At 69.6% G+C, this 56,933-nt stretch carries 48 protein-coding genes (2 of these 48 running past the window's edge); 20 read left to right on the plus strand and 28 right to left on the minus strand.

What is annotated here, in order from left to right; genetic code table 11:
• The 3 genes from cutA to NR810_RS11170 all read left to right on the plus strand — a co-directional run.
• Positions 1-182 carry the 3' portion of a divalent-cation tolerance protein CutA gene (gene cutA / locus NR810_RS11160; protein WP_257451172.1) on the plus strand. It extends 166 nt beyond the left edge of the window, so 182 of the gene's 348 nt are visible here — the last part of the coding sequence; the start codon falls outside the window, past its left edge; the stop codon is at positions 180-182.
• A gap of 114 nt (positions 183-296) precedes the next feature.
• Positions 297-2,300 (plus strand): S9 family peptidase, encoded by a 2,004-nt coding sequence (locus NR810_RS11165; RefSeq protein ID WP_257451174.1) that lies wholly within the window; start codon positions 297-299, stop codon positions 2,298-2,300.
• Positions 2,301-2,410: 110 nt separating this feature from the next.
• A complete protein-coding gene (locus NR810_RS11170) occupies positions 2,411-3,388 on the plus strand; it encodes a TerC/Alx family metal homeostasis membrane protein (protein WP_257451184.1) in 978 nt (325 codons plus the stop codon).
• Positions 3,389-3,547: 159 nt separating this feature from the next.
• Here the strand turns inward: NR810_RS11170 and NR810_RS11175 are convergent, their stop codons facing one another.
• The 5 genes from NR810_RS11175 to NR810_RS11195 form a co-directional block, all read right to left on the minus strand.
• Entirely contained in the window at positions 3,548-6,205 is a 2,658-nt protein-coding gene (locus NR810_RS11175) for an ATP-dependent Clp protease ATP-binding subunit (protein WP_257451186.1), read from the minus strand.
• A gap of 161 nt (positions 6,206-6,366) precedes the next feature.
• A complete protein-coding gene (locus NR810_RS11180) occupies positions 6,367-6,876 on the minus strand; it encodes a tetratricopeptide repeat protein (RefSeq protein ID WP_257451188.1) in 510 nt (169 codons plus the stop codon).
• 16 nt (positions 6,877-6,892) lie between these two features.
• Entirely contained in the window at positions 6,893-7,924 is a 1,032-nt protein-coding gene (locus tag NR810_RS11185; protein WP_257451190.1) for a DUF1521 domain-containing protein, read from the minus strand.
• A 246-nt stretch (positions 7,925-8,170) separates the two neighbouring features.
• Entirely contained in the window at positions 8,171-9,070 is a 900-nt protein-coding gene (locus NR810_RS11190; protein WP_257451192.1) for a hypothetical protein, read from the minus strand.
• Entirely contained in the window at positions 9,051-9,437 is a 387-nt protein-coding gene (locus tag NR810_RS11195) for a response regulator (RefSeq protein ID WP_257451194.1), read from the minus strand. Before NR810_RS11195 ends, NR810_RS11190 begins: the two co-directional genes overlap by 20 nt.
• 189 nt (positions 9,438-9,626) lie before the next feature.
• On the opposite strand from NR810_RS11195, the gene NR810_RS11200 reads away from it, so the two are divergent.
• The 3 genes from NR810_RS11200 to NR810_RS11210 all read left to right on the plus strand — a co-directional run bounded on the left by NR810_RS11200 (position 9,627) and on the right by NR810_RS11210 (position 11,941).
• The gene (locus tag NR810_RS11200) at positions 9,627-10,076 is read left to right on the plus strand and encodes a Fur family transcriptional regulator (protein WP_257451196.1); all 450 of its coding nucleotides are present in this window, start codon (positions 9,627-9,629) and stop codon (positions 10,074-10,076) included.
• Positions 10,077-10,229: 153 nt separating this feature from the next.
• Positions 10,230-10,769 carry a hypothetical protein gene (locus tag NR810_RS11205; RefSeq protein ID WP_257451198.1) on the plus strand — a complete coding sequence of 180 codons (540 nt, stop codon included), beginning with the start codon at positions 10,230-10,232 and terminating at the stop codon, positions 10,767-10,769.
• A 260-nt stretch (positions 10,770-11,029) separates the two neighbouring features.
• Entirely contained in the window at positions 11,030-11,941 is a 912-nt protein-coding gene (locus tag NR810_RS11210; protein WP_257451200.1) for a metallophosphoesterase, read from the plus strand.
• A 66-nt stretch (positions 11,942-12,007) separates the two neighbouring features.
• Here the strand turns inward: NR810_RS11210 and NR810_RS11215 are convergent, their stop codons facing one another.
• From NR810_RS11215 to NR810_RS11230, 4 genes are all read right to left on the minus strand, one after another.
• Positions 12,008-12,460 (minus strand): DoxX family protein, encoded by a 453-nt coding sequence (locus NR810_RS11215; RefSeq protein ID WP_257451201.1) that lies wholly within the window; start codon positions 12,458-12,460, stop codon positions 12,008-12,010.
• A gap of 189 nt (positions 12,461-12,649) precedes the next feature.
• Positions 12,650-14,560 (minus strand): sensor histidine kinase, encoded by a 1,911-nt coding sequence (locus NR810_RS11220; protein ID WP_257451203.1) that lies wholly within the window; start codon positions 14,558-14,560, stop codon positions 12,650-12,652.
• Positions 14,561-14,726: 166 nt separating this feature from the next.
• A complete protein-coding gene (locus tag NR810_RS11225) occupies positions 14,727-17,624 on the minus strand; it encodes a TonB family protein (RefSeq protein WP_257451205.1) in 2,898 nt (965 codons plus the stop codon).
• Between the two features lie 115 nt (positions 17,625-17,739).
• On the minus strand, positions 17,740-18,120 hold the full coding sequence (locus NR810_RS11230) for a helix-turn-helix domain-containing protein (RefSeq protein ID WP_204224594.1): 381 nt from the start codon (positions 18,118-18,120) through the stop codon (positions 17,740-17,742).
• Positions 18,121-18,575: 455 nt separating this feature from the next.
• Here NR810_RS11230 and NR810_RS11235 point away from each other — a divergent pair, with 455 nt between their 5' ends.
• Entirely contained in the window at positions 18,576-18,947 is a 372-nt protein-coding gene (locus NR810_RS11235) for a response regulator (RefSeq protein ID WP_257451208.1), read from the plus strand.
• Here the strand turns inward: NR810_RS11235 and NR810_RS11240 are convergent.
• From NR810_RS11240 to NR810_RS11260, 5 genes are all read right to left on the minus strand, one after another.
• Entirely contained in the window at positions 18,944-19,219 is a 276-nt protein-coding gene (locus NR810_RS11240) for a hypothetical protein (protein WP_257451210.1), read from the minus strand. The genes NR810_RS11235 and NR810_RS11240 overlap by 4 nt on opposite strands.
• 107 nt (positions 19,220-19,326) lie before the next feature.
• Complete coding sequence (locus NR810_RS11245; RefSeq protein ID WP_257451212.1) at positions 19,327-22,155, minus strand: bpX6 domain-containing protein; 2,829 nt, start codon at positions 22,153-22,155, stop codon at positions 19,327-19,329.
• Positions 22,152-23,993: a hypothetical protein gene (locus NR810_RS11250; protein WP_257451214.1), complete on the minus strand. Its 1,842-nt coding sequence runs from the start codon at positions 23,991-23,993 to the stop codon at positions 22,152-22,154. Before NR810_RS11250 ends, NR810_RS11245 begins: the two co-directional genes overlap by 4 nt.
• Positions 23,990-24,433, minus strand: a complete 444-nt coding sequence (locus tag NR810_RS11255) for a bpX5 domain-containing protein (RefSeq protein ID WP_257451217.1) — start codon at positions 24,431-24,433, stop codon at positions 23,990-23,992. The genes NR810_RS11250 and NR810_RS11255 overlap by 4 nt, the downstream gene beginning before the upstream one ends.
• A 12-nt stretch (positions 24,434-24,445) precedes the next feature.
• Positions 24,446-25,606 carry an AAA family ATPase gene (locus NR810_RS11260; protein WP_257451218.1) on the minus strand — a complete coding sequence of 387 codons (1,161 nt, stop codon included), beginning with the start codon at positions 25,604-25,606 and terminating at the stop codon, positions 24,446-24,448.
• Between the two features lie 108 nt (positions 25,607-25,714).
• Between NR810_RS11260 and NR810_RS11265 the strand changes: the two genes are divergently transcribed.
• Together NR810_RS11265 and NR810_RS11270 are read left to right on the plus strand one after the other, a co-directional pair.
• Complete coding sequence (locus tag NR810_RS11265) at positions 25,715-26,299, plus strand: hypothetical protein (protein WP_257451220.1); 585 nt, start codon at positions 25,715-25,717, stop codon at positions 26,297-26,299.
• A gap of 161 nt (positions 26,300-26,460) precedes the next feature.
• Positions 26,461-27,174, plus strand: coding sequence for an esterase family protein (locus NR810_RS11270; RefSeq protein ID WP_257451222.1), 714 nt, complete (start codon positions 26,461-26,463; stop codon positions 27,172-27,174).
• Between the two features lie 3 nt (positions 27,175-27,177).
• Here the strand turns inward: NR810_RS11270 and NR810_RS11275 are convergent, their stop codons facing one another.
• The 5 genes from NR810_RS11275 to NR810_RS11295 all read right to left on the minus strand — a co-directional run bounded on the left by NR810_RS11275 (position 27,178) and on the right by NR810_RS11295 (position 32,079).
• On the minus strand, positions 27,178-27,549 hold the full coding sequence (locus tag NR810_RS11275; RefSeq protein WP_257451224.1) for a hypothetical protein: 372 nt from the start codon (positions 27,547-27,549) through the stop codon (positions 27,178-27,180).
• Positions 27,546-28,103, minus strand: coding sequence for a hypothetical protein (locus tag NR810_RS11280; protein ID WP_257451226.1), 558 nt, complete (start codon positions 28,101-28,103; stop codon positions 27,546-27,548). The genes NR810_RS11275 and NR810_RS11280 overlap by 4 nt, the downstream gene beginning before the upstream one ends.
• A gap of 25 nt (positions 28,104-28,128) precedes the next feature.
• A complete protein-coding gene (locus NR810_RS11285; protein ID WP_257451228.1) occupies positions 28,129-29,505 on the minus strand; it encodes an MATE family efflux transporter in 1,377 nt (458 codons plus the stop codon).
• Between the two features lie 118 nt (positions 29,506-29,623).
• Positions 29,624-29,956: a hypothetical protein gene (locus tag NR810_RS11290; protein WP_257451230.1), complete on the minus strand. Its 333-nt coding sequence runs from the start codon at positions 29,954-29,956 to the stop codon at positions 29,624-29,626.
• 32 nt (positions 29,957-29,988) lie between these two features.
• The gene (locus NR810_RS11295) at positions 29,989-32,079 is read right to left on the minus strand and encodes a beta-propeller domain-containing protein (protein ID WP_257451232.1); all 2,091 of its coding nucleotides are present in this window, start codon (positions 32,077-32,079) and stop codon (positions 29,989-29,991) included.
• Between the two features lie 260 nt (positions 32,080-32,339).
• Between NR810_RS11295 and NR810_RS11300 the strand changes: the two genes are divergently transcribed.
• The gene (locus tag NR810_RS11300) at positions 32,340-33,764 is read left to right on the plus strand and encodes a galactose oxidase-like domain-containing protein (RefSeq protein WP_257451234.1); all 1,425 of its coding nucleotides are present in this window, start codon (positions 32,340-32,342) and stop codon (positions 33,762-33,764) included.
• Between the two features lie 19 nt (positions 33,765-33,783).
• Here the strand turns inward: NR810_RS11300 and NR810_RS11305 are convergent, their stop codons facing one another.
• Positions 33,784-35,598, minus strand: coding sequence for an Hsp70 family protein (locus NR810_RS11305; RefSeq protein ID WP_257451236.1), 1,815 nt, complete (start codon positions 35,596-35,598; stop codon positions 33,784-33,786).
• Between the two features lie 194 nt (positions 35,599-35,792).
• Between NR810_RS11305 and atpH the strand changes: the two genes are divergently transcribed.
• The 3 genes from atpH (at position 35,793) to atpA (ending at position 39,675) form a co-directional block, all read left to right on the plus strand.
• The gene (gene atpH / locus NR810_RS11310; protein ID WP_257451238.1) at positions 35,793-36,338 is read left to right on the plus strand and encodes an ATP synthase F1 subunit delta; all 546 of its coding nucleotides are present in this window, start codon (positions 35,793-35,795) and stop codon (positions 36,336-36,338) included.
• Positions 36,339-36,474: 136 nt separating this feature from the next.
• Entirely contained in the window at positions 36,475-37,956 is a 1,482-nt protein-coding gene (locus tag NR810_RS11315; RefSeq protein ID WP_257451240.1) for a sensor histidine kinase, read from the plus strand.
• Positions 37,957-38,127: 171 nt separating this feature from the next.
• The gene (atpA, locus tag NR810_RS11320; protein WP_257451242.1) at positions 38,128-39,675 is read left to right on the plus strand and encodes a F0F1 ATP synthase subunit alpha; all 1,548 of its coding nucleotides are present in this window, start codon (positions 38,128-38,130) and stop codon (positions 39,673-39,675) included.
• Positions 39,676-39,803: 128 nt separating this feature from the next.
• On the opposite strand, the gene NR810_RS11325 is transcribed toward atpA, so the two are convergent.
• From NR810_RS11325 to NR810_RS11335, 3 genes are all read right to left on the minus strand, one after another.
• Positions 39,804-40,130, minus strand: coding sequence for a hypothetical protein (locus NR810_RS11325; RefSeq protein WP_257451245.1), 327 nt, complete (start codon positions 40,128-40,130; stop codon positions 39,804-39,806).
• A gap of 3 nt (positions 40,131-40,133) precedes the next feature.
• A complete protein-coding gene (locus NR810_RS11330; protein ID WP_257451247.1) occupies positions 40,134-41,081 on the minus strand; it encodes a hypothetical protein in 948 nt (315 codons plus the stop codon).
• A 159-nt stretch (positions 41,082-41,240) separates the two neighbouring features.
• Entirely contained in the window at positions 41,241-42,095 is an 855-nt protein-coding gene (locus tag NR810_RS11335; RefSeq protein WP_257451249.1) for an HAD family hydrolase, read from the minus strand.
• 499 nt (positions 42,096-42,594) lie between these two features.
• Between NR810_RS11335 and NR810_RS11340 the strand changes: the two genes are divergently transcribed.
• The 6 genes from NR810_RS11340 (at position 42,595) to NR810_RS11365 (ending at position 47,360) form a co-directional block, all read left to right on the plus strand.
• Positions 42,595-43,287, plus strand: a complete 693-nt coding sequence (locus NR810_RS11340) for a TetR/AcrR family transcriptional regulator (RefSeq protein WP_257451251.1) — start codon at positions 42,595-42,597, stop codon at positions 43,285-43,287.
• Positions 43,284-43,871 (plus strand): hypothetical protein, encoded by a 588-nt coding sequence (locus NR810_RS11345; protein WP_257451253.1) that lies wholly within the window; start codon positions 43,284-43,286, stop codon positions 43,869-43,871. Before NR810_RS11340 ends, NR810_RS11345 begins: the two co-directional genes overlap by 4 nt.
• A gap of 57 nt (positions 43,872-43,928) precedes the next feature.
• Positions 43,929-44,768 (plus strand): OmpA/MotB family protein, encoded by an 840-nt coding sequence (locus NR810_RS11350; RefSeq protein WP_257451256.1) that lies wholly within the window; start codon positions 43,929-43,931, stop codon positions 44,766-44,768.
• Positions 44,769-44,884: 116 nt separating this feature from the next.
• Positions 44,885-45,619 (plus strand): SitA6 family polymorphic toxin lipoprotein, encoded by a 735-nt coding sequence (gene sitA6 / locus NR810_RS11355; RefSeq protein WP_257451259.1) that lies wholly within the window; start codon positions 44,885-44,887, stop codon positions 45,617-45,619.
• A 26-nt stretch (positions 45,620-45,645) separates the two neighbouring features.
• On the plus strand, positions 45,646-46,371 hold the full coding sequence (gene sitI6, locus NR810_RS11360) for a SitI6 family double-CXXCG motif immunity protein (protein ID WP_257451262.1): 726 nt from the start codon (positions 45,646-45,648) through the stop codon (positions 46,369-46,371).
• Positions 46,372-46,454: 83 nt separating this feature from the next.
• On the plus strand, positions 46,455-47,360 hold the full coding sequence (locus NR810_RS11365; protein WP_257451265.1) for a hypothetical protein: 906 nt from the start codon (positions 46,455-46,457) through the stop codon (positions 47,358-47,360).
• A 57-nt stretch (positions 47,361-47,417) separates the two neighbouring features.
• Here NR810_RS11365 and NR810_RS11370 read toward each other — a convergent pair whose 3' ends face one another.
• The 5 genes from NR810_RS11370 to NR810_RS11390 form a co-directional block, all read right to left on the minus strand.
• Positions 47,418-48,110 (minus strand): nucleotidyltransferase family protein, encoded by a 693-nt coding sequence (locus NR810_RS11370; RefSeq protein ID WP_257451268.1) that lies wholly within the window; start codon positions 48,108-48,110, stop codon positions 47,418-47,420.
• 453 nt (positions 48,111-48,563) lie between these two features.
• Positions 48,564-48,890: a CBS domain-containing protein gene (locus tag NR810_RS11375; RefSeq protein WP_257451285.1), complete on the minus strand. Its 327-nt coding sequence runs from the start codon at positions 48,888-48,890 to the stop codon at positions 48,564-48,566.
• 223 nt (positions 48,891-49,113) lie between these two features.
• Positions 49,114-51,123 (minus strand): Hint domain-containing protein, encoded by a 2,010-nt coding sequence (locus NR810_RS11380; protein WP_257451287.1) that lies wholly within the window; start codon positions 51,121-51,123, stop codon positions 49,114-49,116.
• 391 nt (positions 51,124-51,514) lie between these two features.
• Positions 51,515-53,488, minus strand: coding sequence for a Hint domain-containing protein (locus tag NR810_RS11385; protein ID WP_257451289.1), 1,974 nt, complete (start codon positions 53,486-53,488; stop codon positions 51,515-51,517).
• Positions 53,489-53,807: 319 nt separating this feature from the next.
• The gene (locus NR810_RS11390) at positions 53,808-54,419 is read right to left on the minus strand and encodes a hypothetical protein (protein WP_257451291.1); all 612 of its coding nucleotides are present in this window, start codon (positions 54,417-54,419) and stop codon (positions 53,808-53,810) included.
• Positions 54,420-54,690: 271 nt separating this feature from the next.
• Between NR810_RS11390 and NR810_RS11395 the strand changes: the two genes are divergently transcribed.
• Positions 54,691-56,933: the 5' portion of a hypothetical protein gene (locus NR810_RS11395; protein ID WP_257451293.1), read on the plus strand. It continues 661 nt past the right edge of the window; the window shows 2,243 of its 2,904 coding nt (coding positions 1-2,243); it begins with the start codon at positions 54,691-54,693; its stop codon lies off the right edge, out of view.

A 56,933-nucleotide genomic window follows, 5' to 3' on the forward strand; every position in this document is an offset into this window, starting at 1 on the left:
AGCCGGAGGCGCTGCTCATCCTCAAGTCGCGTGCGCCGCTCTTCGAGGCGCTGCGGGAGCGGGTGGTGGCGCTGCACCCCTACGAATGCCCGGAGGTGCTGCGGCTGGGCGTGGAGGAGGGGCACGCGCCGTACCTGCAATGGATTCGGGACAACGTACGCGCCCCTGGCGGAGGTGCGTGAAATCCGACACTTGCCACCAGAAGGGAACGCGCGCGCGCGCCCCGGGACGTCGTCCCGGCGTGCTAGACACGGAGCCACTCCCTTCACGCGCTCCACCCAAGGAAAGGCCTGCTCATGACGATCGCGAGTCGAGAGGCTCCCTACGGTTCCTGGAAGTCCCCCATCACCGCCGAGTTGATCGCCACCCAATCGCTCGAGCTGAGCGAGGTGGCCGTCGATGGCGACGACGTGTACTGGCTGGAGGCCCGTCCGGGCGAGCGGGGGCGGCGCACCATCGTGCGGCACACCGCGGACGGGGCGCTCTCGGACATCCTCCCCGGGGTGGGTGACACGAAGGGTGCCTACAGCGCGCGCAGCCTGGTGTACGGCCACGGTGGCGGCGCCTTCGCGGTGTCCGAGGGGCTGGTGGTCTTCGTCAACCACGCGCCGGGTGGGCCGCACCCGGATCAGCGGCTGTACCGGGTGAACCCGGGCCGCACGCCGGTGCCCCTCACGCCGGACACGGGCGGCCGGCACCGCTTCGGGGACCTCGTCATCGACCGTACGCGCAACCGCGTGCTGTGCGTGCGCGAGGACTGGCGCAACCTGAAGGACGGCCAGCCGCGCATCTCGCTGGTGGCGGTGGAGCTGGATGGGCAGCGGCAGACGGTGCTGGCCGAGGGCCGCGACTTCTACTCCTCGCCCACCCTGAGCCCCAACGGCCGGCGGCTGGCGTGGCTCGCGTGGGACTACCCCTGCATGCCGTGGGACGGCTGCGAGCTGTGGGTGGCGGACGTGGACGAGGACGGCGGGCTGCGCAACCCGAGGCTGGTGGCCGGCAGCACCACGGAGTCCATCTTCCAGCCCGAGTGGTCGCCGCAGGGCGAGCTGTACTTCGTGAGCGACCGCAACAACTGGTGGAACCTCTACCGGTTGCAGGGCCGCAACGTGGTGCCGGTGCTGGAGCGCAAGGCGGAGTTCGGCACGGCGCAGTGGAACCTGGGGATGTCCACGTACGCCTTCGTGTCGCCGCGGCACGTGGTGTGCGCCTTCAACGAGCAGGGCCAGTGGAAGCTGGGGCGGCTGGACGTGGTGCTCGGCCAGTTCGCCGAGCTGGGCACGCCGTACACGGATGTGCGGCAGGTGCGCGCGGGCTACGCGACGGCGTACTTCGTGGGCGGTGGACCGGAGCACCCGTCGGCGGTGGTGCGGTTGGACATGGAATCCGGCCGGCCGCAGGTGCTGAAGACCTCCACCCGGGTGCCGGAGGAGCTGACGCGCTACATCTCACGCTGCGAGCCGCTGCACTACCCCACCACGGAGCTGGGCGAGGCCCATGCGTGGTACTACCCGCCCGCCAACCCGGACTTCACGGCGCCCGCGGGGGAGAAGCCGCCGCTGCTCATCTTCAACCACGCGGGTCCCACCTCGGCGACCTCGACGCGGCTGGACTGGGTGGTGCAGTACTTCACCAGCCGCGGCTTCGCGGTGGTGGACGTCAACTACCGGGGCAGCACCGGCTACGGCCGCGAGTACCGCCTGTCGCTGTATGGCAACTGGGGCGTGATGGACGTGGATGACTGCGCCAACGCCGCGCTGCGGCTGGTGCAGGAGGGCAAGGTGGACGCGAAGCGCCTGGCGGCCCGGGGCGCTGGGGCGGCCGGCTACACCCCGCTGTCACTGCTGGCGTTCCGCGACATCCTGCGCTGCGGTGTCTTCGACTCGGGCATCTCCAACCTGGAGACGCTGGTGGAGCAGTCGGAGAAGCTCGAGGCCCATTATATGGACCAGGTGCTCGGGCCCCTGCCGGAGTCGAAGCAGTTGCTGCAGGACCGCTCGCCCTACTTCCACATCGACAACATCAAGCGCAGCCCGGTTCTCTTCATCCACGGCCGACAGGACCCCTCGCCGGTGGCGCGGCAGACGGAGGAGATGGCGAAGCGGCTGCGCGCCAATGGAGTGCCGGTGGCGACGCTCGCCCTGGACGGAGCGGGACAGGGCGCACGCACCGGGGCGGACATCCAGAAGGTGCTGGCGGGCGAGCTGGCCTTCTACGCGAAGGTGATGGGCTTGAGCCTTGCGGAGCCGGTGGAGCCGCCCGCCCTCGAGCCGGCCCCCGCCGAGCCCGCGCGCCACTGAGCGCCGGGAGAGCTCCGGCGAGGGAGCGGACGAGCCGATGACACTCCGGGTGCCCAGGTTGTTGCCTGGGCCCTGGATTGGCAGCTTCCCTACATGGTGGGAGCGAGCCAATGAATCCGACCCCCGTATCGCCATGGGAGTGGGGCCTCTTCGGAGTGCTCGTGGTGGCGATGATCCTCGTCGACCAGCTGGCCCACCATACGAAGCACGGGGAGTCGAAGAAGGCGGCTTATGCCTGGAGCGTGGCGTGGATCTGCGTGGGTCTGGCCTTCGGGGTATTCGTCTGGATGAGGCACGGGGTCACCGCCGCGCACGAGTACCTGGGCGCCTACCTCATCGAGAAGAGCCTCAGCCTGGACAACCTCTTCGTCTTCCTCGTCATCTTCGCGAGCCTGCGGATCCCCGAGGACAAGCAGCGAGGAGTGCTCTTCTGGGGCATCTTCGGAGCGCTGGTGTTCCGGGCGATATTCATCCTGCTGGGACTGGAGGCCATCGAGCACTGGCACTGGGTGGTCTACATCTTCGGCGGCATCCTGCTCGTCGCGGCCTGGCGCGTGGCACGCAAGCATCCCGGCGAGGAGTCGGACAACAAGCTGGTCTTGTGGCTGGAGAAGCGCCTGCCGGTGACGACGGAGTTCAAGGGCACGAGCTTCTTCAAGCACGTGGGCGGCAGGTGGCAGGCGACGCCCCTGCTCATCGCGCTGATCGCCATCGAGTTATCGGACGTGGCCTTCGCCATCGACTCGGTGCCGGCGGCGCTGTCGGTGAGCCGCAATCTGTTCGTGGTCTACACGTCGAACGTGTTCGCCATCCTCGGGCTGCGAGCGCTCTACATCGCGCTGGCGAAGACGGTGCACGAGCTGCGCTACCTGCACTGGGGGCTCGCGGTGGTGCTCGCGTTCGCCGGGTTGAAGATGATCCTCGCCGAGTGGCTCGAGGTGCCGCCGCTGCTCTCGGTGGGAATCATCGTGGTGTGCATCGGTCTGTCGGTATGGGCGAGTCTGCACGCACGCAAGCGGGAGGCGAGGAGGGCGGCCTTGCGGGACGATCGGTCTCGAGGAGGCCGGAGAGAAGAAGTCCACGCGTGAGCTCCTCCCTGGGGATGTGAACCCGAGTCCACGACATACCCTCACCCCGTCCCTCTCCCAGGGGGAGAGGGTCCAACCTGGTTCCACACCGTGGATGTCCCCTCTCCCTCTGGGAGAGGGCTAGGGTGAGGGTCTTCCCTCCTCGTCCATCAGCATCCCTCAGTGCATCAAGGTCCCCTGTCCGGCGGTCCGTCCCTCCACGAGGAAGGAGAACTTCCCGTCCGCGAAATCCACCCGGATGCGCTCGCCCTCGCGCAGCCCTCCGCGCAGCAGCATCCGGCTCAGCTCCGTCTCCAACTCACGCTGGATGACCCGGCGCAGCGGGCGGGCGCCGAACTTCGGATCGAACCCACGCCGCGCGAGCTCGTCCTTCGCCGCGTCACTGACCTCCAGGGTGACGTTCTGCCCGTGCAGCTTGCGCCGGGTGGAGTCCAGCATCGAGTCCACGATCCGTGTGAGCTGCTCGCGGTCGAGCGCGTGGAAGACGATGACTTCATCGATGCGGTTGAGGAACTCGGGGCGGAAGTGGCCGCGAAGCGCCTCCAGAACGGTCGAGGCCATGCGCTCGCTCTCCGCGTCCGCGCCGCCGTTGGGTGACCGCCGGAAGCCGAGGGCGCCCTTCTGGAGACCGAGCTGCTCGGCCCCCAGATTGGAGGTCATGATGATGACGGTGTTCTTGAAGTCCACGGTGCGCCCGCGCGAGTCGGTGAGCCGCCCGTCGTCGAGGATCTGCAGCAGCAGGTTGAAGACATCGGGGTGGGCCTTCTCCACCTCGTCGAAGAGCAGGACGGAGTAGGGCCGGCGCCGGACGGACTCGGTGAGTCGGCCGGCGTCCTCGTAGCCCACATAGCCGGGAGGAGCGCCGATGAGGCGGCTGGCGGTGTGCCGCTCCATGAACTCGGACATGTCGAAGCGGAGCATGGCGCGCTCATCATTGAAGAGGTACTCGGCGAGCGCGCGAGCCGTCTCCGTCTTCCCCACGCCCGTGGGCCCCAGGAAGATGAACGAGCCGATGGGCCGGTGGGGGTCCTTCAGTCCCGCGCGGGCCCGGCGCACCGCCTCCGAGATGGCGCGCAGGGCCTCCTCCTGACCCACCACGCGCTGGCGCAGGGACTGCTCCATCTCCAGCAGCCGCTGCGACTCCTCCTGCTGGAGCTTCTTCGCCGGAATGCCCGTCCACTCGCTCACCACGGTGGCGATGGCCTCGGGGGTGACGATGGGCTCGGAGACGCCCTTGGCGTGCTGCCACTGGGTGCGCAGCCCGTCCAGCTCCGCGCGCAGCGCCTCCAATTCCCCCTTGAGCCGCGAGGCCTCCTGATAGCGCTCGGCGGCCACCGCGGCCTCCTTGTCCTTCTCCTTCTGGGCCAGCCGCTCCTCCAGGTCCTTCATGCGGCCCGGCTCGGTGCGAGCCCCCAGCCGCACCATGGCCGCCGCCTCGTCGAGCAGATCAATGGCCTTGTCCGGCAGGAAGCGGTCGCTGATGTACTTGTCGGACAGCTCCACGGCGGCGGTGAGCGTGGCGTCGGTGATCTTCACCCGGTGGTGCGCCTCGTAGGAGTCGCGCAGCCCCCGCAGGATCTCCATGGCCTGCTCGGGGGTGGGCTCGGCCACCATCACCGGCTGGAAGCGGCGCTCCAGGGCGGAGTCCTTCTCGATGTGCTTGCGGTGCTCGTCGAGCGTGGTGGCGCCGAGGCACTGGAGCTCACCGCGAGACAGGACGGGCTTGAGCATGTTGGCGGCATCCATGGAGCCTTCGCCCGCGCCAGCGCCCACGAGGGTGTGCACCTCGTCGATGAAGAGGATGACCTTGCCCGCGAGGGCGCGGATCTCCTCCATCAAGCCCTTGAAGCGCTCCTCGAACTCGCCGCGGAACTTCGAGCCGCCGATGACACTCGCGAGGTCCAGCGCGAGCACCTTCTTGTCCTTGAGCATCTCCGGCACGTCGCCCGAGACGATCCGCTGGGCCAGCCCCTCGGCGATGGCCGTCTTGCCCACGCCCGGCTCGCCGATGAGCTCCGGGTTGTTCTTCGTCTTGCGGCTGAGGATGCGGATGACGCGGTCGATTTCCCTCTCGCGGCCGATGATGGGATCCAGCTCACCCGCCTTCGCCAGCGCGGTGAGGTCTCGCGTGTAGCGCGTGAGAAGCGGAGGGAGACGATCCGCGCCCCGGCCCCCCTGGGTGGAGGCCGCCGTACCGGGAGCACCACTTCCAGGCAGATGCTGCCGCAGCTCGTCCGGATCGATGTCTGAGAGGAATTGGGCGGCGAAGCTCTCGCCCTCGGCCATGATGGCGAGCAGCAGGTGCTCGGGGCCGATGAAGGTCTGCCCCAGCTGCGCCGCCTGGAGCCGCGAGAGCTGCAACACGCGCTTCATGCCCGAGGACAGCCCCACGCCCGAGGCGCGGCGGGGCTCGCGGCGCTCCATCACCTGCGCCAGCCGGGCCTCGTACTCCTCCACGTCCGTGCCCTCTTCCTCGAGCGCCGCGCGGATCTCCGGGACCTTCTGGCTCAGCGCCAGCAGCAGGTGTTCGATGCGGATGCGGTCGTAACCCCACTCCAGCGTCAGCCGCGCCGCGTGCTCCAGCACCTGCTGCGCCGTCTCCGAGAGCTGCGCGAGGATGTTCTCCCGCCTCGCGCGGGGGCCCGTCAGCTGCGCGAACAGGCCCTCCAGGGAGCCGAAGGCCCCTGTACGGGAGTCCATGCCCATGGCGCTCGCGCAGTGATTGCACAGGCCGAGGCTCCGCTCGGGACCGTCGGCCATGCGCTGCTTGAGGAACACCACGGCGGGCCGCGCCTGGCAGTTCTCACACACCATCATCCGTCCCTCCCATGGGCCTCCTGTGGAAGGTAGGAACGTACCCCGCCGGGCACCACGGAAGAGGAACAACGGGCAACCGGGCAGCCGGGCGCACAAAACGAAACCGGCGCCCCCAGGGAGGGAGCGCCGGCCGGTGAATCACGAAGGGTGGAGCACCGCGACTACTTCTGCGCGGCCTTCTGCTGCGCGTCCACCTTCTCCTTCAGCCCCAGCAGCATCGCGCGAGCGCGCACGGCCGAGGGACGCTTCGCCTGCGGATCCGCCTCCACGGCGGCCTTGAGGTCGTTGAGCGCCTCGAGGATCTTGCTCTGCCGCAGGTACATCTCCCCGCGTCCCGCCAGCGCGTCCACGTTGCCCCGGTTGTACGTCAGGGCCTGCGTGTAGGCCTGGACGGCCTCCTCGTACTCTTCCTTGGCGGCGTGCACGGTCGCCAGGTGGCAGTGGAAGACGCTGTCGTACGGCGAAGCCGCGACGAGCCCCTTGTAGATGACCATCGCCGCATCGAGCTTGCCAGACTGCAACATCTGGTAGCCCACGTTGGCAATCGCATACAGGGTGTTGGGGGTGAGTCCCACGAACTCACCCGCCGTCATCTCACCACGGATCAGCCGCTCGGCCATCTGCGGCGGAACGTTGACCTGCTTCCCGTTGATGCTGTTGCTCGTCTGCATCGAGGCTCCCGGGAGATTAGATCCCGAACGGCATCATCCGGCGGTTGAGGGACTGGGTCAAGTTGAACAGGTCCCCGAGCTGGTTGAACATCTTGCCGATGTCCTTGAACGTGTTGCCGATGCCCGTGTTGTAGTCCTGGCGGTTCCAGCAGTTACGGCCCTGGGGGAACTGGTTCATGAAGGGCGGCACGAACGGGGGCGAGCCCTTCGTCGGCTGCTTGAACATGTCCTCGATCTGCTTGAAGAGCTGATCGACGATCTGGTTCGCCCACTGCTCGGGACCACCGAACTTCGTGGTGGTGTCCACCAGCGGCTTCATGTCCTTGCCCAGCTTGAAGGAGTCGCCACCGTTGTTGCTGCCGGTGATCTCCTTGCCCTGGAAGGTCCAGTCGTCGCCGTCGCCGCCCATCACGAAGGCGTCCTTGCCGCCGAAGCTGTTGACGTGCGCGAAGCCGTCCTGGGTGATGTCACCCACCTTGCCCTTGCCCTTGGCGATGTCGGAGACCTGCACGCGGTCGTTGCCGTTGATGATCTCCAGGCCGCTCGTCACGGTCATGCCGTTGCCGTAGGGCTGGGTGGCGCAGTTGATGCGGGTGCCGTCCGGCAGCACGAAGGTGGAGTCGCGCTTGAAGTCCCACTTGCCACCGTCACCCTCGTCCACGTGCGGATCGCCCCAGATGCGGGTCGTCTTGCCGTCGGGGTTGGTGATCTTCCACTCGAACTGGCTGGTGGCCTGGATCTTATAGCCGCCCGGGGTGGTGATGGTGCCGTCCGAGCCCTTCTGGAGGCCACCGGAGGCGTGCCCGGAGTCGGCCGGGTTGGGCGGCGAGCAGTGCGGCGTCTGACCACCGAGGATGGAGCCGAGCTGGCCGCCGAGCTGGTTGAACGCCTGCTCGAAGGCGCTCAGCACCGCCTGGCCGACCACCGCGGTCACCGTGGCCTGGACCATCTGGGCCACGTTCTTCTCGATGGGCTTCGACAGCCCCAGGTTGTCCAACGCCTTGAACGCGGGGAAATTCGCGCCACCCCCCAGACCATTGACCGACATGGCACTGCCTCCGTTTGTTTACGTTTGACGCGCTCTCGCGAGACGCACTTTTGATCTCCAAGCGCCCCCACCCCTCTGTGGGAACCCCAGAGCACTGAGTTCGTGATGATTCTCGGAACCAGACCCGCGGAAGTTTCGCTGGATTTCTTTGGAACTTCTAGAGACCGCCCCACGGCCCCGTCTCTCGAAAAGTGAGAGAGCCAACTTCCAGGGACAGTGGAATTTCGCACCCCTTCTGGAGGTGGCTCAGCGCCGTCGCCGCTCGAGCTCGCGCGCGAGGTCCTCCTCCAGGTGCCGGAGCACGGTCTCGGCGTCGAAGGACTCGTCACCCTCGCGCCACACCACCAGGGGATCGGCGATCCCCAGACGTTGGGCGAGGGAGCGCAGCCGCTGCACGGCGCGCTCCATGGTGTCCGTGGTGGAGGCACACTCGGGGTTGCGCCGCTTGAGCAGGGCGATGCTCAGCTCCAGCGTCTGCAAGGGGGTGTTGGTGGCGTCGCGCACCGCGAGGAAGAGCCGGGCCAGCCGCTCCAGCGCCTCGGCCTCGGCACGCGCCTCGCGCAGCTTCAGCTCGATGCCGAAGCTGCGCACCCGGTAGGCCAGCACGGCCAGCGCCACGCCACCGTAGATGAGGGTGACCCAGGGCTCCCAGGGAGAGCGCACCCCCGGGTGCGCGCCGAGCCCCAGCGCGTACCAGAGCACACCCGCCTCCAGGGCGAAGGCGCCGATCAACACGCCGCCCAGCCACAGGCTCGTGGGCGCCAGCACACCGAGCACCAACATCACCAGCCGGTGGCCCGTCATGGGCACCCAGACGAGCCCCGTGCCGGCCATGGCGTGCTCGGCCAGGGCGAAGAGCGGGAGGAAGGGCAGCACCGCGCCCGCGAAGCAGGCCTCGACCGCCCGCGAGGACAGCCGGTGGCGGCGCGAGAGCAACAGCCCCAGCAGCAGCAGCGCCCAGAGCACGTGCAGCACACGCAGCACCGGCAGGAGCCCGCCCTGGAACACCTCGTGGTCGATGAAGACGTAGGCCAGCTCCGTCAGGGCGATCAGCACGCAGCCGACGACGGTGCCTCGCCAGGCCCGGGCGTGCAGCTCCTCCTCCACCACCCCGAGCGCGCTCGACCTAGGCCGTGCCGGTCCCATGGGAAGCGCTCCCCACCAGCTCCAGGAGGACCTTCGATTCGATGGGCTTGGACAACACCTGGACGTGTGTCAGCTCCAGGGCCTCGCGCACCAGCGGATGCGAGCGGGCATGCCCGGTGAGGAAGACCGTCCTGCCGGAGAACCCGTTGTCCTTCAGCCAACGGTACGCATCCAGCCCACTGGGCACTCCGGCGCCGAGGTTGATATCGAGCAGGGCCAGCGTGCACCCGAGCGCCTCGGCGCTCTCGAGCTTCAGCTCCGCCAGGGACCTGGCGCTCACGCACCCGTCCGCGCCGGACAGCGACAGCAGCTCGCACAGGATGGCGCGCAGGTCGTCATCGTCCTCCAGTACGAGTACCCGAAGCATCCGCGCTCCACCGTCTGCAACGTGATTGCATTTGACTCCGGGTTGAGCCAATTTCGTACCCCGCGTTCCACCGGGCCTTCTCCCGTGGTGACAGGAGCCGCCACGCCGCCTCCCAGAATGCCAGACAGTCCAGCAGCAATCGAGCAAGTCAGGTGCAACTTTCCCAGAGTTGGGTTATTCGAGATGACGATGGCCGCCAGGAAGAACGCCCCCCAGCCCAAGCTCGCCGACTATCAGGAGCGCCTCCGCACCGCGGGGCTGCGCAGCACCTCTCCCCGGGTGGCGGTACTCCGGGAGCTGGAGTCCGCCACCGCGCCGCTGAGCCACGCCGACCTCGTGGAGTCGCTGGGCGACGAGGGCTATGACCGTGTCACCATCTACCGCAACCTCACCGACCTGACCGAGGCCGGCCTGGTGGTGCGCGCGGACCTGGGGGACCACGTCTGGCGCTTCGAGCTCAAGCGTGAGGAGAAGTCGCACCAGGGCACGCACCCGCACTTCACCTGCACCGACTGCGGCACGGTGACGTGCCTGCCCTCGGAGGCCGTCCGCATCTCCACCGCCAAGGGAGCACCCAAGGCAGTGGCCGCCCGCTCGGTGGACATCCAGCTGCGCGGACTGTGTGACCACTGCACCTAGAGCGTCCCCTCGTCCCCGTCCAGCCCCGCTCCCCCCGCCCGCCTGCTCCGCGGCCGGAGCCTCGTGCCCTGGCACCGTGGGGTTGGCTCCAGCCCCTCCGGGTACCACCGTTTTGCGGCGGTATCCGACATGGACAACCAAGGAGGGGTCGTCATGAAGAAGCTACTGGCCGCACTGGCCTTCACCCTGGGCACCGCCGCCTTCGCGCAGGCGGACACCCAGCAGAACACCCAGGCCCAGCAGGAGCAGAAGAGCAACGAGGGCCGCAAGCTCAGCACCGGCATCGAGGCCACCGAGGTCCTCCCGGGCACCAGCGGCGCCCAGGCCAACAAGGGCACCCAGGAGCTCACCCAGGATCAGCAGAAGGCCTTGATGAACAAGGCACATGCCTTCAACGTCAACGGGACCCTCAAGGACGCGGAGAGGGACGAGGTCACCCTGTCGCGCCAGAACCTGAACCTGCCGGACGTGGAGCTGGACGTGAGGGACCAGACCCAGGTGATGCTGGACGGCAAGAAGGTCGCCGTGGGTGACATCCCCGAGGGAGCCCAGGTGCGCGCCCGCTTCCAGATGCACGGCGACAACGCGGTCGCCCTGGAGCTCAACGCCACCAGCCCCAAGGGCGTCAAGAAGGGCGCCAAGATGGACAAGGGCACGACCCAGCCGGCGCCCATGCCCACCGAGAACCAGTAGGCCGTCCACGACGGACGCGGAGCGGGCCCGTTTCCCTCACCGGGGAGCGGGCTCTTCTCTTTCCGCAGACCCGCCCGTCCCTCCTCCAGACCGCCGGAACCCCTGGAAAAAACCCGGAATTTTTCGAGGATTCCCATCATTTTACCTTCCGCCCGCTGACACCGGCTGGTGAGCGGACGGGCTGGCGGTGAGTGCCGCCCTCGTCTCATGTGGCCGGTGTCCTTTACAATTCGAGCCGTCCGACAGACGGAAGGAACCGCATGCGCCTGAGACTTGCCCGCCGCTCCGCCGCCACCCAGACCGCGAAGGCGGTCTCCGTTCACGCCCAGGGGCAGCACCGCAACCTCATGAGGCGCAACGAGCTGAGGGCCGTGAGTCCGGATCCGCTGCGGCCCGAGGCCCGCCTGCGCTGGCGCGACCACTTCACCCTGTCGGAGAACCTGCTGCACGTGCCGGGAATGCACTCGGAGCATGACGGGCTGCGCATCGCGCACCTGTCGGACATCCACGTGGGCCAGGCCACGTCCGCGGTGCGCATCCGCCGCGCGGTGGCCGAGGTGAACGCGAGCAACCCGGACCTCGTCTTCCTCACGGGCGACTACGTCACCCACAGCCCCAAGCCCCTGCCGCGCGTCATCGAGCTGCTGGCCGGCTTCACCAGCCCCGTCTTCGTGGTGCTGGGCAACCATGACCACTGGGTGGACGCCCACTACCTGCGCACCGGCTTCGAGCGCCTGGGCTACACGGTGCTGCAGAACGAGCACCGGGTGGTGCACGTGCGCGGGGCGCCGGTCACCATCCTGGGCATCGACGATGGGCGCACGGGCCGCGACGACGTGGAGGCCACCTTCCGGGGCGCTCCCGACTCCGGCACGCGCCTGGTGCTCACCCACGCGCCGCCCACCGTCGAGAAGCTGCCCCCGGACGCCAACCTGGTGCAGTTCTCCGGGCACACGCACGGCGGCCAGTTCGTGGTGCGCGGCCTCACGGAGGCCATCTTCCGCCGCGCGGGGCAGCCCTACATCCAGGGCCACTACCATGTGCGGGGCAACCAGCTCTACGTGAACATGGGACTGGGCTTCGGCTTCGGTGGGCCGTACCTGCGGCGAGGCACCTACCCGGAGGTGGCCTTCTTCACCCTGCGGCCCGTCGAGTCGGCCGTCACCCACTGAGCGCCCACCGCCGCCCTCCCTCTCCCTCTGGGAGAGGGCTGGGGTGAGGGTCTACGCCGGGCCCCCTCACGATTGAGGCTGGGGCCGCAGCCCTCCGGGCGGGCGATTCACACGCCGCTCCTCCAGGATCCTCGAGCGGGCCCGCACGCTGTAGGGCCCCGGTCCGAAGTACGCGAGCAGCAGCGCGCCACCGGCCATGGAGATGTTCTTCCAGAAGTGGATCATCTGCATCGCGGCCTGCTCGGGTGGCAGCCCCCAGAAGCGGTGCATCGTGAGCGCCGCGAGCACCAGGAAGGCGGCGATGGCCGCCGCGGCGATGCGGGCGAAGACCCCCAGCAGGATGCACACCCCGCCCACGACCAGCACCACGCCCGAGCCGTAGATGGCCAGCGCCGGGAGCGGCAGACCCGCGCTCCGCGCGTAGCCGATCATGGTCTCGGCGTTGGTGAAGTGGTTGAAGCCGCTGAAGATGAAGATGGCCGAGAAGAGCAGCCGGCCGATGGGAGCCAGGGCATCCATGACGTCCTCCCTTCCCCCGGGCGGAGGGTGGCGCCCGGGGAGGCGAGGGGCTCCGGGCCATTGGCCTGAAGTCCCAGGTGAAGGTAGGCCCCGCGCCAGGGGCCGGCACCCGGCCAGGGCCCGTGAGGCTCCTGGGCTCCCGGGTGGGAAGACCCTCACCCCAGCCCTCTCCCAGAGGGAGAGGGAGCGTCAGGCGATGTGCGCCTCGATCGGACGCGTTCCCCTCTGGGACTGGCGTGCGTCCCGGGGCAGGCGGACCGTGAACGTCGTCCCCTCCTCCTGCGTGGAGCGCACCCGCACCTCGCCCCCGTGCGCCTCCACCAGCTCCCTCACGATGAACAGACCCAGCCCCAGTCCATTGCTCCTCCGCCCCGTTCCCACCTGACGGAAGGGGTCGAACAGCGTGGCCAGCTGGTGGCTGGGAATCGGCGTCCCCGCGTTGGAGATCTCCAGCACCTGAGTGTCCGTCTCCTCCCAGCACCGCACGTGGATGGGTCCCTCGCTCGCGCCGTGCTCCAGCGCGTTGCCCACCAGGTTGCTCACCACCTGCGCCAGCCGATCCGGATCCCACACCCCCTCGCCCTCCCCCCGCGCCTCGAAGACGAGCTCCCTCCCCGGGTGCGCCACCGTCAGCTCCTCCATCACCTGCTGGCACAACGTGGGCAGGCGCGTGGGCGCCAGGTTCAGCGGAATCCCTCCCGACAGCCGCGCCCGCGTCAGGTCGAGGATGTCGGCGATCATCTTCCCCATGCGCTCCGCGCTCGCCTCGATGCGCTGCGCCAGTTGCTGCTGGGCCGGCGGCAACGGACCGCGCCGCCGCAGCGCCCGCGCCGACAGCGAGATGGCGTTGAGCGGGTTGCGCAGGTCATGTCCGAGAATGCCGATGAAGCGCTCGCGGAACCGCGCCTCCTCCTGCATCCGCTCCACCGCCCGCTTGCGCTCGGTGATGTCCATCATCGAGCCGATCATCCGCACCGCGCCCCCCTTGCCACCCCGGGCCACCAGCCCCCGGTCCAACACGTGCACGTAGGTGCCGTCCTTGCGCCGGAAGCGGTACTCGGCCGTCCACGACTCCCCGCCCGACTCCACCGTGTGTCTCAACCCCTCCACCACCAGCTTCCGGTCATCGGGGTGGACCTGCTCCTCCCACCAGGAGATGCCGCCCATCTCCTCCGGGAGGTAGCCCAGGACGGCGTGGCACGCCTCGCCCCAATGCAGGTGGTCGCCGGCGGTGTTCCAGTCCCAGAGCACGTCGTTGGTGGCCCAGGACGCCAGGCGGTAGCGCTCCTCGGCCTCGCGCAGCGCCGCCTGCGCCTGCTCACGCTCGGTGCAATCCAACACCACGCCCAGCATCCGCGTGGTCCGGCCACGCTCGTGGAACGTCTGCCCCACCGCCTCGTAGCAGCGCACCGTGCCGTCCGCCCACTGCCCGCGGAACTGGAAGGTGTAGGGCCCCTCCGCGCGCATCCCCTGCAGGAGCGCCTCGGCCACCCGCTTGCGCTCGTCCGGGTGCACGCAGCTCAGGAAGCTCTCCGGCGTGCCCCGCGGCACTCCCTCCGGTTGCCCGAAGAAGGCCGACGCGTTGGGAGACCAGGTCAGGGTGCGCGGCCCCGCCGACCACTCCCACGTCACCATCCGCGCCGTCTCCAGCGCCAGCCGCAGGTGCTCCTCGCGCGCCCGCACCGCCTGCTGCCGCTCCAGCTCCTCCCGGAACGCGCGCCGCTCCACCCGGGCCTCGGTGATGTCGATGAGCCACAGGGCGAAGCCCTCCCCGTGCTTCACCGCCTTCGCCTGGAACCAGCGCTCCTCCAGGCCCGTCCCCAGGTGCGCCTCGAAGGAGAGGGTCGTGCCCGCCTCCACCACCTGGCGCAGGGCGTCCCACTCCGGCAGGCCCTCCACCACACCGCCCCACGAGGACAGCGCGCGGCCCAGGCCCAGCCCGTTCACGAGCGCCTCGGCCGCCGGATTGAGGGCCGTCCACTGGAAGTCGCGCGGCGCTCCCGCGCCTTCTCGGACGGGCTCGAAGAGCACGCACGGAATGGGCGACTCGACATGAAGCCTCCATGCGAGCTCGGGCCCTGGAACCCACGATGAAGCCATGCCATCCCCCCGCGCACCTCGACCCCCGGACGAGACGAGAAGCCGGGGGATGCAGATGCGACACGGAGTATGCCACGGCCCGCCAGTTGCCAGCCATGACCCCCGGACCCATGCCCCGGGGAACGACACGAGTGCCCGATTCCAGACCGGCGCCAGCCTGGCCCGTTCAGTACCTCGCCTTGAGCCCGACGATGGGCAGCGCGATGGGCAGACCCGTGGGCTTCTTCTGCAGCGACAGGCCGTAGCCACCCACGTAGTCGAAGGCGACCACCTCCTGGCTGAGGGTCACGTTGAGCATGTCCAGGTAGGCCTCGAGCGAGAAGGTGTCGTAGACCCAGGCCTTGGACACCCGCAGGTCGAAGCGGAGGAAGGGCGGCAGCCGGTCCACCTTGTCCTGGTCCACCCGCACCCACCGGGGCATGCCATCGACGCCCGTGCCCTCCACCTGCGTGCGGCTGGTGAGGTTGCCCGACTCCGGACGCCCGGAGTTGAAGTGCAGCACCCCGCCCAGGGTGATGTTGTTGGCGAACTTGTAGTTGAGCACCAGGTTGGCCACGTGCGTCTGGTCGAAGACGTAGGGCAGGTCCGCCTCGGCCCGGCCCACCGGCTGGTCGTGCGCGTCGTAGCGGATGAAGCTCACGCGCCGCGTGCTGCGCTGCAGCGAGTAGGACAGCCAGCCGAACCAGTTGCCTCCCAGCGGGCGGCGGATGAGCAGCTCCAGTCCGTACGACAGGCCCCGGCTGCTCATGTTTCCCAGATCGATGCCCTCGAAGGGATCCGTGGGCACCTCCACCTGCATCCCCCGCACGAGGCGCCGGCCACCCGTCCCGGGCTGGGGCACCGGAGGTCTATCCCCGCCCGGCGGCTCCACGGGCGGGGGCGGCGGAACGAAGGGATCGTCCTCACTGTTGAAGGGCGTGAGCTCCACCGTGCGCAGCATCGGGTTGACGTAGCCCTCCAGGCTCACGTCGAAGCCCAGCAGGTTCTTGTACTCCACGCCCGCGGACACCTGCACCGCCTGCTGCAGCCCCTGGTCCAGCGCCGCGATGTCGATGATGGGCAGGCTGATGAGCGTGGTGGGCGCCTGGTGGTAGAGGCCCACTCCGCCCTTGAGGGTGAGCTGCTCGCTCATCTTCCGGCGCACGGCGATGCGCGGCTCCGCCACGAACGCGTTGGGGCCTCCGGACAGGTGGTAGTTGTCCAGGCGCAACCCCGGCACCACCGACCACGGCCCCGCCTCCCACTGCACCTCCGCCCACAGCCCGCTGAAGGTGGCGATCGCCAGCGGCATGTCGAGCTCCATTTCATCGAACGGGGCCTCCGGCGACGGGCGGCTGCGCTGCTGGATTTTCACCAGCGCTCGCTTGTGGTCCACGTCCAGGCCGGAGCGCAGCGAGAGGCCCTCGCCGAGCTTCCTCTGGTAGCCCAGCCGCGCGGTGGCATTGCGCTGGTCGATGTTGAAGGTGCCTCCACCACTCGAGCCGCTCTCACTCGCGATGGAGAGCCGGTCCAGCCCCACGTTGACGCCCGCCTCCAGCTCGCCACCGCCCACCGGGTGGCGATAGCGCAGGTCCACGCGGTGGAAGAGGACGGACTGCAGCGCGGTGGTGGCATCCTCATCCGTCGCCCTCACGCCGAAGGTGTCCGAGGAGCCGAAGGCGAAGAGGCGCAGCCGGCCCGGCCCCACCTTCTGCTCGACGCGGGCCTGATAGTCATAGAAGTCCAGCACCAGCTTCGAGTCATCGGAGCCGGTCACGTTGAGGGCGTTGGCCCCCAGGGCGATCAGCCACGGCGTGTACGAGATGCGGCCCGCGAGCGAGACGTTGGTGCCGGTGGACTGGAAGGGGTACTCGACGAAGAGGCCCGCGTTGATGAAGTCCGCGTAGGCGCTGCCGTGGAAGCGGTCATCGCGCGGGGTGGTGAGCTTGCCCTCCACCGCGCCGCCCATGAGGCGCCCGTACTGGGTGGGAGGGTTGCCCGCGTAGAAGTCGATGGTGTCGATGAAGTCCGGGTGGACGACGGCGGGCCCCAGGAACAGGTGGAAGAGGATGGGGACGCGGATGCCGTCCAGGAAGTAGCCGGTGGCGGCCGGCTGGCTGCCGCGCACCACCGGGTACGAGACGCCCGAGAGCATGCTGCCCACGCCCGGCATCAACATCACCACGCGGAATGGATCTCCCATGGTGCCGGGAATCTCGCGCAGCTCCGCGTCGCGCAGCGTGACGCGCGACACCTCGGTGCGCTCGCGGTCTCCCCGCACCACCGTCTCGTAGGGGTTCACCACGAGCGGCTCCAGGCCATACACCACCTCGAGCGTCTCGCCCGCGCGCACGTCCTCGTAGAAGTCGTCCGGCTTGTGGCCCGGAGCGGTGACGCGCACCCACTGCTTGCCCGGAGGCAGCCGTGCCTCGAAGCGGCCGTCCGGCCCCGTCTCCACGGCCACGTCCCGCGCGGCGAACGACACGAGCGTGGCTCCCGCCACCGGCCGACGGTTGCCCTTGGTGCGCACCAGACCACGCAACGTCACGGGCGGCTGGGCCTGCGCGGCCCCGCTGCCCGCCACCGGCTGGGGGGCCTCGAAGCGGTACTCGAAGTTGAGCCGCACCTGCACCGGCGTGCCCTCCACCTTCGCCGGGGTGAAGCGCAGGCCGGACGCGGCATGCAGCGCCGCATCGTCCAGCAGCGGATGCAGTCCCCGCACGAGCCGGGCCTCGGCCACCTCGCCCTGCTCGTCCACCAGCAGCTCCAGTTGCACCGTGCCCGCCACCGGCTGCGCGGCGAGCGCCTCGGGGTAGCGCGCCGGGGAGTCCGCCATCAGCGCGGGCGGCTCGAAGCGTGGCCCCGTCCCCGCGTCCGACGCATCCCCCGCGCCCTCCAGCGCGAAGCCCCCATCGGTGCGCTGGACGTCCACCTCCGCCTGGACCGGGCCCGCGTCGGGAGCCTCCGCCCGAGGCACCCCATCCAGGTGGGGGATGGTCGTCACCGGCTGCGCGGAGACATCGAACGCGAGCAGCCCCGCCAAAACCAGTCCGAGGGCCTGACACGGCCCCCACCATGTGCTCATGCGCTGCCGCTCGTTCGCCATGTGTACCCGCTCCGTACAGGAGACCGAGCCCATGACGCCAGCCCACCGTGTGTCACGACAAGCACGAACGGCCGCGGAGGGGCCCGCCTGCCCGCTAGCGCTTCTGCAACGCCGCGGCCACGAGGCCGATCAGCTTGAGCTGCGAGCCCTCCAGCTTGCGCAGGGTGCGCATGAGGCGGCGCAGCTCGGGGCTCTCATCGAACTCCTCGGGCGGAGCGGACTCGGCCGCCCACGTGGGCACCTCGCCGGTGTTGAGGCCCAGGAAGGTGTCCGAGGGCATGCGCAACGCGATGCACAACCGGCGCAACGACGGCACACTGGGCAACATCCGACCCCGCTCCAGCCGGCCATACACCTCGGTCGCCAGCCCCACCCGCTCCGCGACGTCCGCCTGGGTCAGCCCCGCACGCAGCCGCGCCTGACGCGCGATCTCGCCCACGTTTGCTGCCAGCTTGCCCGTCGACGGTTGTCCCATGTTGGTTCTCTGGCCCTCGCTGAGGCGACCCTCCAGGCCGCCTGCTTAGAGCCGGACAGGGACCCGCGACAGGACAGGATGGGTAGTCGGTCAAACCTGGGACCCTAAGAGTGCTCGGCTCAGAGGGAGAGAGGAGTGTCCACCCCCCTCGCTCCCCAGGCCTCCGCCCCTAGAGGTGAACCGAACCCAGGAGGTTGTCCCGCGCACCCAAGCGGACAGGTGAGGCTATGACCATTCACGTCCTGCTACCGGCATGGGACCTGGTTTTCGCCTTCCCGCGGCCGACCAGATGTCCCACGTCGAACGATCCAGGCCCAACCCCCCATAACGGGTGCGTCCGGACCGCCCGCATCGGTCCACGAGCCAACCCTGGCGCGAGGAGCCCGGAGCGTCCTTCCACCACCGCCGAGCCACCGTGCTATGGCGCCGCCGAGAAGAAGGAAGGGCCGCAGGACATGAGTGAAGGGCGACACCGCGTCCTCGTCGTGGAGGACCATGCCGACAGCCGCGAACTGCTCGCCGAGTTCCTCGAAGCGCTCGGCTACGAGGTGGACGTGGCGGGCAATGGCCTGGAGGCGCTCGAGCGGCTGCGGGGCGCGCCTCGCCCGAAGGCGGTGCTGCTGGATTTGATGATGCCGGTGATGAGCGGCTGGGAGCTGATGCGGCACGTGCGGGAAGATCCGGCCCTGTGCTCGCTGCCGGTGGTGGTGGTCTCCGGCGTGGGAGCCACCCAGCCGCTCCCCGAGGGCGTCCTCGGCGCCGTGCCCAAGCCGGTGGATCTCAACGCGCTGAGGGCCCTCATCGAACAGGCCCTGCGCGGCCCTTAGCCCGGCGCGGCCGCGGAGCCGAAGCTGTCTCCGCCGGACAGGTCGAGCATCTCCACCTGCTGCCGCGCACGGTCCAGCCGGTAGCTCACCTGGAAGCCGGAGGGCAGCCGCAGCACGCCCACCTCCATCCCATTCTGGGGCGTGGGCCGAACGCGGGAGACGACGCTCGTGAGCTTCTGGGACAACTCCAGGAGGACGCGTCCCCTCACGGTCGCGGGACAGCACGACAAGATGCGCGCCACCTGATGCGAGAGCGTGAATTGCAGGGCCATGTTCGCAAGCTGGCCATGCGCTCGGTCTCCTGCAAGGCGAGCGCCGGGGTGGAGGGCTCCGCGCCCGGGGCTTGTGTCTGCTTCCGGGCAGGTGGGGGGCGGGACCGTCAGCGAGGCACCATCCGCCGCACCACGCCTCGCGCCAGATCCACCCGGACCAGCCGGCCCGACGTGTCGAAGAGCAGCAGCGCATCCTGGAGAAAGCGCACCGAGACCGGAGTCGCGCCCTCGAAGAGGAACAGCGCGCGCACCCCACCCCGTGCCCGTTCGAGCAACCGCACGCCAATGCCCACCGGAGTGCGCTCCAGCGCCGCCACCCAGGAGCCACCCAGGAACAACGCCTCCAGTTCCATCTCGGGCAGCGTGGGCACCGGGTTCGCCCGCCCGTACGCGGAGAACCACCGCGCACCGGCGTCGGTCAGCACCACCATCGCCCCATCCATCCCCAGGGAGAGCCAGCGCACCAGCGCATCCTCCCCCAGGGGCAGCACCTGGCGGGAGCGCAGCGTGGGGTCCGGCAGTGAGTAGCTCCAGCGCTCGGGTCCCTCCGAGCCAGCGGAGGCGAAGCTCATCTCCGACGGCCCCACCGCCAGCGCCACCACCGGTCCGCCCACCCGGGACACCCGCCAGAGCGCGCGCAGGTCCGAGGCGAGCACGTCCACCGCCATCACCGTGTCCTCCACGGCGAGGAACCACAGGCCTCCGTCGTAGACCGGCGCGAAGGCGTCGACGCGCGCATCACACCAGGGCTCGGCCCGGCGCTGGACCAGGTCCAACCGGGACAGGCGCATCAGCGTCCCGCGCGGCGCGAGCGCCAGCGCCCGGTCCTCGTGCACCGAGAGCACCAGCGAGAAGGCCGGCACGTCGAAGTGCGCCACGCACCGGCCCTCCAGCGTGAGCAGGCGCGCCCCCGCCTCGCCGAGCGCCACCAATACCCTCCCTCCGGACAGGGGCACCGCGTCGTGGATGGGCCAGGGCCCTCCCTCCGCCTCGTCGAAGGCGTGCGACACCGGAGTCCCGTCCAACGGAAAACCCCTGGGTTCGGGCTGCCTCGACAACGGAGGCAGGTCCGCCCACAGCACCGGATCTGCCACCTGCTGCACGAGGTGCTCGACGCCCCGGGACTTCAAGGGCAAATGGCCCGCCACCCAGTCCCGCAGCACCGCGCGCGCCGCCGGGCGCAGGAGCGCGCGGGGCTCCTCCAGGCCCCTCTTCTGTTCCACCTCGGTGGCCAGCAGCTCCGCGAAGGTGTGGCGTGCCGCGGCGCCCTCCGCGTCTTCTCCGTCGAGCAGCACGAGCGCCTTCGCGCGGGCCGTCTCGAAGCTGTCGGGGAAGGCCAGGACCAGCCGCGCCAGCAACCGCGCTCCGGTGACGCCTCCGGTCTCCAGGCCGCGCTCCAGCCACGCCCGCGTGAGCCGCCGCGCGTCCTCCACCGGCCACACCACGTCCACCGCGCGCGCGTAGTCCCCCGCCTGCGCGAGCACCTCGCCCCAGAGCAGCCGCAGGACACGCGCCTGCTCCGGGTGCGTGCGCTCCAACCGCACCACCGCGTCCGCGAAGGCCCCCCTGCGCCGGGCGATCTCCACCGCCCGGGCCACGTCCTTCGCCAGCAACCACTGCCGCACCACCAGCCCCGGCGCCAGATGGCGCCCCTCGGCCAGCTCCGCCGCCAGCCGCCACCGCCCATGGCGCTCCAGGAAGGAGACGGCCTCCTCGTCCTCGTGCAGCAGCTCGGCGAGGACGAAGGCCGCCTCCTCGATGCGGCCCTCGCGCTCCAGCTTCCGGACGGCCTGGCGGTAGCGCTCCTTCAGCGCCGCGTACACCTCGTCGCCACCGCCGAAGACGCTGGTCGCCCCTCCTCCCGGACCCGTCTGGATGGTGAGCTGCTCACGTGGACCCGGCAGCCCGAGCGAGAGCCGGGCCCGCTCCGACAGCCCGCCCTTGTTCAACGGAATCGCGTAGCGCAGCGCCTCGTCCAGGTTGCCCTGGTCGAAGAGGTCGAAGAGGCGCCGCACGTACTCCGCCTTGCGCCGGCCCAGCAGCGAGCCCAGTGGCGTGGAGGTGGCGAGCCACCGGGTGAGCCGGGAGAAGAGTCCCGGCCCCGAGGGAGGACGTGGCCTCGGTGCCGGAGCGGATGACGCGGACCCGTTCGAGGGCGCGGTCCCGGAGCCCTGGAAGGGAAGCAAGGCCGACAGGAACGCCGCCAGCATGCGCCCCAGCAGCGAGGGCCTGGAGGCAATCTCTCCCCCCTGAGCGGGCGCCGCGCTCCCGTCCACGGTCATCGAGCCCGGCCGTTGCGTCCCACCCATCCACCAGGCCCGGAACCGGGTGAACAGCCGCGAGAAGAACCCCGGGCGGCGAACGGCGTGCACCGTGCTCGTCTCCGGTACGGCGCGGCCCGCCATCCTCGCCTTCATCTCCTCGGCCTCGGGCGCGGGAGGACCGAGCCCGAAGCTGGCGCGCGTGGGGGCGGCAACGGGCGTGGGCTCGGCCACGGGCGGCGGTGGCGCGCCCAGGCCTTCCACGTGCACCACATCCCAGCCGGACACGTCGAGCCACGCCGACACGTCCACCCGCATCGAGGGCTCGAGCGGATGCACCCGCGCCGTCCCCGCGCGCACCAGCACGGCGGACCCGGGAGGTGGCGCGAGACGCTCGCGCTCGGAGGCGGACAGGGGCGCGGAGAGGAGGACGCCGTCCTCCAGGGTGAAGGGTAGGCCCGGCACCCCGGCGCACGCCATGGAGCGCGGGGACGGGAGCCTCAACAGGAAGCCCCCGGCGAGCGCATACACGCTCACGCCCGGAGCCCACGCGGCCAGCACGCGCCGGCGCGCCTCCGCCTCGCCCAGGAGCGCGGGGTCGAACCAGAGCGCCACGCCCTCCACGGTGCCACGGTGCACATGGGCGCGAGGCCCGGACCGGCGAGCGGCGCTCATGGCGTTCCTCCTGGGGTGGAGCGGAAGACGAGGGCCTTGTACGGGAAGCTCCACACCCCCACCTCGCCGCTCTTCGTCAACCAGGCCAGCATGGGGAGCGCGTGGCTGACGGACGCGCTGACGACTGGCGCGGAAGCCACCACCAGGGTCTCGGTGGTGCCGTTCCCGGTCACCAGGGAGAAGGTGCGCTCATCCTTCGCGAGCACCACCAGCGCCGGTGTCGCCGGCGAGGGGTGGGAGCACACACCGACCACCCGCATCCCGATGGGAGGAGAGAGCTCCGTCCGCAGCACCTTGTGCGACTGCTTCTCCAACCAGGTCAGGTAGCGCAGCACGCTCCAGCCACCGGGCTGGTGGCGCACCGCGAGGGGGTCCGCCTCGTCGAAGCCGGCTTTCGTCGCGTGACCGAAAAACGCCATCCCATCCCCGGCGAACCCGAGCTCCAGCACGGAGGCGTTCGCGGGCATCCACCGCTCGAGTTGCAACATGGCCGCGGCCTGCGACCCCCCCGGACCCCGGGACACGAGGTAGAGCACGCCCTTGCGCTCGGCGAGCGCGCTCACGCCCCGGGAGACGGGGACGACCCCGAGGCCGTGCTCCCGCTGCGTGAGCCGGTGCAGCACGCCCGCCGCATCCAGCACGTACACCGTCTCGATGTTCCGGCCCTGGTGTATCTGGGTCAGGGCCAGCAGGGGAGGCTCGCCCTTGCGAGGCAGCTGGAACGACTCGTCGCCCTCGGGCAGTGGGTAACCCGTGGCGCGGCCGGTGGAGGCGTTCTTCAACGTGCCGTGCACGTGCAGGGTGCGCCCGCGCAGCGTCACGGCGAGCAGTCCACCCTTGTGGCGCCAGCCCATGGCCACCACGGACTCGTCCCGCTGGGGCTGGAAGCGCTTGGGCCTGGGCGCGGTGGCGCGCGGGGACTGGGGGATGGACTGCGCCGCAACGCCGCCATCCGCGTACGCGAACAGCAGCCGCAGCCCATCCGCGGAGAAGCGCATGGTGCTCACGGAGCCCACGTGGGTGTCCAGCACGGGCGCGGCGGCGGCGGTGACGAACGGATCCCTCAGCAACCGCACGCACTGGGGCACGGGCGGCAGGTCCAGCACCACCTGGCGCGACGCGCGCGACGCGGGCCGCACCTCCACCGCGAGCCGCCGGGCCCCGGGCGCGATGACTTCCTCCACCGCCACGCGGGACAGGCGCTCGGTGCCCGGGAGCCGCGCGAGACGCGCGCCGCCCACCAGCCACACATCATCGGGAGCACGCCCGAGTTGGAGCACCTCGCTCCACGCGGCGAGCTGCGCGTCGGTGGGCGGAGAGGCACTGCCCGCCTTCAACCACTGGCCGACGGTGGCGGCATTGACGGTGGTGAAGGGCCCGTTCTGGACGGGGGACTGGAGCACGCCCCAGGCGAAGGCCGCGCCCGCCGCCTCGGCGCGCCGGGCGAGCACCACCAGCAGCGCCAGGTGCGCGATGCGCGGCGGGCCGAACTGGTCCGGCCCCGCGTCCAGCAGGGCCACGGTGCGACGCCCGCCCTGCGGCTGGCGGAAGGCGGGCCGGAGGTAGGCCTGCTCACCGAAGGCCGCGCGGCGCACGAACTCGTCCGGGGCCTCCAGGGCCATCAACCACTCGCTCACCAGCAGCCGCTCGGGCGAACCGCGCCGGGTGAGGCCGTCATAGCCGTGGAACTCGCCGCCCTCCGTCTCGGTGCGCGCGCGCATGGGGCCGATCGCCGCGGCCAGCCGCGCCACGTGGGTACCCAGGCTGAGCGCCAGGTCCTCGGGGAAGAGGGAGAGCTGGCCCGCCCAGGGACGCAGCGACTCGGGCAACTCGCTCACGGAGTGGCCTCCTGCTTCGCCAACCACGCGCCGAGGGTCTCACGGGACACGGGACGCGCGGCGCCCACGGGCACGAGCTGTCCCGAGCGGGGAAGCACGGCGAGCGGAGTGCCCGCCCGGGCGCGGGCGACGAGCGCGCGGTCGAGCAGCGCGGGGGACACGTCCGGGGCGAGCGTGCACGGCAGCAGCAGCGAGGGCGCCGCCGCGTCGCGCCCGAGGTAGACGGCACCATCCACCCACGGGAGGGACTCCGTGTCGCCCAGCAGCACGAGCACGCCGGGCCCGGCCACGCCGCTCCACCGGGCGAGCGCCGTGTCCTCCACCGCCAGCACCCGCCGCGCGAGCGCGAGCGCCACCGGCCCCACGCCCGCAACCGCGAGCGCTTGCAGCGGCAGGGCCCGAGGGCTCCACTCCACCGGTTGTTGAATCCGAGGCTCCATGTGAGAGCGCGCCTAGGCCGCCGCGGCCGGGGCCACCTGTGCCAGCGCGGCGCGGAGCTCCTCGCGCACGGTCTGGAGGTCCTCGGGCAGGGACTCGGGAGCGAAGCCCGCGTCCATCTCGCGCGCCACGCCCTCCAGCTTCAGCCGCCAGGAGGCGAGGGCCTCGGAGTCCGCGTCCGGAGGCCGCCCGGCGAGCACACTCCGTCCGGACTGGGCGATGCGCTGCGCGCGCGCGAGGGGCCCGGCGCTGGCCTCGAGGGCGGCGGCGGCGAGGGCGGAGTTCTCCGAGTGGGCCAGCAGCTCGCGCAGCACGTCACGGGCGAGGGCCTGTCCCTCCTTGGAGGGCACCACGTAGATGAGGGTCCACAGGTCGGCCACGCTGGGGGTGGTGCGCCCGGCGAGCGCGGCGGCGGCGGACACCAGCCGCTGGGCCTTCACCATGCGGCGGTCGCTCAAGCCGATGCCGGCGGCGCGCAGGGTGCGCAGCGCGTGGGCCAGGTGGGGGCGCACCGGCCCGAGGTCCGCCTCGCGTGCCGCGCGGGCCAGCACGTCCACGGCCTCCCATGACGCGGTGCGTGCCTCCGCGAACCGGGCCAGCGAGGCGCCTCCGGCCAGCAGGTCCTCCAACCGCGTGTCGGGCACGGACTCCACGAAGGTGCGCGCGAGGAAGCGGTCGGCGAAGGCGGCGAGCGCCTCGTCCTCGGGCAGGGCGTTGGAGGCGCCCACGCACACGCGCAGGGGGCAGTGCATGCGGGTGTGGCCGCGGCGGAAGACGCGCTCGTTGAGCAGCCCCAGCAGCGTGTTGAGGATGGCGGTGGAGCCGAGGAACACCTCGTCGAGGAAGGCCACCTCGGCCTCGGGCAGCATGCCGGCCGTCTCCGTCTCCACCACGCCCTCGCGCAGCTTGCGCAGGTCCACGGGTCCGAAGATTTCGGAGGGCTCGGTGAAGCGACCCAGCAGGTACTCGAAACAACCACCGCCGAGCGCTCGCGCGGTGCGTCGAACGGCCTCGCTCTTGGCGGTGCCGGGAGGACCGATGACGAGCAGGTGCTCGCCGGCCACGGCGCACAGGGCCACCAACTCCACCATGGCCTCGCGCTCCACCAGGCCCTGTCCGGCATCGGTGAGGGCCTCGCGTACGGAGGAAGCAGCCGCTTGGAAAGAGAGAGACATGGGTGTGACTCTACCCGGCTCCGGCACCGTGCCGAATGCCCGCCGGGTAACGTACGCACGGTGCGGGTGGACCTGACGGGGAGGGTCTGGGCTAAGCTCCGCGGCCACATGCGACACGTTGCGAGTCTCGGAACCCTGGTGGCGGCGGCGTTGTGGGCGGGGACATCGGCAGCGGCGGAGTGGAGGGGCTACGCCGCGGCCACAACCGGCTTCGTCATCGACCACACCTCCGGAGTGAGGGCCAAGGGAGGCGCGCTCCAGGCCTATGTGGGAGTGGAGGCGCCCTTCGGGCTGTCTCTCGGGGTGGTGGGTGAGGGCGTCGAGACGTGGGGCGCACGATTCCAGGGGCAGCAGTTGCAACTGGACTACCGCTCCCTGGGGCTGGAGATGCGGCTGCGCTTCCTGCGGGATGGAGGGGTGAACCCGTGGGTGGGGCTGCGCGTGTCGCAGAGCCGCTCCACACCGCTGACGCTGGACGACCTGGGGACGCCGCGGCGGATGCTGCACGACGGGTTGAGCACGGCGCTGCGAGTGGGAATGGACACGTGGCTGGGCGAGCACCTGGGCATCACGGCGTCGACGGCCTGGCAGTGGTGCGATGTGCGAGTGGACGGCACCACGGAGACGGGGCAGACCACCCAGTGTGCCAAGCCACTGCACACCATCCTGCTGGGCCCCACGCTGCGCTTCTAGGAGGAAAAACCCCCTCTCCCTCCGGGAGAGGGCCGGGGTGAGGGTATCCGCGCCCCGGGCTCTCCCCTCCGAGCCCAACTGTTCACTGTCGCGCGACAGCACCGTCGCGAAAAACGGGAGTACGCCCGAGGCCCGTGAACGAGGGGTAAAGGAGAGGCCCTATGAATCGCGAATACCATCGCTGGTACAGCGAGCGACTGGGCCGGGACATGGAGTTGCTGCTGTTCGGACACTCCGGGGAGCCGGTGCTGCTGCTACCCACGAGCAAGGGGCGCTTCTACCAGGCGGAGGACTTCGGCCTCATCGGGGCGATCGCGGACCGCATCAAGTCAGGGCGGTACGTGGTGGTGTGCGCGGACTCGGTGGACGAGGAGAGCTGGTTCAACACGTCCATCCATCCGCATGACCGGGTGGCGAGACACGCGGCGTACGAGCAGTACCTGTTGCACGAGGTGGTGCCGCTGCTGATGTCGCGCAGCACGGCAGGCCGGCTGACGCTGGGAGGGTGCAGCTTCGGAGGCTTCCACACGTACAACATCGGGTTGAGGAACCCGAACGTGTTCCGGCGGCTGGTGTCGATGGGGGGCAAGTTCGAGACGGAGGACTTCCTCGACGGCCACCACGACGAGAGCGTGTACTTCCATTCGAGCATGCAGTGGCTGCCGGGGGTGGGAGACTCGGCGCAGCTGGCGGCGCTGCGGCGGGTGGAGATGGTGCTGGCGGTGGGCGAGCACGACTTCTGCCGGCCGTCGAACGAGAACATGTCGAAGCTGCTGTGGTCGAAGGACATTCCCAACCACCTGGCCATCTGGAACGGAGGAACGCACGACTGGCCGGTGTGGCGGCAGATGATCCAGCACTACCTGCCGTGGTGAGACTCAGCCGCCCTGGCGCTCACGCTCGCGCAGGGCGACGAACTCGGCGACGAAGTCGAGGAACTTGCGGATGGCGCGCTCATGGTCGCCATCGCAGTCGCGCAGGTACTTCGCACCCCATCCCTCCGTGGGGAACTCGTGCTTCACATCCCGGAGCCAATCACGGAAAAGGCCGTACTCCTCATCCTCGATACCGTTGGCATTCTGGCAAGCGCGGTACCCATCGGTGAATGCCACCATCCGGATGATATCGATATCACCCAGATACATTGCCACATGTCCTCTCACTACATCCCGCCGCATGCGCATCAGATAATCGAGCAGATACACATGGCGGCGAGAGGCCTGGCCATCCGGAGTGCTTTCTCCGTTCATGGTTCCGATACTACCTTCCAAGCAAATCCCATCTCCGCATGAAGACGGGACAGGTAATCCGCTGATTTCATACCGAGCGGCCCTGTATAGGCGTCATAGACCATGTCCTCGACCCTGACGATGACATGATAGCCATTCTGCGTGATTCCTGGACTCTTGCCATTCGGCATGTCGAACACCATGTACTCCCTCTTCTCCAGAGCCCTGATGGCGACATACTCCGGCTTCTGCCCGAGCCTGGTGAACGCGGTATGGAGGATGCGCGCCACCTGCTGGCACCTGCCCGCGGTCTGACTCGCGGCGCTGTAGGCCACCTCCAGGTTCCGCAGCCAGACCGGAGCCACACGTCCCGTCTCGGCCTCGTACATCGCGATGGCCCCCACGATGTCTCCGCGAGCCAGACACGCCAGGAGCCGGGTCTGGATGGTGCTCGCGGAGAGCAGGCCGGGCTGAATCCACGAGACCGCCGTCGAGGGCGTTGCCGCCCTGGCCGGACCGGACACGAGGCCAATGACCAACAAGAGCCCTGACACCCACGCACACGGAATTCGCATGCGTCGATGCTAGGACGTCCGCCGCTCACGCCTCCAGCGGCCGGAGCGTTCCGGCGCTCTGGCGGTTGAAGCGCCAGAAGAGCGCGAGCGCCACGCAGGTGAGTCCCGCGCACAGGCCCCACCAGATGCCCACCACGCCGAGCTTCATCCCGAAGCCCAGCAGCAGCGCCACCGGCAGGCCCACCACGTAGTGCCCCACCATGTTGGCGACGAACGTGAAGCGCGTCTCCCCCGCCCCGCGCAGCACGCCCGCGCCCACGCCCTGCACGCCGTCGGAGATCTGGAACACGGCGCACACCATCAGCATCGGCACCACCAGGGACATCACCTCGGGCGGCGTGCCCATGAGGTGCGCCAGCGGCCGGGGGAAGAGCGCGAACATCAATCCGCTCACCGACATGAAGACCGCTCCCGAGGCGAAGGCCATCAACCCGCTCAGCCGCGCCTGGGGCGTGTTGCGTGCCCCCACGGCCCAGCCCACCCTCACGCCTCCCGCGTTGCCGATGCCCAGGGCCACCGTGAAGGAGAGGCTGCCGTAGGAGATGGCGATCTGATGCGCGCTCATGCTCTCCGGGCCCAGCCACCGCGCCAGCACACCCGCCAGCGAGAAGACGCCCACTTCCGCCGCGATGTGCAGGCCGATGGGCAGACCCACCCGCAGCCCCTGGAGGATGTCGGCTCGCACCGGCCGCACCGAGGGCATGCCCCCGGGCACCGGCACCTTGCCCACCGCCCACGCGACGAGGCCCCACTGCAGGATGCAGCACAGCAACGTGGCGATGGCCGAGCCCTTCACCCCCAGGGCCGGAATCAGGCGCAGCGGCCCGCACCAGGCCGGCAGCACCTCGCCGCCGAAGACGAGCAGGATGTCCGCGCCCAGATTGAAGAGGTTGGCGACCACGGTGGCCATCACCAGCGGGCGGGTGAGCGCCGCCGCCTGGAGATAGGAGCGCGAGGTCATGAAGAGCAGCATCAGCGGCAGACTGGGAGCCCGCCAGGCGAGGTAGTCCCCCACCTCGGGCAGCTCCGCGAAGTCCACGCCGAACAGCGGCAGCATCCGAGGCACCACCGCCAGCGGCACCGCCAGGATGGAGCCCACGATGATGGCCAGGTAGCTGCCCTGCCAGTAGAGCGCCCGGGCACGGGGCGCGTTACCGGCACCGAAGGACTGCGACACCAGCGGATCCACCCCCATCATCAGCCCCATGGCGAAGCTGCTGACGGCGAAGAAGATCGCGGTGGACAGGCCCACCGCCGCGAGCGCCTGCGTGCCCGCCCGGCTCACCACCGCCGTGTCCACGAAGCTCATGAGAGACTGGCCCGCCTGGGCGATGGCGATGGGCAGGGCGAGCTTCCAGAGTTCCTTGAGCTCCTGGCGACGAGTAGGGAGTGCGGCGGACATGGGCGGGCTCGCCTATAGCGGGTTTCCACGGCGGATGCGCGGTGTCCTTTCTGGACGCCGCCCACCACGCTCGCCTGACCCATGAGCCCGCCGCATGCTCCCCCGACAACCGACCCGACTATTTACAGGTCCACTCCTTGGGAGGGCACTCCACGCACAGCCCCCGTTCGGGTTGGGGTCCGAGCATGCAGGCCCCGCCGCACGTGGCGACGATCCGGCCGGTGAGCCCTTCCACGTAGTAGTAGGGCCCATCCACCTCGGACCGGCAGTTCACGCCAACGAGGCCCGCGCAGCGCTTGTCGACCTCGCACTCCTCCGGCAGGGCGAGCAGGTTGAGGTATCCATCCTCCGCCTTCCCGCACCCGCCGCCCGCCAGGAGCAGGCCCAGCGAGGCGGCGAGCACGGTGGCCCGGCGAGAAGTGTGATGAGAGGGAGTCGGTCGAGTCTTCACGGTGAGGACACTCCGGGTGTGGATTCGCGGCGTCATGGAGAGGTGGAGGAGCCAGGCGCGAAGCGCACGGTGGCCAGCGGCGTGGCGAGGTTGCTCACGTGGGACACGCGCACGCCCGCGTCGGAGATGGCGTACACATAGTCGTCCGCCATCACACTGCGGCGCACGGCGGGCGAGTACGTCCAGCTCCACAGGTGGGAGCTGTTCGTCTGATACACGTCCTTCATGGAGATCGCCCCCACCGGGGTGAAGCCGGTGGAGGGGTTCACGCGGAAGACGCGCAGGTCGCTCACGAAGCCGCCCCAGTAGTCACCGCCGTAGGACGGCCGCACCCAATCCGTGAAGGGGATGGCCAGCAGCCCCTTGGCCGGGAAGTAGTTGAAGGCCTTGTGGTTGTAGAGCGACTCGCTCCAGCCGGAGGCCGTGCCCACCAGTTGCGTGAAGGCCTCGCGCGGGTGTGCCGGGTCCGTCACGTCGAAGAGGGACAGCTTGACGGCGCGCGTACTCCAGTCGCCGTTCTCCGGCACGTTCATTCCCACCGTCAGCAGGTGCGTGGTGCCCAGTGGATGGATGTACGTGGAGAAGCCCGGCACCTTCAGCTCGCCCACCTTGCGCGGGTGCGCCGGGTCGGACAGGTCGAAGGTGAAGAGCGGATCCACCTGCCGGAACGTCACCACGTAGCCCTTGTCGCCCAGGAAGCGCGCGCTGAAGATGCGCTCGCCCTTGGCCAGCTCCTCGCTCTTGCCCAGGAGCCTCAGCTGGCCGCCCTCTTCCGCATAGGTGGCGACGCGGTTGGTCGTCTCGAGACGGCCCCAGGAGTTGCCGAGCTCCGACACCCGCGAGGAGATGGTGGTGGCCACGCGCAGCACACCCTCGTGCTCGTCCATGCTGAACTGGTCCAGCAGGTGTCCCTCCACGGTGCCGCTGGCCGCGTACCGCGTGCTGTGAGGCTGGCTCAGGTCGAGCTTGTGCACGTAGGTGTGGTCCTTCTGTCCCGCCTCCGGCCACCACCACCAGTGCGGCGTGGCCATGTAGAGCGCGCTCTCGGTGGCGTACACCTCGCCCGGCTCGGCCACCAGCGAGGTACGGCCCGGGGCACGCGCGGCCTCCGCGTCCAGGTCGATCGACGCCACGGTGACGATGCCCAGCCGGGTGGGCGCGTTCGTCTTGTGGAAGTCACCGCAGTCGTAGCCCACCGTCTCCACCGAGCCGTCCGGCCGCTTGAAGCGGCCCTCGGGCAGCCAGTCGGACAACGCGCGCTCGCGGATGAGCTGCTCGTTCTGTCCCTTCAGCTTGTCGATCTCCTTCTCCAGCCGGTCCTGGTCCTCCCAGAGCTCCTGGGAGTAGTCGGGCCACCAGCGGATTCCGGTGGGCCAGCGGAACTGGTCGCGCATCACCAGCCGCACCGAACTGCCCGCCATCCGCGCGTTGTGGTAGCCGCCCGGCAGGTACAGCTGCCCCGTCACCTGGGGCGCGTCCAGGTTGGACACGTCCACCGTCGTCACCTTGGTGTGCGTGGCCCCGTAGCCACCGCAGGGGCCCATGGGCGCGCACGAGGAGCCACTGCTCTTGCCTCCATTCATGTCCGGACGCGGCTCGTACACCTCGGAGAAGACGACCACCTTGTCTCCGCGCAGGAACATCTCCCGCGGCCAGCCCTCGAGCGTCAGCGCGGACGCCGCGTGCAGGGACTCGGCCGGCCAGGAGCGGTGCGCGTACAGCTTCTGCCCCGAGAGGACGAAGATGCGCGTGCCGTCGTTCTTCACGAAGTCCGCCTCGTCCACCCCGGCCACCTGGTTGTTGGTGCCGGTGTGGTTGTTCGGAGCGGATGGGGCACCACCCGGAGCGCCCGTGCTGGGAGCCGGAGCGCCCGCGGAGTCCTCCGCGCCACCGAACCAACCGCCCCGCGTCTTCCAATAGGACGGCTTGGACTGCTCCAGCGTGGTGCGCATGTCGAGAACCGCGGCGTCCTCGATATAGGACTCGAGCGCCTCACAGCTCTGGAAGGACTCCAGCCTCGCCTTCATCTGTACCGGTTGGTTCCCGGGGATGTCCCCCTTGTCGCCGCACCCCACGAGTCCCAACAACGCGAGTCCCAGCCAGCCTCGGTTCTTCCCATGCATATGTCGCCACTCCTCGGATCGTCTTCCGGCCGCGGGGACCACTGCCACCCGTGTGCCAGGGGCTGGACGGGTGACCGGGCACTCGGGATTCCAAGGAGTTGCGAGCACGTGACGCGGCGCGGGGTCTCGGAAAATCGAGGCCCCGTGGAGGAGGGCAGCCGGAAAACCATCACTCCCTCGGACCCTGGGGCCGATTGGCGGGCGAGCCCGCCCACTTAGGTTCTGCCTCTGGACTGACAAGAACCCTTTTGGAGGCGGAAATGTCGATGAGACCCAGCCCCACCCGGGTGCGAGTGTTCGCGCTCTGGCTCGTCGCCTGTGCTGCGGCGCTAGCATTTCCCGCGAAGGCGCAGACGCCCGCGGAGGTGGGGCAGTGGTCGGGCATCATGTCCTGGCCCATCTCCGCCACCCACGTCCACCTGCTCCCCACCGGCAAGGTGATGTTCATCGGCGAGTTCGAAGAGGGAGATACACCCCCGCGGCTCTGGGATCCCGCCACCAACGGCATCAGCTCGCTGCCGTGGCCGGGCTACAACAGCTTCTGCGCCGGCCACTCCTACCTCGCCGACGGCCGGCTGCTCGTGACGGGCGGGCACGTGGAGAGCCACGTGGGCCTGGAGGACGCGAGCCTCTTCGATCCCTTCACCTCACAGTGGACGCGCCTGCCGGACATGAACGACGGACGCTGGTACCCCACCAACATCACGCTCGCCAACGGAGACGTGGTGGTGATTTCCGGCGAGACCGTGGGCAGCGGCATCATGAACGAGCTGCCCCAGCGCTACCTGTCCGCTACCGGAACCTGGCGGGACCTGACCACCGCGCGGCTCAAGCTGCCGTACTACCCGCGGATGTTCCTCGCGCCCGATGGCAGGCTCTTCCTGGCCGGCCCATCGCGAACCTGCCGCTACCTGAACCCGAGCGGCACGGGCACCTGGAGCGCCGCCCCCTCGAGGCTCTTCGGCGCCCGGAGCTACGGGCCCGCGGTCATCCTCGATGGCAAGGTGGTCATCATCGGCGGGGGAGATCCGCCCACCGCCACCGTCGAGCAGATCGACCTCACCACGCCCTCCCCCGTCTGGCGGTACATGGCATCCATGAGCATCCCCCGGCGCCAGCACAACGCGACGCTCCTGCCCGACGGCACGGTGCTCGTCATGGGCGGCAGCGCGGGCAGCGGCTTCGACAACAAGAGCACGCCCGTCTACGCGGCCGAGGTGTGGAACCCCGCCACCAACGTCTGGACGAAGCTCGCCAGCAACCGCGTCTATCGTGGCTACCACTCCACCTCGCTGCTGCTGCCGGACGGACGCGTGCTGAGCGCGGGTGGACGCAACGTGAGGAACGCCGAGGTCTTCTCTCCCCCCTACCTCTTCAAGGGCGCTCGCCCCACGGTGGGCTCGGCACCCGACGTGGTGACGCCCGGGACGACCTTCACCCTCTCGACTCCGGACGCGGGCCGGGTGACGAAGGTGACGTTGATCGCCCTCGGCTCGGTGACGCATGCCTTCGACCAGAACCAGCGGCTCGTCACCCTGGGCTTCACGCGTGGCGCCGGCAGCCTCACCGTCAGTGCCCCAGCGAACAACAACGTGGCCCCGCCGGGCTACTACCAGCTCTTCCTGGTGAACGACGCGGGAGTCCCCTCCGTCGGCCGCATGGTGCGCATCGCCAGGACACCGTGAGCCGGGCCAGCGGCCTTCCTCAGCGTCCCGACAAGAGCTGGGTGAGCTGACGCGCCACCTGGGCGCACTGCTCGGCGTCTCCGGCCTCCAGGGCCGCACGGCCCGAATCCAGCAACGACTGCACGTGGGTGACTGCGGCCTCCGCCTGCTCGCCGGGGTTCTCCTTCGCGCTCTGCTGCAGCAGCTTCGCCAGCTTGTCCCCGCGCTCCAGCAGCTTGCGGAACTTGTCCTCGGACTTGTTCGCGTCCTCCCTCGCCTGCTTCTGCGCGTAGGCGGCCTGCTCCTTCACGAGTCGCTCGGCCTCCTGGCCCGGCAGGTGGGGGCGCGCCTCCAAGCGCACCGCCTCGGACAGGCCCGTCTTCAAATCCGCGGCCCGCACCGAGAGGATGCCCTCGTTGGACAGCTCGAACGTCACCTCCAGCGGCGTGTCCGTGCGCGAGGTCCCCTGCAGGTTGCGCAGCACCACCTCGCCCAGCTTGCGGTTCTCGTCCTGCAAATCACTCTCGCCCTGGTAGATGGAGATGCGCGCCTCCGTCTGCCCATGGGTGCCGGGATAGAAGAGCTCCTTGGCCACCACCGGCACCGAGCTGTTCTTGTTGATGAGGCGCCGCACCCGCCCGCCCAGCACGCCCACGCTCAGCGAGTTGCCCACCACGTCCAGCAGCAGCGCCGCGCCCGACTGGCGCGCCAGCTCGTCCGCGTGGATGGCCGCCCCCAGCGCCACCGCCTCGTCCGGGTTCACGTCCGTGGACGGCGCCTTGCCGAAGAAGTCCGCCACCAGCCGGCGAATCAATGGCACGCGCGTCATGCCGCCCACCAGCAGCACCGTGTCCACCGAGCGCGGATCCATCCGCGCTTCCTTCATCACCGACGCGCACACGTCCAGGCAGCGCTTGGACAGCGGCGCGATGAGCTGCTCGAAGAAGTCGCGCGTGAGCGCCGTCTCCAGGCCCGTCAGCTTCCACCCACCCTGCGAGTGGTCCCCCAGGCCCGCCAGGGAGATGAGTGTCTCCTCGTAGTCCGTCAGCTCGCGCTTGGCCTGCTCCGCGGCCACCTTCAGCTTGCGCATGGACACCGCGTCGCGGTGCACCAGCTCGCGGTGGCTGTCCTCCACCTGCGCCAGCAGCCACTCCACGATCTTGAGGTCGAAGTCCTCGCCGCCCAGCGCCGGGTCTCCCCCGGTGGCCTTCACCTCATAGACGCCGTCCGTTATCTCCAGCACGGTGACATCGAACGTGCCACCGCCCAGGTCGAACACGAGCGCGTGGCCCTGGAAGCCGCGCGACAGCCCGTAGGCGAGCGCCGCGGCGGTGGGCTCGTTGATGAGGCGGATGGCGTCCAGCCCGGCGATGGTGGCCGCCTCGCGCGTGGCCTGGCGCTGGCCGTCGTCGAAGTTGGCCGGGACGGTGATGACGCACTTGTTCACCGCCCGTCCGAAGTGCGCCTCGGCGTCCAGCTTCAGCTCCCCCAGAATCATGGCCGACACCTGGGTGACCGGCACGGTGCGCCCGGCCATCTTCACGCGCACGTCCCCGGTGTTGCCGCCCACCAGCTGGTAGGGCACCACCGCCTTCGCCGCCTGCAACAGCTCCGGGGTGAAGCGCCGGCCGATGAACCGTTTGGTGGCCCACACCACGCACTCGGGATGCTCCTCGGCCAGCGCCTGCGCCTTGGCGCCCACCACGCGCTCGGCCGTCTTGGGCGTGAGTCCCACGACGGATGGCGTCAGCCGCCCTCCCGCCCGCGAGGGGATGACCCGGGGCCGGCCCTCCTCCACGGAGGCCACGGCGCTGTTGGTGGTGCCCAGATCGATGCCGATGACGGGTTCGCGCATGGGAGGAGGAGCCGGTGGCCGGGGCCCGGGGCTGGGGCCGGTGTTGGCATGATACGCTGGAGATGCACGGTTCCGGAGGCCCCTTATCCCCCACCCGGTGGGTACAGGCACAGGGGAACTTATTGGAGCCTCCGGACGGGGCAGGCGCCCCGGCGTTGCCCGGGGCCCGGGGGCGTGCTAAGGGCGGCCGCGCCATGGTGAACGTGTCAATCGCCCGCCGTTACGCCCGCGCGCTCCTCGACGTCGCGACCGAGGCTGCCCGCTCCGATGCCGTCTCCGAGCAGCTCTCGACCTTCTCCGGTGCGCTCGCGCAGAACCGCGAGCTGGCGGACGTGCTCTTCAACCCGGCCTACTCCCGCGAGCAGCGCGCCCGCGTGGTGGAGGCGCTCCTCAAGGCGCTGGGCCCCGTGGAGCCCGTGCTGGCCAACACCCTGCGCCTGCTGGTGGATCGCAACCGGCTCATCTACCTGCCGGACATCGCCCGCCTCTACCGCGACATGGCCGATGCCCAGGCCGGACGCGTGCGCGGCCACGTGACCAGCGCCGTCCCCCTCTCCCCGGAGACCCTCCAGAGCCTCTCCGGCACCCTCAAGACGCTCACCCAGCGCAACGTGGTGCTCGAGGCCAAGGTGGACCCCAAGGTCCTCGGCGGCGTCGCCGCCCAGGTGGGCAGCACCCTGTATGACGGCACGCTGCGCACCCAGCTCGAGCAGATGCGCCGCGAGCTCAAGCAGCGCTAGCCCGCCCGCCAGCACCTCCAGCCGGCCGGACAGGTGTTGTCCGGTCCCCCGCACTTCCCGGCAAGCCCGGTATTCCCAGTTGGCCATGGAAAGGTTATGGTGACGGCGCGGGTCATCCCGCGTCTCCCTCCCTTCCATGGCGCAGCCCGTTCTCAACCGCTCTCATGTCAGCACCCCGGCCCACTCGTTGCCCGAGGAGCTGCTGCCGTGCTTCGGAGCGCTGCTACAGGCACCGGGGTTGGGACTGGCCTTCCTGGACCGGGAGCTGCGCTTCCGTTTCGTCAGCACGGCCCTCATCACGCTCAGTGGAGTGCCCAACGCCCTGTACGAGGGGCGCACCACCGCGGAAGTCTGGCCGGGACTGGCCAAGGAGCTGGCACCGCTGCTCAAGAAGGCCCTGGCGGGTGACACGCAGGTGGGGGTGCGGGTGTCCGGCACGCTGGGCCCGCAGTCCTCGGGGAACCTCCGCCACCTGCGGCTCGCGTTGCTGCCCGCAATCTCGGGCGGCCTGTGCACCGGCGTGGGGGTGATGCTGGAGGACGACACGGCGCACGTGGAGGCGGAACAGGCGCTGCGCCAGAGCGAGGAGCGGCTGCGCGGCCTCGTCGACGTCTCCTGTGACGGCTACTTCCTGCATGACGGGGGCATCATCCTCGAGGCGAGCCGCTCGCTGGCCAACCTGTTCGGCACCACGCCGGAGGAGATGATGGGCCAGTCCATGACGCGTTGGGTGGCCCCCGAGTCCCGCGAGGCGGTGCAGAGCGCGCTCTCCCGGAACGTGCAGTCTCCCTACGAGCTGACGGGCCTGCGCACCGACGGCAAGCGCCTCTTCCTGGAGGTGCTGGGCCGTGAGGTGGAGCACGCCCACCGCACCGTGCGGATGACCGCCGTGTGGGACATCAGCGCACGTAAGGCCGCCGAGGAGGCCGCCGCCCGAGCCGACACCTTCCGCGAGCAGCTCCTGGGCGTGGTGGGGCATGATCTGCGCTCGCCCCTGTACGCCATTCAACTCAGCGTGGGGGCGCTCCAGCGCGCTGGCGGGTTGAACGAGACGCAGGAGCGGCAGGTGACGTACGTGGCCACCGCCACCCGGCGCATGGAGCGGATGATCCACGAGTTGCTGGACTTCACGCGCGCGCGGCTGGCCGGGGGCCTGCCCGTGCGCCCCACCCCCCTGTCCCTGGACAAGCTGCTCGCGCGGGCCGTGGAGGACTTCCAGGCCTCGCACCCCACCCGGCTGATCTCCCCGAAGGTGGAGGGGGATGTCCGGGGGAGCTGGGACGAGTCCCGGCTCGGCCAGCTGCTGGACAACCTGGTGGGCAACGCCCTGCAGCACAGTCCCGAGGACACCCCAATCGAGGTGAGGCTGTCGGGAGCACCGGACGGCGTCAACCTCTGGGTGCGCAACGAGGGCCCGCCAGTTCCCCTGGAGGAGCGGGCTTCGATCTTCGAGCCCTTCAAGCGCGGCAAGCGCGCCAGTGGCGACGGGCTCGGCCTGGGCTTATACATCGCCCGGCAGATCGTGGTGGCCCATGGGGGCCGCATCTCGATCGAGTCCGGAGTGGGTATGGGGACGCGCTTCATGGTGTGGCTCCCCCGGCACGCGCCCGGCGCTTGAGCCCGAGGCAATCCTCCCGCCCCCAGTGGCTCTTACAGAGTCGATGACAAGGTATGCCCGAGGGACCCCTTGCGCGTTGCGGTAGGGGGGTACGCGTGGTAAGGGGGCCCCGGCCATTTTCAGGTTTCTCTGGCGGCAGTCCCACCGGCCGCCCCTGTGCAAGGACGCAAGATGGAAATCCGCGCCGACGAGATCAGCAGAATCATCCGGGAGCAGATCAAGGACTACGGCAAGAAGGTCACCGTCGCCGAGACCGGTACCGTGCTCTCCGTGGGCGACGGTATCGCCCGCATCTACGGGCTCGAGGGCGTGCTGGCCGGCGAGCTGGTGGAGTTCTCCAACGGGGTGAAGGGCCTGGTGCTCAACCTCGAGGAGGACAACGTGGGCGTCGCCATCATGGGCGACTTCAAGGACATCCGCGAGGGTGACCTGGTCAAGCGCACCGGGCAGATCGCCTCGGTTCCGGTGGGCAAGGGCCTGCTGGGCCGCGTGGTGAGCGCGCTGGGCGAGCCGCTGGATGGCAAGGGCCCCGTGGTGGGCGCCGAGCAGCGCAAGCTGGAGGTGAAGGCCCCCGGCATCGTGAAGCGCAAGAGCGTGCACGAGCCGCTGCAGACGGGCATCAAGGCCCTGGACGCGCTGGTTCCGATCGGCCGCGGTCAGCGCGAGCTGATCATCGGAGACCGCCAGACGGGCAAGACGGCCGTCGCGGTGGACGCGATCATCAACCAGAAGGGCCTCAACGTTTACTGCATCTACGTGGCCATCGGTCAGAAGCAGTCCACGGTGGCCCAGGTGGTGGAGAAGCTGACCCGCCAGGGCGCCATGGAGTACACGACGGTGGTGGCGGCGAACGCGTCGGACCCCGCGCCGATGCAGTTCTTCGCGCCGTACGCCGGCGTCGCGATGGGCGAGTACTTCCGCGACAACAAGATGCACGCGCTCATCATCTACGACGACCTGTCCAAGCAGGCCGTGGCCTACCGCCAGCTGTCGCTGCTGCTGCGCCGGCCCCCCGGGCGCGAGGCCTACCCGGGCGACGTGTTCTTCATCCACAGCCGCCTGCTGGAGCGCGCCGCCAAGCTGTCCGACGAGGAGGGCGCTGGCTCCCTCACGGCGCTGCCCATCATCGAGACGCAGGCCGGTGACGTGTCGGCCTACATCCCGACGAACGTCATCTCCATCACCGACGGGCAGATCTTCCTCGAGACGGACCTGTTCTTCTCGGGCGTGCGTCCGGCCATCAACGTCGGTCTCTCCGTGTCCCGCGTGGGTTCGGCGGCGCAGATCAAGGCCATGAAGCAGGTGGCCGGTACGCTGAAGCTGGACCTGGCGCAGTACCGCGAGCTGGCGGCGTTCGCGCAGTTCGGCTCGGACCTCGACAAGGCGACCCAGGAGACGCTGGCGCGCGGCGCCCGTCTGGTGGAGGTGCTGAAGCAGGGCCAGTACGAGCCGATGCCGGTCGAGAAGCAGGTCATGCAGCTGTACGCGGCGACCAACCGTGACGACGCGAACAAGCGCGGGTGGATCCGCCAGGTGCCGGTGAGCGACGTGGTGCGGTGGATGCGCGAGTTCATCGAGTTCGCGGACGGCCGCTACCCGCAGGTCGCCAAGGACATCGCGACGAAGCGCGAGCTGACGAACGAGATCAAGGCGGCGCTGAACAAGGCGCTGGCCGAGTTCAACGAGGTGTTCCAGCCGACGCAGGGCGCGAAGGTCTGATCAGCGCCAGCGAGAGCTGAAGCCTCACCCGAGCCCCGTGTTCCCAAGAGGAACGCGGGGCTTCGTGTTTCCGCCCGTGTATGCCCCCTCTCCCCCTGGGAGAGGGCTGGGGTGAGGGTCATCCCCACCTACGAGACGACCCGTCCGGCCACCCTGAGAGCCTTGTCCAGATAACCGGCGAGCTCGCCCAACCGGCCCACCACCTGGACCACGGCGTTCATGTCATCCGCGGCCTGGGAGAGGGCGGCATTGGTCTCGTGCATGGCGGAGGTGGCCTGCTTGAGCTCGACGGAGTCGGAGGAGAACCGGGCTCCGAGCAGATGCATCATCTGTTCGCGCAGCTTCTTGCCGTGGGCGAGGTACTCGGCGCGGGCCTCCTGGGGCAGGCTGCCATCCATCGACAGGTCGAAGCTGCGCTCGATGATGCGGGCCAACGTCTGCGTGTCGAAGATCATGGCTCACTCCGTCTTGGGAGGGTGGATGCGCTGCACGGCGGCGGCGGCGGTCTCCACGCGGCCCTGGAAGGCGCGCATGGCGGCGGAGAGCTCCTCGAAGGACTCCAGCTGGCGGTCGGTGAGGGCGAAGCGGCGGAGGGCCTCGTGGGCGTCGCGCAGGGCGCGGGCCATCTCCACGGGGTTGGCCACGACGAGGGCCTCATAGTCCTCGGCGGCCTGGCGGATGTCGGCGAGCACGGCGCGGCGCTCGGCGAGCGAGAGCTTCTCGCGGTGGGTGTTGTAGAACATGACCCGGGAGGCCAGGGCCTGCCTGGCGCCCGTGAGCCGCTGGGGCCCGAGCACGCCGATCATGTCCGCCTCCAGCAGGTCGATGATGGCGTTCACCCGGGGAGTGCCCTCCTCGATGCCCTTCTGAAGGGCGGCGCCCTGCTTGTTCTCCAGGTAGAGCGAGGTCACCACGCCCACCAGGGTCGTCAACGGCTCCACGTAGCGGCTGGCGGTGGTGTCGCCCTTGCCGGCCAGCGTCTGCATCTGCTCGCCGAGCGAGCCGAGCTGGGTGCCCAGGACCTTCGCGCCCTCGGGAAACCGACCCGGCTCCTCGGAGCCGGCGAGCGTGGCCAGCCGCCCGGCGTAGACGCCCAGCAGCGCGATGGCGTCCATGCGCGCCTGGATGGACTCGGGCGAGAACACCTTGCCCAGCAGCGGCGTGGGGCCGGCCGCGTCGGTGGCGAGCACCTCCAGGGACGAATCGTACAGACGGTCGTCGAGGTAGAGGTCCCTCTCGAAGCGGTTCATCTGCGCGTAGTACTGGCCCAGGGCGGCGCTGGCCTGGGAGGAGCCCTGCTGGAAGCGGGCGATGGGCTCCCGGAAGCTGCCGGGCGTCTTGCACCCTGGCAGCAGCGCCAGCACGAGCGCCAGAGCTGCGCCCGGAACGACTCGCGTCCACGTCATCGGCTCCCCCTGCGGCTGTGAGACGTACGTCCTCCCCCAGCCTACCGCTTCGGGCAGACAGCCGAGCACATCGGCCCCGGGTGCTCACCGCTAGCCAACAGGACGCGAGACGTGGCCGGGTCCGATTTCCAACGCTCTCCCGGCCACCACCACGACCGCTCAGCCGCGCAGGCGGGGGAGGATGGCGCGCAGGCTCGTGTCCATGCCGCCCCGGGCCCCGAGCGCCGTGATGGCCCGGCGCTCGTACTCGAGCACATTGGCGCGGGCCACCAGCTGCACGCTGGCGCCGAGCGCCGCGGGCAGCGCCAGGTCCAGCTCGAAGATGTCCCCGGCCACCAGCGTCGTCTCCGGCGAGGTGTCCGTCTCGCTCCAGATGCGGCGCAGTGCCTCGTAGTAGCGGCCCCGGCGCAGGTAGATGGGACGCACCAGCGCGCCCTCCACCCGCATCGTGTCGGGCACGGCATCGAAGACGGCGTCGGACGTGGCGGGAGACTCGATGAGGAACTTGCGCGCGTCACCGGACACGCGCAGACGCTCGCGGCCACGCGGGGCCAGCTTCGTCAGCTTGGCCTCCACCGCGTCCGTGTGCGCGTTGGTGACGACGTGCACGGGCAGCCCGGTGTCCAGCAGCGCCTCCAGCACCTCCTTGGCCTCGGGCTTGAAGGCCATGGCCGTGCGCGCGTAGGCCTCGCGGTAGAGGTCGTCCAGCAGCTTCGCGCGCTCGGCCTTGTCGGGCAGCACCCCCAGCTTGTCGCACAGCCGGCGCGCCACGAAGTTGGACAGCAGGTACGGGTCCGCCACGGCCGGCGCCACGATGCGGCCGCCCACATCCCAGCCGTGCTCCTCGGAGCTGCTCACCACCTCCGCCTCCACCCCGGCCCAGCCCGCCTCCATCACATCGCGGCCGAGCACCTCGGACAGGCGGCGGCGGAAGTGCTCGACGAAGGGGGCACCCTCCGCCACCACGTCCGTGAAGGTTCCGTCGAAATCCAACACCACGCATCGAATCGCCATCGTCCTGAGTCCTCGCGCTGTCGCAGGAAGTGGGAAATAGGCGCCCTTTCCCCCTGGAATCAAGCCGGGGCGCGTCAGGGAGGCGAGGGAACCACCTGCCGGGCAGACGTGTCAGACCCTCCGTGTAGAACGAGTCCATGGTCGGTGGAGGAACCGTGGGCCCTGGCTCTGGGGAGATGCCGGGGCCCACGGGGATGTCAGACCCTCCATGTAGACCCACGAATGTCGGCGCAGTTCAGGCGCCGCGTGCTTCGGCGGTCCCCTGGGAAGGCCGCTGGAGCAGCATGGCAGTAAGGCTGCACTTCCGCCGGGCACCTCTTGGGTGCGAAGGCGGCGGGGGCGGCGCGTCCGGATCCCCTCCCCGGGCGCGCCGCCTCATCTTTTTCGAATCAGGACAAGCCAGGGTCGAGCCCTCTCCGGGGGGCCGCTGAGCCCTTCCCACCCCTGCCTTCCAGGACGAATGGGTTGCGCCGCGCCCAAAAACTGAGCATGCTCACAAATGAGCATGGTCACTTCTCGAAAAGGAAGCTCCCCCGGAGAGGACGCCGAGGCGCCCGGACTGAGGGAGCGAAACAAGCAGGAGAAGCTGGAGCGCATCCGGGAGGCGGCGCGGGAGCTCTTCCAGGAGAAGGGCTTCGCGGAGACGACGACGCGGGAGATCGCCCAGCGGGCGGGCGTGGGGACGGGGACGCTGTTCCTCTACGCGCGGACGAAGGAGGAGCTGCTGATGCTGGTGCTCGCGGAGCGGGTGGAGGCGGTGCAGGAGGAGCGCTTCCGCACGCTGCCCCGGGAGGCCCCGCTGCTCGAGCAGTTGCTGCACGTCTTCGAGGGCTTCTTCAGCTTCTACGCGAAGGAGCCGGGGCTGGCGCGCACGTTCATCCGGGAGCTGCTCTTCCTGGAGCCGGGGCCGGCGGGTGAGCGCATGCAATTGGAGCGGACCTTCGCGGCGAGGCTGGCGGAGCTGGTGGTGGCGGCACGCGAGCGCGGCGAGGTGGCGCCGGAGGTGGACCTGGAGGTGGCTGGCTTCAATCTCTTCTCGCTGTACATCACGACGTTGATCGCCTGGCTGTCCGGGGCATTGGGCCCTGGGGAGAGCTGGCGGCCAATGCTCGAACGCACGCTCGCGCTCCAGCTCCGGGGCTTCGGGCCGGGCGCGGACACCTCTCCCCGGAAGAAGCGGAGACAGTCATGAGCCAGGAGGCGGCCCTCACGTTGAGGCAGGCGCGCGAGCAGTATTTCGAGGAGAACGGCTTCGGCCAGGGGGGCAACTACGACGAGCGCTGGGTGCGGGTGGACGTAGGACCATTGCCGGTGTGGTTCCCCAACTCGGCGGAGCGGGTGCGGGCGCTGCGCTTCCATGATCTGCACCACGTGCTGACGGGCTATCGCACGGACTTCCCGGGGGAGTGCGAGATCTCCGCCTGGGAGATCGGTGGCGGGTGCACGGACCATTGGGCGGCCTGGGGGCTGAACCTGGCGGGGATGGGGGCGGGACTGTTCTTCATGCCGCGCCGGGTGGCGAGGGCCTTCCAGCGGGGCCGGCACACGGGCAACCTCTACCGGACCGAGTACGGCGACGTGCTGCTGGGGAAGACGGTGGAGGAGCTGCGGCGGGAGCGAGGGCTCGAGGGGCCGGTACCCGCGCCGACGACGAAGGACCAACTGGCCTTCGCGGGCTGGTCGTGCGCGGCCCTGCTCGTATCGGCACTGGCAGCGATGGTGACACTGACACCGCTGGTGCTGGGAGCCTGGCTGCTGGCCCACCTGCTGCGCTGAAGCGGCACGAGGGAGTAGACTCGGAGCTCCAACCCCGAGCGCCGAGGAGGCCCCTGGATGGAGCGGACAGCGAGCGACACGGAGAAGCGCCGCCGCGCGCGGCGACCGTGGTGGCTGCTGGCGGGCTCGCTGGGGGTGTTGGGAGTGGGTGGATGGCTGGCGTCGCGCTCCATTTCCTCGCTGGTGACGCGGGTGGAGCAACTGGAGCGCGAGGCGGCCGACTCCGAGGCACGGGTGGCGGAGCTGCAGGTGCTGCGGGACAGCATGGCGCGGCGGCTGCGGGTGATGGAGCAGCAGCAGCAGCAGGGACTCACCGCGGCGCTCGGCAAGAAGGCGGTGGAACCGGGGACGCAGCTCGCGAAGCGGGAGGCGGCGCGAGCGGAGCTGGAGCCGCTGCTGAAGACGGAGCTCGAGAAGGGCGAGGCCTTCCTGGAGGAGGCCGAGGGCCGGCTGCGGGTGGAGCTGGCGGAACATCTGCTCTTCGAGCCACGCAAGACGGCCCTGACCTCCGGGGGTGTGGAGCTGCTGACGCGGGTGGGAGCGAAGCTGGGAGGCGTGGAGGGGCACCTGGTGCAGGTGGCGGTGCACACGGACGCGGAGTGGGAGACACCGGAGCCGGCGGCCCTACCGACGAGCTGGGGGCTATCAGCGGCGCGCGCGGTGACGGTGGTGCACTTCCTCGGGGACAAGGTGAAGCTGCCGCCGGAGAAGCTGGTAGCGGCGGGTTACGGACAATACCACCCGGTGGTGCCGGATGATGGACCGCAGGCGCGGGAGCGGAACCGGAGACTGGAGCTCCAGTTGATGCCCGCACCGCCGCCGCGCCAACCCGCACCGCCGCCGCCAGCGCCGGCGGACCTGCGCATGGCGAAAAAACGAACCTCTCCGAAACGGTGACCCCCATCATCCCCTCTCCCTCCGGGAGAGGGACGGGGTGAGGGTATCCGAGGAACCCGGGCAGCACCGAGGCACTCGCCGTACCGGGGAAGTGTCCACGCTAGAGTTCCGCTCCCATGGCGAAGCCACTCCGGCCCGCATTCCATGTCTGGCTGTTCCTCGCCGCGCTGTTGCTGTCCGGGTGCGGCACCCCGTCTCCCGCGGTGCGCGCGTGGGCAGATACACAGAGGGACGACACCCTCGAGTGCGAGGAGCCAGGCACCGACCAGTGTGTCGTCCTGGCGTGCGATGGCGAGCAGGGGGAGTGCGGCGCCTTCGCCTGCGAGGACGTTGATCCGGAGGCCCTGTCGCGTGCGGCCCTGACACACGGCGCGGAGCTGGCGCGAGGAGGAGCCCATCGTCCGCCCATGCGCGGCCCCGGCCCCTCTCGCAACTGGAGGCGCGCGGGACTTCGGGACGGTGTACGGCCACGGCTGACGTTCCACTTCCGCTACCGCGACGGTTTCCTGCCCGCCTTCCCGAGACTCGAGGGCAAGCTGATCAAACATCACCTGTTCCCTCAGGCACCGGACCTCGCGACCTGGTTCCGTGCGCAGGGCCTCAACCCTCACGACTGGACGATGGTCATCCCGGAGCACGTGCACCTGCGCATCCACAGGGGCGGGGGGCGCGGCGGAGCATGGAATCAGGCGTGGCGCGAATTCCAGAAGGCCAATTACACACGCAAAGTGCCGCCAGAGGAACTGCTGGCCAAGGCCTTCGAGCTGGCCTACCGCTTCGACATCGTCGGGCCCATCGTGCCCTATGGTCACACACTCGTTCCCCCCGGTCCCCAGATGTTCGCCCCCTGAGGACCACACGGGGCGAAGAGGACGCCATGAAGTTCTATGAGATGGAGCAAGACGAGGGGCCGCGATACACGGGCAACCTGAACGCCGCGCACAGATGGGGATTGCCCGGCGTCGAGTCCACTTGCCCCGGCTGCAATCTCGGCGGAAGGATGTCGGCGGCGCAGTACCCCTGCGTGGACCTGTCCCACCTGCCGGAGGAAGAGCAGAAGAAGTTGTCCGACCCGTGGCCCGTGCCGTACGAGGAGTTCGCCCGGCTGCGTGAGCTGGTACGCCCTCTGGTCCCCTCGGGTGCCCAACTGGAGTCAGGAACGAAGTTCGGTCCACTCACGGGGACGGCTTCCGGCTACTTCGGACAGCTCTTCATGCAAAACCCCTGGTCGCTGTGCGCGCGCCGCGAGGCGCTGGAGAAGCTGCGAGCGGCAGGGGTACGCGGACTCCAGGGCTGCCCCTTGAATGTGCGCTTCCGACAGAAGAACCCTCCCCAACTGCTGGACATGCAGCTCGAGCTGCGCGGCCGGTTCCACCCCGCCTGTCTGCCGGCGCGCGAGCCACCCTGTCCCACATGTGGCCAGGACAAGGGCTACAGCCTGCCGACCCCCCCCATCCTCGCCGCCGATTCGTTGCCCGAGGATATGGACGTGTTCCGGCTGGCGGATTGGTCCGCCCTCATCATCGCGAGCGAGCGCCTGGTGGACGCGGTGAGGCGGCTGGAGCTGGACGGGGTGGTGTTCCGGGAGCTGGAGACCCGTTGAGGAAAATGCCCTGAATAAATAGGGCAGGCGGACGTCCGAGCCCCAGGTCACCCACTTCCATCCCCATCCCTGGAGGGCGCTCCGTGCCCCACCTCCGGCAATTGCTGTGCGCGGCCCTGACGACGGGCCTGATCCTCTCCTCTGGCACGGCGGAGGCCCGCTTCGGCAAGCGCTCGTCCGACGACGGAGACTCCAAGTCAGACAAGGTCCACGACGCCACCCCGGTGGGCCAGAGCGGTGGCGGTAGCGATGGGGGGAGCGGGGGGTCGTACAACTCCGGCTCCAACGACTCGAACACCCGCTCGGACATCGATACGGCCCTGTCCGTGCTCTCCTTCCTCGTCGACGTCGCCCACGTGGCCAGCGAGGTCCATGAGGCGACGTACTACCCGCCGCCCGCGCCGCCCCCGCCCGTGACGGTGCAGCAGGAGGTGGTCGAGCAACGGCAGCCCCAGGAGACACGCTCGCGCAACCTGTTGCTGTTCCGGACGGGGGTCGAGGGCCAGGCGCTGGGAGGCGGCGCCGCGGTGGCGCTGAACCTGGGCCTCGAGGGGCTGCACTGGGGCGTGGGTGGAGCGATGACGTCGCTGGAGCTGCCCACGGATGACGGAACGGCGGGGACGGACAAGCTGGAGCTGTACGCGGTGCACCTGACGTACGCGCTGCTCACCAGCGACAAGGGCCGGCTGCGCGCCGAGGCGGGCGTGGCCGGAGCGAGGGCACCGGACGTGTCCCTGGTGGGCCCGAGCATCGCCCTGTCCTTCGAGAAGTGCCTGTTCGGCGCGATGGACCTGGAAGGCCGCGCGCAGCTCGTCCCCGTGCCGTACATGCAGCTGGACGCCCAGGCGGGGCTCGGGCTGCACATGGGCATCCTGACGCTGCGGGGTGGCTGGCGCTGGATGCTGCTGAATGACCGGGGCCTGGCGGGTGGAGACGCCAACCAGGACGTCCTCAGTGGTCCCTACGTAGGCCTCGGTCTGAACATCTGACGTCTCCCCCTCTCCCTCTGGGAGAGGGAAAGGGTGAGGGTCTTCCGCGTCCCGGGCTCACTTTCCAGACAGTCCCTCGGAAGAGGCCTCCATGGGAGCGGAGGCCCCCGAGCCCGCGCTCGCCCCCGCGGAGGACTCGCTCTTCTTGCCCCGGCGCTTGGGCGGCGGAGCGAGCTTCGGCGCGGAGCCGAACAGGCGCTCGTAGGTCTCCGGGGTGTTGATGTTGACGACGACGCCCGGGTCCTTCACGGGGATGCGGCGCAGCTGCACGCCGCGTAGCGCGCCCTCGAGCTGTGTCTCGCCCGAGTCCCGCAGCCGCTCGGCGGCGGCCCGCGACAGGACGATGGGGTAGCCGGAGGCTCCCTCGTACTCGGGACGCAACCCCTCCACGGAGTCACCGAGCGCCTTGATGAGCGACTTGAGGGTGGAGGCCCGAAGGGCGGGCATGTCCACGGGGTGGAGGAGCACCATGTCCGCGCCTTCCTCGAAGGCCTCCTCCAACCCGGCCTTCACCGAGGCGAGCTGACCGTCCTGCCACTGCTCACTCTCCACCAGATGAACGGCGGGGTGCTGGTCCCTGACGGCATCGGCGTCCTTGCCAATGACGCCGAGGACCGTACAGCCCGCCTTGCCAAACGTCGACGCGAGCGATTGGAGGAAGCTTCTGCCCCCCTCGTGCTCGATGAGCGCCTTGGGATAGCCCATCTTCCTGGACTCGCCCGCGGCGAGGATGATTGCCACAGCCTTCATGCCACGCCTCCTCAAGCCCCGCCGTTCAGGCGCGGGGACGACCACCCACACCCTGGCAAGCGTGGAGCGATCTGGCCGCGACCCCAGGGGCAGGTCGTTGGGAAGACGGCATTCGGAGAGCCCCAGATGTTAGCCATACGTGGAAGTGATTGGTGATTCCGCCCATGAGCGAACTTCCCGCTCTCATCACCCCATGGGAGGTGACGCCGGCTCTCATGGGATGGGCTCTGAGCGGCGGCGAGCCGCTCCTGAGAATTCGTACAGGAACCGTCACGGGAGAGACATCGTCCTCGTTCCGAGGGACGGGGGTGGGCGCCACTGGCGCTGACGCGCGGGGCTCTCGACCACCCGGAGCATCCCCGGTGGCGGAGCTCACCGGAGGCAAGGCGTGGGCGTGAGGGACCCCTCCTGGGCAGGGCCCCGCACCGCCATTCGTCGTGTAACGGACGCGCGCTAGTGCAGCCAGGAGGAGCGCGAGCCCTGCCCGCCCGGAACGAGGACGAGCCGCGAGGGCCGCTCGCCTGCAATTCCTTCCGAGGCAATGGCCGCGCGGGCAGTCAGAATTTCAGACATGCGGGCCAGTGGGAGCGTGGACCAGATGCGGTGCAGCTCCTCCTCGGAGACGTGGCCGAGCACCTCGCCGTGTCGCTCATCCACCACTGGCAACAGGTGCACGCCGTAACGGTGCATCACTTCGAGCGCACGCATCACCGTGTCGCGCGGATAGAGGATGATGTCTGGCATTGCAACAATCTGCGTTTCGACGTTTCTGCGCGACACGGGCACCTCCAGGAAGGAAGCCGCTCAGGTTCTCCCGGGCCTGTAGCAATCCCCCTGCCGCTCCCCTGGCACCCTCCTCACCAGGCGCGGCCTCAGAGGGAGGGGCATACGGCCCGTACGCGCCATTCCACTGTCCGCTGGAAAGGCGGAGGGGCCGCGCCGGTAGAAATGACCGGGGCGGCCCCTCGAGGAGTTCAGGGACTCGGGCGGGAAGGACGCGTGCTCATCGCCTCGCCTGACGCGCCTGGTGCCGCCGGTAGTCCTCGTGCCAGGCGCCGTTCAGCTTCGCCAGCACCGAGCGCGCGTCCACCTTGCGCTGCTGCTCCAACCGGGACTGCATGGAGCTGTCACCCACCAGATACCCATTGGCGTACAACGTCCGCGCCTCGGGACCCACCGAGGCCAGCTCCTCCGGAGTGCCCAGCGCGAAGTTGAATACCTGGCCGGTGTAGGGCACGCGCTCCACCCCGACCAGCTTCGCGGTGCCGGTGCGCGTCAGCAGGCTCTCGCCCACCTTCAGCTCCCCGGCCTGCACCACCCCGCGCGCCGCCGTCACCATCGGGTGCGTCTGCGTCACCAGCACCTCACCGCCCCGGTCGTCGCGCAGCTTCACCATGGGCTTGCTCTCACCGCCGCGAGACACCGTCGTCACCGTCAGCGCCACGCCCTTGCCGTTGGTCAGCAGCTTGTCGCCCTGCTTCACGTGCTCCACCGCCACCAGCGAGCCATCCGCCTTCGTCACCTTCGTGCCCTCGGCGAGGCAGGCATTGCGGAAGTCGAGGTTGAAGATCTCCTTGGTGCTGGTGCGGATGACCCTCTGGCCCGCCGTGGTCATGCCAATCTGGAGACAGGTGGCCTTCACCGTGGAGCGCACGACGAGGCGGACGTTCTGCATGTGGTCCAGGCAGTCCGTCCCGAAGTCCGCCAACCCGTCGAAGGGCAGCACCAGGGTCCTCGGGTAATAGTCATGCCAGGAGTGGGGCTTGAAGGGCAGGCCACCGTTCAACACCTTGGTGCCAATGTCCTTGCCCGCGGTGCACCGCCCGCCCCGCTCCAGGAGGAAGACGGACACGTCGCTGTCGCGCTCGTCGATGGTACACAGGTTGGTGGGCAACGTGGTCTGGTGGGTGCCACGCATGGCGACATAGAGGTGGGTGGGCTCGTAGACACCATTGGCCGGCTCCCAATAGGCGCCCCGCTTGGGCAGCCAGGAGCCATAGGGCGGTTTGGTGGTCTCGTTATCCACCGCGGAGATACCCGTGAAGGGCTTGCCGAACGGCAGGAAGGCGCCCGTGGCGGCATCCCTGCGGCCCGTCGTGTAATCACAGTCCAGGTAGCCCACGGTGGCACCGCGCTCCAGACAGGTCCGGATGGCATTGTCCGGCTGGAAGGCGCCGATCAGCTCGGTCGGGTGCTCGAAATACATGGTGTTGATGCCCGGCTCTCCGTGAACGCCCAGCGCCACGATGGACGACTCGGCCACGGTGTAGGACAGGTGCGACTCGCCCGTCGTCTCGTTGAAGGCCAGGGAGAGCGAGTCCACGACCAGCAACTCGTCCTCGCCGACCTTCAGCTTGAGATCCAAGGGCTGCGTCTCGACGGTGGCGCCCGCGTACTGCTCCTCGGCCCGGGTGTCGAGCACGCGGAAGCGGGTGCTCGCGGCATCGGTGGCGAAGGCGGTGACGTCCACGTAGGTGTAGTCGGCGCCGTTGAAGCAGGTGACGAGGCCGGTGGCCTCGAACTTCGCCACCTGGGAGTCGGCATCCTGCGCGTCATTGAGCGGCAGCACGTGGCCGCACCACGGGTTCTCCTTCGGCCCGGTGGCCGACGCGGTGAGCCGGTCCTTCCGGGTCATCGTGTCCGGGATGCCGTCCTTCCTCTCCTTGCGCAGCTTCTCGATGCGGCGGAAGAGGTGCGGCGAGTTGTCCGGGGTGCTGCCAGCGGCGAGGAGCCGGTTCTTCAAGAAGCGGTACTGGGTGTCATCGGCGAGGTCGATGGACATCCGCCCGCGCTCTCCCGCGAACCCCGCCCCCTGGGCCCGGGCGGCCTGGTCCCACTTCGCGTAGAGCCGGGCCATGTAGAGCGAGTCCGTCTCGAGGGCCTGCTTGTCCACCTCCCGCAGGGAGGGAGGCACCTTCTGCTGGCTGCAGCCAGCGCCGAGCATCACCAGGGCCACCAGGGCCAGGACGAGGCGCGAGAGCATCCGGGATGATGCGGTCGAAGACACGTTCATGGGGTTCACCTCAGGGGACGAAAACGACACGCCACTCCTCCCAGGCCGCCGGGAAGAGGAACGCGGGGGCAGGTGCGTGCGGGGTGCTGGCGGAATGAAGGGCCAACCACTCACCTGTCCGGTTCGCCCAGCAACGTGGGGATGCCCCGCCGGATGTGAAGACAGGCTGGGAAAAGCTTTTCCCTTCTTGTCCAAACACAGACATCCCCCAGAATGACCCCGCGAGCAGAAGACAATCACATACGCCTGACGGGGAGGGCACCCGGCCGGGCGAGCGGCTCCCCCTGACCTCCCGTCTGGTGTCTGTGAAAAGCAGAAGGGCCGCTCCGGTACGTCCGGAGCGGCCCCTCGATGACTCAGTGGTTCCAGGCAGGCGGCCAGGGCCGCGCGCTCATCTCCTCGCGTGCCCGCGAGCCTGGGACAGCTGGTAGTCCTGGTGCCAGGCGCCGTTCAGCCGCGCCAGCACCGCGCGCGCGTCCACCCGCTTCTGCTTCTCCAACGCCTGCTGCGACTCGCTGTCGCCCACCAGGAAGCCATTGGCGTACAGCATGTTCGCCCCGCTGCCGGCGCGGGCCAGTTCCTCCGGAGTGCCCAGCGCGAAGTTGTAGACGCGCCCGTCATAGGGGACGCGCTCCACGGCCACCAGCCTGCTCGCCCCGGTGCGCGTCAGCACGGCCTCGCCCACGCTCAGCTCCCGGGCCTGCACCAGCCCGCGCGCCACCGTCATCATCGGGTGCGTCTCCGTCACCCGCACCTCGCGCCCCGCTTCGTCGCGCAGCTTCACCAGGGGCTTGCTCTCCCCTCCGCGGTGCACCGTCGTCACCGTCAACGCCAACCCGTCACCGTTGGCCAGCAGCTTGTCCCCCACCTTCACCCGCTCCACCGGCACCCGCGTGCCGTCCGGCTTCGACACCTGCGTCCCCTCCGCCATGCACACCCGCGTGTAGTCCACGGGCTTCACCTCCTTCTTCGAGGGGCAGCGGAAGTACTCGGGCTCGCCACCGTACGGGTCGGGGCAGTGGCCCTCGGCGTAGACCCACATCTCCAGCCGGACGCCCTGCGCGTTCTCCAGGCAGTTGCCCTTGCCGAAGTCCAGGATGCCGTCGAAGGGGTAGTTCCCCGGTGAGGTGCTCGGCTTCCAGGGCAGCTCGCCCTTGCCCACCAGGGTGCCGGAGGACGAGCCCGCCTCGCACCACCCGCCGGACTCCGTCAGCACGGCGACCACCTTGCTGGTCACCTTCTCCACCTGGCACTCCGGCAACACGTGGGGCACGAACTTGCCGCGCATGGGCACCTGGAAGCGCGCCGGATCGAAGGGCTTCACCGCGGGCTCCCAGAACGCGCTCTTGTCCGGAGTCCACGTCGTCGAACCATCCGGCCTGGTGGAGGCCCGCGTGGCCGCGACGTCCACCGCGGCGATCCCCACCGCCCCCGAGCCCGGGAACGGCTGCCACTCGCCATCCGGCCGGATGTAGATGGACCCGTAATCACAGTCCAGGGAGCCACTGATGGCGCCGCGCTCCAGACAGAGGCGGATGGACTTGTCCCACGGGTGCCCCTCGAGCAGCTCCCGCGGGTGCTCGACGACGAGGTCGCCCTCCATCGGCGTGTTCCCATGGAGCGAGGCGCTCACCGACGTATAGGTGAAGTGATCCTGGCCCGTCTCCTCGTTGAAGGCCAGGGCCAGCGAGTCGACGACCAGCTCCCTACCGGACTGGCGCGGCAGCGTGACGGAGACGGGCGCCGTCTCCAGCACCTTGCCGGCGTACTCCTCATGAGACTCGGTGGCGAGCAGCTCGAAGGTCGTCCGCGCCTTGTCCGTGGCGTAGGCCGTGGCGTCCACGTAGCCGTAGTCCGAGCCGTTGAAGCACGAGGCGAGCGCGGTGCCCTGGAAGTGGACCCGCGTCTCGTCCCCTCCCGCGCCACCGAGCGGAATCATGTGCCCGCACCACGCCTCCCCGGCACCCGTCGCCGCCGCGGCCCGCACCGGGGCCACCGAGGGCCGCGCGGGCAGACGCACCACGCTGTGGAGCTCCTCCAGGCGGGAGAAGAGCCGCGGAGCGTTCAGGGGGTTCAGCCCCGAGGCCTTCAGCCGGTTCTTCACGAAGCGGTACTGCGCCTCGTCGACGAGATCGAGGGGCATCTGCTCGTTGGCGCCCCTCTTCACCGACTGCGATTGGAGCGAATGCTGCCACTCCTCATAGAGCCGGGCCATGGCAAGCGAGTCATTGGCGAGCGCCTGCCTGTCCACCTGCTCGGCGGGCGGTGGCTGTCTTTGCTGCGTACACGCACCGAGCGGGACCAACAACAACACGGAGATGAGGCTCGAGGGCAACCATGGACATGTCTTCGTGGGCCTTCTCATGGCTCCATCCATTCAACGCAAGGGGGTAATGGCGCACCTCCCCTATCCAGGGAGGAGGAGTCCCGGTGACGCGTTCACTCGCATTGGGGTGGCGCAGTGGAGGGTCGGAGTGCACACGCCCCGGCTCACCCCCAACGTGTGTCCGCCCGGAGCGCCGTGCAGTGGGAACGAGATTGCGTGTAAATCCAAGGACACCCGAGCAGGACCGGCGTCCGCCGTCCGACGCTCAAGGGTGACTTCGGATGGATGCGGCCCTCTGGAGACGATGGAGGGCCGCAATCCCTCTCAAGATTCAGGGTCCGAGTGGGAAAACTTTTTCCTACTTCTTCTTCACCGACTCCAACAGCTTGCGGAAGCCCTTCTCACCGCTGGCGACGGTGCGCTCGGGGCCGGTGAGCTTGAAGAAGACGGGGCCCTGGGGACCCTCGATGATGGCGCCCATCAAACGGTAGCCGGGCTTGGGGGTGGAGGGCCCCATCATGGGTCCGCCACCGGTATAGGTGCCCTTCACGTCCACGGTGGTGAGGGGCAGGCCGTTGACGGTCTCCTTCTTGGTGCGCGCGTCCTTGTCCGTCACCGGGGAGCCATCCGCCTTCTGGAACTGGCCCAGCCAGCGCGCCACGTTGGCGTCCACCGCGCCGCCCTGGCCGGCACCGAAGTAGAAGATGGCCAGCTCCGCGGCGTCACTGTCTCCCTTGGCGGGAGCGATCTTGTAGGTGGCCACGCGCATCGGCCGCGCGGGCTGCGCCTCCCAGACGGGAGGAGCCGTCCAGGTGAGCCCGCCCGCCTCCGGAGCACCCTGCGGAGCCGGCGCTCCCTGCTGCGCCTGGGGAGCCGGAGCACCCTGGGGGGCCGGCGGGGTCTGCTGCGTCTGGGCCTGGGCAACGCCCACGGCCGCCACCACCATCATCGCACCGAGCAGTCGTTTCATGGATTCAACCTATACCCCGGAGCGCCCCCCCGCACTGTCCAAATCCACCCAACTCGACGGGTTGCTCCCATGAGCAGGAACCTGTCCCCTCACGTCCCGAGCCCACGTGTCTTTGTCCGGAAATACACTCCACCCGGCCCGCGCGGCGGGGGATGCACGTCATTGTGCGGAGTCTTACCTTCGGGCCGGATGACTCGACGCGTCACGTTCTGTCTGCCTTCTGGCCATGCTACGCCCCGCGAGTCGTTCCGCCAGCGAAGAGGTCTCATCCATGAGGAAGCTGTGGGTAGCCGGTGTGCTCGCCCTGGGCGCTGTCGCGTGTGAGAAAGAGATCCAACCCGCGACGGGCATCTCCGATGTGGTGGTCGCCGAGTTCGATCCGGCCGCCGAGCCCCCCATCGTCCCGACACCGAACGACGTGGCCATCAACCCGGAGACGGGGCTGGTGGAAGCACCGGTGGACCCGAATGCCTCCGCGGCCCAGCAGGAGTTCACGCGCGACTATCTGAACACGCTCGATGGCTTCCCCACGACGGCCGTGGCCTCCACGCCCATCAGGGACCTGGACCCCGCCACGGTGAAGGCCACCAGCGTGCTGTTCATCGACCTGAACCCCGAGGCGGGCCTGCCCATCGTCGAGCCCGCGCTGAGCTATGACGCGGACAGGGGACTGCTCACCGTCTCACCTCCGCGCACGGGCTGGCCCAAGGGCGGCCACTACGCGGTGGCGCTCATCGGCGGCGCCGACGGGCTGAAGGGCACCGAGGGCAGGCCGCTGGTGGGCTCGCCCACGTGGACGCTGCTGCGTGTCAACAAGCCGCTCGTCGAGTGCCAGGAGGACGTGCCGCGGACGCCGGACACCTGCCGCTCCGTCACCAACATCATCCCCTCCACCGAGACGGACCCGGCCGCCCGCCTGAAGGACCAGGCGCGCAAGGCGCTGGGCCTGGAGGCGCTGCGGCTCCGTTACGCGCCGGTGCTCGAGCAATTGGAGAACCGCGGCATCCCCCGCCAGGACGTGGCCCTCGTGTGGACCTTCACCGTGATGAGCCTGCCGGAGGTGACGTTCGACCCGGAGCACGGCGTCATCCCCTTCCCCAATGATCTGCTGCGCTCCCAGGACGGCACCCACCTGGACATGCCGGTGCCCCCGGGTGCCTCGGCCCAACAGAAGGCGCTCATCGAGGAGCTGAACAAGCTGGATGGTTTCTCCACCACCGCGCCCGTCGTGTCCGAGAACAGCGACACGCGGGGAGCCATCGACCTGGGCAGGCTGGATGCCTCGCGGCTCTCCTCGGCCACGCGCTTTCTCGAGCTCTCCGCCACCGGCGCCACGCCCTGGCCCGACGTGCGGGTGTGCCTGGACTGCGCGAGCAGCAAGAAGGCCGACGGCACCATGGCCAACAATCCCTCCCAGCTCCAGTTCGTCCCCCGTCTGCCCCTGGAGGAGCGGCGCACCTACGCGGTGGTGCTGACCTCGGGCCTGACGAACGAGCAGGGCAAGCGCGTGGTGGCTCCGGGCGCCTTCGCCCTGCTGCGCCTGAGCGCGCCGCTGGTGGACGCGAGCGGCAACAGCCTGGTGTCCGGCGTGTCGAATGCCCAGGCCCAGCAGCTGGAGCCCGGGCGCGCGAAGCTCTCGCGTCTCATGGAGGGGCTGGTGGCCGGCGGCCTCGCGCGCAAGGACATCGCCCTGGCGTGGACCTTCACCACGCAGAGCACGGTGAGCGGGTTGAGGAAGCTGCACGCGCTGCCCTCGGAGATCGCCACCCACAGTCCCGAGCTGCTCCCCGATGCGCCCACCGCCCTGCGCAATGCCAACTCCCGCTACTTCCCCGTCATGGACACACGGGGAATTCCTCGCAATCACATCGAGCAGGTCATCGAGGGGCGGCTCGTGGTGCCCTTCACCCTCACGGGCTCCAACGGCGTGATGGAGACCGGACGGCGGCGGTACGATCGCATCCCCTTCCTGCTCATCCTCCCCGCCACCGCCGCTCCGCCCGAGGGCTACCCGGTGGCCCTCTTCGGGCATGGGCTGACGGGCAACCACCAGCACGTGCTGGGCCTCGCCAACACGCTGGCCGGCACCGGGCACGCGGTCCTCGCCATCGACACCGTGAAGCACGGAGACCGCAGCCAGTGTCTGGGCTCCGCGGCCGTGCTCCGCGAGGTGCTCCAGAATCCCGCCGCCACCGATGACTGGGCCTGCGCCGACCCCGTCAACCAGCGCTGCGACAACGAGCCCGCAAGCCCCACCTTCGGCCGCTGCATCGCCCGGCCCAACAAGCCGCGCCAGGACTGCGCCTTCAGCAAAGCCGACGCCGACTTCACCTGCTTCGACGCGGGCCAGGGCCGCTGCATGGACGTGGACCCCACGGGGGACAACGACAAGTGCGAGGGCGGTACCTTCCGCACCCATGGTGACCCCTCCAAGGGCGAGCTGAAGGAGGTCTACATCTCCGGCTGGAACATGCTGGACCCGCAGAACTTCTTCGTCATGCGCGACAACTTCCG

It is taken from the genome of Archangium lipolyticum (genome assembly GCF_024623785.1).
GTDB classification, from domain to species: Bacteria; Myxococcota; Myxococcia; order Myxococcales; family Myxococcaceae; genus Archangium; species Archangium lipolyticum.

What these genes read in the sequence shown, in the direction of transcription:
- NR810_RS11230 (WP_204224594.1), bottom strand. Translation starts at nt 18,120, where the DNA reads ATGGGACAACCGTCGACGGGCAAGCTGGCAGCAAACGTGGGCGAGATC.
- NR810_RS11200 (WP_257451196.1), top strand. Translation starts at nt 9,627, where the DNA reads ATGGCCGCCAGGAAGAACGCCCCCCAGCCCAAGCTCGCCGACTATCAG.
- NR810_RS11305 (WP_257451236.1), bottom strand. Translation starts at nt 35,598, where the DNA reads ATGCGCGAACCCGTCATCGGCATCGATCTGGGCACCACCAACAGCGCC.
- NR810_RS11325 (WP_257451245.1), bottom strand. Translation starts at nt 40,130, where the DNA reads ATGATCTTCGACACGCAGACGTTGGCCCGCATCATCGAGCGCAGCTTC.
- NR810_RS11370 (WP_257451268.1), bottom strand. Translation starts at nt 48,110, where the DNA reads ATGAAGGCTGTGGCAATCATCCTCGCCGCGGGCGAGTCCAGGAAGATG.
- NR810_RS11330 (WP_257451247.1), bottom strand. Translation starts at nt 41,081, where the DNA reads ATGACGTGGACGCGAGTCGTTCCGGGCGCAGCTCTGGCGCTCGTGCTG.
- NR810_RS11295 (WP_257451232.1), bottom strand. Translation starts at nt 32,079, where the DNA reads ATGCATGGGAAGAACCGAGGCTGGCTGGGACTCGCGTTGTTGGGACTC.
- NR810_RS11210 (WP_257451200.1), top strand. Translation starts at nt 11,030, where the DNA reads ATGCGCCTGAGACTTGCCCGCCGCTCCGCCGCCACCCAGACCGCGAAG.
- NR810_RS11255 (WP_257451217.1), bottom strand. Translation starts at nt 24,433, where the DNA reads ATGGAGCCTCGGATTCAACAACCGGTGGAGTGGAGCCCTCGGGCCCTG.
- NR810_RS11340 (WP_257451251.1), top strand. Translation starts at nt 42,595, where the DNA reads ATGAGCATGGTCACTTCTCGAAAAGGAAGCTCCCCCGGAGAGGACGCC.
- sitI6 (WP_257451262.1), top strand. Translation starts at nt 45,646, where the DNA reads ATGAAGTTCTATGAGATGGAGCAAGACGAGGGGCCGCGATACACGGGC.
- NR810_RS11265 (WP_257451220.1), top strand. Translation starts at nt 25,715, where the DNA reads ATGCGACACGTTGCGAGTCTCGGAACCCTGGTGGCGGCGGCGTTGTGG.
- NR810_RS11240 (WP_257451210.1), bottom strand. Translation starts at nt 19,219, where the DNA reads ATGGCCCTGCAATTCACGCTCTCGCATCAGGTGGCGCGCATCTTGTCG.
- NR810_RS11315 (WP_257451240.1), top strand. Translation starts at nt 36,475, where the DNA reads ATGGCGCAGCCCGTTCTCAACCGCTCTCATGTCAGCACCCCGGCCCAC.
- NR810_RS11220 (WP_257451203.1), bottom strand. Translation starts at nt 14,560, where the DNA reads ATGGCTTCATCGTGGGTTCCAGGGCCCGAGCTCGCATGGAGGCTTCAT.
- NR810_RS11205 (WP_257451198.1), top strand. Translation starts at nt 10,230, where the DNA reads ATGAAGAAGCTACTGGCCGCACTGGCCTTCACCCTGGGCACCGCCGCC.
- NR810_RS11180 (WP_257451188.1), bottom strand. Translation starts at nt 6,876, where the DNA reads ATGCAGACGAGCAACAGCATCAACGGGAAGCAGGTCAACGTTCCGCCG.
- NR810_RS11215 (WP_257451201.1), bottom strand. Translation starts at nt 12,460, where the DNA reads ATGGATGCCCTGGCTCCCATCGGCCGGCTGCTCTTCTCGGCCATCTTC.
- NR810_RS11300 (WP_257451234.1), top strand. Translation starts at nt 32,340, where the DNA reads ATGTCGATGAGACCCAGCCCCACCCGGGTGCGAGTGTTCGCGCTCTGG.
- NR810_RS11175 (WP_257451186.1), bottom strand. Translation starts at nt 6,205, where the DNA reads ATGATGGTGTGTGAGAACTGCCAGGCGCGGCCCGCCGTGGTGTTCCTC.
- NR810_RS11350 (WP_257451256.1), top strand. Translation starts at nt 43,929, where the DNA reads ATGGAGCGGACAGCGAGCGACACGGAGAAGCGCCGCCGCGCGCGGCGA.
- NR810_RS11275 (WP_257451224.1), bottom strand. Translation starts at nt 27,549, where the DNA reads ATGAACGGAGAAAGCACTCCGGATGGCCAGGCCTCTCGCCGCCATGTG.
- NR810_RS11380 (WP_257451287.1), bottom strand. Translation starts at nt 51,123, where the DNA reads ATGAACGTGTCTTCGACCGCATCATCCCGGATGCTCTCGCGCCTCGTC.
- atpH (WP_257451238.1), top strand. Translation starts at nt 35,793, where the DNA reads ATGGTGAACGTGTCAATCGCCCGCCGTTACGCCCGCGCGCTCCTCGAC.
- NR810_RS11165 (WP_257451174.1), top strand. Translation starts at nt 297, where the DNA reads ATGACGATCGCGAGTCGAGAGGCTCCCTACGGTTCCTGGAAGTCCCCC.
- NR810_RS11225 (WP_257451205.1), bottom strand. Translation starts at nt 17,624, where the DNA reads ATGAGCACATGGTGGGGGCCGTGTCAGGCCCTCGGACTGGTTTTGGCG.
- NR810_RS11335 (WP_257451249.1), bottom strand. Translation starts at nt 42,095, where the DNA reads ATGGCGATTCGATGCGTGGTGTTGGATTTCGACGGAACCTTCACGGAC.
- atpA (WP_257451242.1), top strand. Translation starts at nt 38,128, where the DNA reads ATGGAAATCCGCGCCGACGAGATCAGCAGAATCATCCGGGAGCAGATC.
- NR810_RS11235 (WP_257451208.1), top strand. Translation starts at nt 18,576, where the DNA reads ATGAGTGAAGGGCGACACCGCGTCCTCGTCGTGGAGGACCATGCCGAC.
- NR810_RS11345 (WP_257451253.1), top strand. Translation starts at nt 43,284, where the DNA reads ATGAGCCAGGAGGCGGCCCTCACGTTGAGGCAGGCGCGCGAGCAGTAT.
- NR810_RS11260 (WP_257451218.1), bottom strand. Translation starts at nt 25,606, where the DNA reads ATGTCTCTCTCTTTCCAAGCGGCTGCTTCCTCCGTACGCGAGGCCCTC.
- NR810_RS11285 (WP_257451228.1), bottom strand. Translation starts at nt 29,505, where the DNA reads ATGTCCGCCGCACTCCCTACTCGTCGCCAGGAGCTCAAGGAACTCTGG.
- NR810_RS11170 (WP_257451184.1), top strand. Translation starts at nt 2,411, where the DNA reads ATGAATCCGACCCCCGTATCGCCATGGGAGTGGGGCCTCTTCGGAGTG.
- NR810_RS11390 (WP_257451291.1), bottom strand. Translation starts at nt 54,419, where the DNA reads ATGAAACGACTGCTCGGTGCGATGATGGTGGTGGCGGCCGTGGGCGTT.
- NR810_RS11195 (WP_257451194.1), bottom strand. Translation starts at nt 9,437, where the DNA reads ATGCTTCGGGTACTCGTACTGGAGGACGATGACGACCTGCGCGCCATC.
- NR810_RS11280 (WP_257451226.1), bottom strand. Translation starts at nt 28,103, where the DNA reads ATGCGAATTCCGTGTGCGTGGGTGTCAGGGCTCTTGTTGGTCATTGGC.
- NR810_RS11245 (WP_257451212.1), bottom strand. Translation starts at nt 22,155, where the DNA reads ATGAGCGCCGCTCGCCGGTCCGGGCCTCGCGCCCATGTGCACCGTGGC.
- NR810_RS11385 (WP_257451289.1), bottom strand. Translation starts at nt 53,488, where the DNA reads ATGAGAAGGCCCACGAAGACATGTCCATGGTTGCCCTCGAGCCTCATC.
- sitA6 (WP_257451259.1), top strand. Translation starts at nt 44,885, where the DNA reads ATGGCGAAGCCACTCCGGCCCGCATTCCATGTCTGGCTGTTCCTCGCC.
- NR810_RS11270 (WP_257451222.1), top strand. Translation starts at nt 26,461, where the DNA reads ATGAATCGCGAATACCATCGCTGGTACAGCGAGCGACTGGGCCGGGAC.
- NR810_RS11185 (WP_257451190.1), bottom strand. Translation starts at nt 7,924, where the DNA reads ATGTCGGTCAATGGTCTGGGGGGTGGCGCGAATTTCCCCGCGTTCAAG.
- NR810_RS11190 (WP_257451192.1), bottom strand. Translation starts at nt 9,070, where the DNA reads ATGGGACCGGCACGGCCTAGGTCGAGCGCGCTCGGGGTGGTGGAGGAG.